Genomic DNA, 55,277 nt, shown 5'->3' with positions numbered 1-55,277 from the left:
TAGAAAGGCTGCGTATCTGGCTACGAGTCGTAGCCCTTATGTTAGGTATCTAGCGCTGAGTGCTCGACGTGTAAATTTTGAACCTGTCCTTCACTCCGCCTACTTAGTGCGTTCTGTTGGGCCGAAAATTAAACGCAAAGGTGACTTTGCAATATTTCACTATTCAGATGGCAGTAGCTCGACTGAGGGATGGGGCGAGCCGAGCTTTCGAAAGCTTCAGGAAATCCGCAAGGCGGCTGAGCTTGAAAGTGCAAAATAAAAGGCGCGATGGTGGCGGGGTTAAAGTAACTGCGGTTTAGGGGGCTTATGACAATCAGCGATCTGGCAGTGTTTTTTGTATTTTCAACCTTTGCACTTGATGTTGCTGCCAGGGGACATGACTTGTCTTTTGATGATGACGGCGAAAAGGTAATTATAAGGGTCAAGGTGCCCAGCGGATTAGCGGCACGCGAAGTGCAGGCTATTTATCGTTCTACTTTATGCGCGTTCGTCGCTTATGGCGTAAACGGTGATCCCTATCGACGGGATAGTTATAGGCATCTGGCTATATAGCGCATTCCATTGGGCCAAAAGTGAAGCGTAAGGGTAACTATACTGTGTTTCACTATCCGGATGGCAGCAGTTCGACTGAGAGACGGGGTGAGCCGAGCTTTAAAAAGCTTCAGGCGATTCGTATGGCTGCTGAGCGTGATCGTGAAATATTAACGGTTGAATAAGCAACTCGATGTGTGCTGGCTAAACATTCACTCATCGGCGCGGTTGGGCTGGCGTTTTGTCTATGACGAACTTAAGGCGTGGCCGGGTTTTAGAAGGGAGTTATCCGATGTATCAGGGGCTTGTTTTATTAGGTGATGCTACTACCCACGGCGGAAAAGTGATTTCGGCATCGTCCACGATGACGGTCAGAGGCAAACCGGTAGCGCTGGTAGGGGATGAGGTGAGTTGTCCACTACCAGGTCATGGTAACAACCGGCTTGTCGAAGGGAGCGAGCAATGGTCTGAGGGCGGCCGTGCGCTAGTGGTTGATGGCTGTCGCAGTGAATGCGGGTGCCAGGTGATTTCAAGTGCTTCTGACTGCGGGGTGGGCTGAGCATGGGATGGAAACGGCGCTTGCCGGAATCAATTGAGCAGCCCGCACCTCTGGCCTTGGGCCGATGGTTACTGGGCGCGGGCCTGGCGATGCTGGCGTGCTTACTAATCTTGGTGTTGCACGGGGCGGGGCACCTGGCACAGCTTCAGGCGTTGAATGTTTGGCTATTGGCTTGCCTCCCCTGGGGGGTGTGGCTGTTGATGTTCGGCACGCGTGCTTACATGTACGGTGGTCAGTTGAACCATCATCGATTTGTTCACGAGCAAATGCAGGTTGCGCAACTGTCATGGCAGAACTGGGCACAGCGCCATATTGCGGTGCTGGCGAGTTGCGTGGTGATGCCTGATGATGTTTCTGCAGTCACACTGATGCAAAGTGCCGCAAAACTTGCGTCGCGTTCCGGCCAGGCCAGGCGTATTTCTTTTCTGGCCCAGGCGCCGGCGCCGGCGATTGCAGGGCTAAAGGCATTATTGTCCGGCCTTTCAACCGCTCTTAAAGGGTTGCCGGAAAGGCCAAAGCTGTGCCTTACGATTTTGACAGACGTGGAGCCTGCTCAGTATGAGGCTCTGCGTGATACCTGGCATCAGTATTGGGCAAATGCCACAGCTAAGCCGCAATTGTCAGAGTTACATGTGGTTGCTGATCTTTCATATGAATGGGTTAGTGAAATTGTAAAAGCCGGCAGTTCCGACTTTTCACTGGTTTTGGTGCTGCAAACCCAAGGCGGTGCTTCGTATTCTGACGGGCTAGCGGGACTACTGGTATGTCCAGACCATTTAGCGCGTGATTCGGGTTTGCCGGTGCGAGGCGCACTACTGCGCCCCATGCCTTTGGATATCGGGGCAGCAGTAAGTGAGATTGAGCTCTTTTTCAAAACGCAAACGGCCGCTTGCCAGGCGAGCAGTCTTCTGGCGGACAGTGTGGCTTGGGCGAGTGTGGTAGGGACGGTACTTTCCATGGATCAAAGCCCTGGCCTGGATCATGAGAAAAGCTGGATTCAACAGCGCGTGTGTGGATTGCCAGGGCCTTTCAGTCCTTGGCTACTAGCGGCACTAAGCGTTGAAATTGTCCAACATCAGCAGCGACCTTTGTTGATGTTGGCTGAGCAAGGGCAGCAGTACTGGATCAGCACTGCCACCACAGGAGGCCCGGCATGACACGCAGTGGACGACCATGGAGTTTTGTGGGCCGGGCAATCTGGCTCTTGTTCTTGTTCGCAGCACTCGCTTTGTTAGCGTGGCGGTATGGGCACCATATAGGGCTGGTGGAGAGCCATCAAAAACTGTGGGCGATAATACTTACAATCGTTTTTGCGATGGTGGCCTATTTGGCATTTGGGTTTTTGCTGGCTTTAAAGCGGCATCACTATCACCGGCAGCGAGTACTTGATAACACGTTACCACCGGCAGACGCAGATATTCCAACCCCTCGCGGGTCGGCGTCGGGGGTTATCGAGTTGCTGGAGACTCTGAAGTCGAGGCATGGCTACTTCTGGCGCCGGAAGGTCCGGTTGTTTTTGGTGATTGGCGAGCCGGCCGACGTCGAGGCGATTGCTCCCGGCTTGTCTGAGCAGCGGTGGTTGAACGGGCAGAACTTTGTGTTGGTCTGGGGCGGGAGCGAACAGGCTGATCTTGCCTGGTTCTCAGGCTGGTGCGCACTGTGCAGGGGGCGTGCGCTTGATGCTGTGGTCTGGGCGTTGAGCAAAGATCATGACGGTGATGGCTGTACGCTAAACGATGGTGTCTTTCGTCTACAAGCGCTTGCGAGAAAGCTGCATTGGCAACTGCCATTACATGTGTGGGAGGTCGGCGACACGCAGTGGGCGCAGCACACGCGTCAGGCTCAAGCAGTGGGTTGCCAGCTTCCACCGCGGCTGGCGCCCGAGCAATTGGCGGAGCATCTGGGGCGGCTCGTTTCGCCTCTGCGTGCACAGGGCCTGGCGCAGATTCGCAAGGATACCCGTCATGACTTCTTGCTTCGCTTGTCGCGTGGCATCGAGACCGGAACCGTTGCGCGCTGGCTCCCCGCGCTGCGTGCGCTACCCAGCGAACGTGAGATTGCATTACGCGGCGTGTGGTTTAGTTTGCCACTGCGCTCAATCAGTCACTCGGGGTTGGATCGCCACTGGTTTGATAGCCCCGCATGGTCTGGCATTGTCAGTGATCAACCTGCTCGACCCCGCAGATTGGGTTGGCACCCAGGTCGAATCGTCTACGCTTCGGCCCTCGGGCTGGCGGCTGTCTGGGCCATCGGCTTGTTGGTGTCCTTTGCCAGCAACCGTGTCGAACTCCGTCAAGTGGATGCCGCATACCGGGCGCTGGAACAGCCCGAGGCCGGCAGTGATCCAATGCACGCCTTGGGCGAGCTGGTTCGCGAACTGTCCCGGCTGGCCTACCGCAGCGCGCACGGCGCGCCCTGGTATCAACGCTTTGGCCTCAACCGCTCTGATGAACTGCGTGATGCAGCCTGGCCGCTGTATGTTGAGGCTAACGACCGCCTGCTTCGTGACCCAGCCGCGTCCGACCTGGAGCGCCAGCTCACCGCGCTGGTCAAGCTTGCCCCTGGCAGCCCGGCACGTGCCGAGCGAGCGCAGCAGGCCTATGACGTGCTCAAGGCCTACCTGATGCTGGCTCGCCCGGAAAAGGCTGATGTAGGCTTCCTGGTCGAGAGTGTGGGCGCAAAGCAGCCAGCCATGTGGCGGTTCTACGCCGAGCACCTGCCCGACCATCCGGAGTGGGCAATCAAGGCCAACCCCCGGCTAATCGGCCAAGTCCGCCAGGTACTGCTCGCAGAGCTGGGCCAACGCAACGGGGAAGCCACGCTGTACCAGCAACTCCTCGACACCGCCGCCAACCACTACCCGCCGATGGCCTTGCAGCAAATGGTTGGCGACACAGACCCGACCGCCCTGTTCTCCAGCACCGGTCACGTGCCCGGCGTGTTCACCCGTGAAGCCTGGGAGGGCCAGGTCCGCGCGGCCATCGATGACGCCGCACAGGCGCGCCGTGAAGAAATCGACTGGGTGCTTAGCGACAACGTGGGCGATGTCGCGGGCGAGCTGAGCCCTGAGCAACTGAAAGCGCGGCTGACTGCGCGCTATTTCCGGGACTACAGCAGTGCCTGGCTGGCCTTTCTCAACAGCCTGCGCTGGAAGCAAAGCGCTAACCTGCATGACGTGATCGCCCAGTTGACGGTGATGAGCGATGCACGCCAATCGCCCCTGATCGCATTGATGAACACACTGAGCTACCAAGGGCAGGCGGGTGTCCGTGGCCAGGCCCTGGCCGACTCGCTGATCGAGTCGGCACAGAAGCTGGTGGGGCAGAAAGCGCCAGCGCGGGTTGATCCGCTGGCTCAAGCTTCCAGCGGCCCACTCGACAGTACGTTCGGCCCGCTGATGGCGTTGCTGGGCAAAGACCCCGAAGGCCGACTCGGCAGCGACCAGTTGAGCCTGCAAGCCTTCCTTACGCGCGTTACGAGTGTGCGGCTGAAGCTGCAACAGATAACCAATGCCCCAGACCCGCAGGCCATGACGCAAGTGATGGCGCAGACCGTGTTCCAGGGCAAGGGCGTGGACCTGAGCGATGCACAGTCCTATGGCAACCTGATTGCCGCAAGCCTGGGCGCAGAATGGGGCCCGGTGGCCCATGCGTTGTTCGTACAACCCTTGACGCAGGCCTGGCAGCAGATCCTGCAACCGTCATCCGCAGGCCTCAACCGGGATTGGCAGCGTGCCATCGTCGATGAGTGGCATGGCGCATTCGACAACCGTTACCCCTTCGCCGCGTCCAGCAGTGATGCGTCGCTGGCCATGCTCGGGCAGATGATTCGCGCCGACTCCGGGCGAATTGAGCAGTTCTTGCACCAACAGCTCAGTGGCCTGGTGCGCAAAGAAGGGAGCCGTTGGGTAATCGACCCCCGGCAAAGCCAGGGCCTGCGTTTCAACCCTGCCTTTCTGGAGGCCATCAACCAGCTCAGCCAGCTGGCAGATGTGCTCTACACCGACGGCGGCATGGGCATGAGCTTCGAACTGCGTGGCAAACCCGTGCGGGACGTGGTGCAGACCAGCTTCGTGCTCAACGGCGAGAAGCATCATTACTTCAACCAGCGCGAGCGCTGGCAGCGCTTTCGCTGGCCAGGGCAGGGCGACCACCCCGGTATCAGCCTGACCTGGACCGGCATCCATGGCGGCGAACGGCTGTATGCGGACTACCAGGGCACCTGGGGTTTGATACGCCTGCTGGAGGAAGCCAGCGTCACCCCGCTGGACGACGGCGACAGCCGGTTTCGGGTGGTGCTGAGCGCGCCGGATGGCCTGGGCCTGACCTGGCACCTGCGTACCGAGCTGGGTGAAGGCCCGCTGGCGTTGCTCAAGTTGCGCGGTTTTCGCCTGCCCAGGGACATCTTTCTTGTCGACCCGAGCGCTACCCCGCGTTACGCACAGAACGGGGGGAGGTCCTGAGCAAGGCAGCCCCAACGGACCGTGCAAACCTGGCTTTCAGGGCCTGGACAGCGCCCCCTGCAAGAACAATTGCTCCAACGCCAGCGCTGAATTGGCACTGGCCGCGCGGCCGCGCCGCTCGGCGTCGACCATGCCGTAGATCTGGGTGATGAACATCTCGGTGAATACGGCAGCGCTGATGTCGATACGCAACACACCCACCTGCTGCGCCCGCAGGAAGAACGCATCCATCGCCTGGGTGTAGGCCAGCCAGCGGCGGTCTTCGCTGTCGCCCAGCAAGGTGTCGGGGCGGTACTGGAACATCAGGAACACCAGCATCTCGCGGTGCTTGAGGTGCTCGCCAATCAGGTGGCGCACTGCGGCCAGGGGTTCGGCCGTGTCCAGGGCGGCATTGTCGATTACCTGGTTGAGCACCCGCTCGCCATGGTTCTCGAGCATGGCGAGCAGGTTGTCGCGGGTGCCGCAGAAACGGTGCAGGGTGGCTTTGCTGACGCCAGCGGTTTCGGCCAGCTCCTTGAGGGTGGCGCGGGGGTGGACCACGATGGCGTGGGCCAGGGCCTTGAGCAGGCGTTCGTCGTGGGGAGTGGGGTGCATCGGCATGCCTCGCGTGAATCGCATGGCAATTATTGTGCAGGAACTGAGAGGGTGATCAAGTGCCGAAGTCTCATTTGAGACTTTTTTGTGTCTTGAATGGCCTCTTCGCGGGCATGCCCGCTCCCACAGGTGCTGCACAGCCATGGAGGCTGTGGATATTCCCTGTGGGAGCGGGCGAGCCCGCGAAAGGGCCCTTACAGGCTAACGATCAATGCATCCCCCGCGGAATGGTCTTCAGCAGGTCTTCCGGGCTGATATGCCCCACCACCTGGGCCACCGCGCTGCCTGGGGTCGGCAGGTCGATGATGTGGCTCTTCATCTTGCCTACCACATGCATTTCGCAGGGTTTGCAGTCGAATTTCAGGGTCAGCACTTCGTCACCCTGAATCAGCTGCATCGGTGCCACCTTGGTGCGCACGCCGGTCACGCCCTTGGCCTGCTTGGGGCACAGGTTGAAGGAGAAGCGCAGGCAGTGCTTGGTGATCATCACCGGCACTTCGCCGTGCTCCTCATGGGCCTCGTAGGCCGCGTCGATCAGTTGCACGCCATGCCGGTGGTAGAAGTCGCGGGCCTTCTGGTTGTACACGTTGGCCAGGAACGACAGGTGCGACTCGGGGTACACCGGCGGCGGCGTGGTCTCGGCCTTGCGCCCGCCACGCGGGTGCGCCTTGATACGCGCCTCGGTCAGCGCCTCGATGGCTTCACGGCGCAGCGCCTTGAGCTGCGAGTTGGGGATGAAGTAAGCCTGCGGCGCGTCCAGCTCAATGCTGCCGGCGTGGTACATGGTGGTACCCAGTTGGCCGAGCAGGTCGTGCAACTGGTCCAGTGCCTGTTGCGGCTTGTTGGCTGCGCCGAACGGGCCATCCAGGGCCACCTGCACGCTTACGCCTTCTTCACTGCTCAGCGTCAGCATCAGGCGCTGTTCGCGCAGCACGGCATGCCACTCCACACCAACCCGGCGCTCGGACGAGGTGCGTTGCAAGGCCTGCTGCCAGTTATGGTCGAGGTTGCGCGAAAGCGGGTGGTTAGGCCGCAGTTTGTGCAGGCCTTCGGGCATTTCGTTGGGCTCGACGCGGTAGCGGTAGCGCTTGTTGCCATCTTCCTCGAACTCGCCACGCGGTTCGGCGATGTTGGCCCGGAAGCCCACCACTTCGCGCTTGACCAGCACATTGAGGCCGTCGCCGTTGGTCAGCGGTACATCGGTAACCACCTGCATGTCACGCTTGCCGACCTTCTCCACCACGCCCACCGGCAGGCCGGTGAAGGTTGGCGAGTCGAAGGCACCGATATCGACCTTGCGGTCGGTAACGAAGTAGTCAGTGCTGCCGCGGTGGAAGGTTTTGTCCGGGTCTGGCAGGAAGAAGTGCTCGGTACGGCCGCTGGACGCACGCGCATAAGCCGGGCGGCCCTCCAGAATGGCGTCGAGCTCTTTGCGGTAGTGGGCGGTGATGTTCTTCACATAGCCCATGTCCTTGTAGCGGCCCTCGATCTTGAACGAGCGCACGCCGGCATCGACCAGGTCGGCCAGGTTGGCGGTCTGGTTGTTGTCCTTCATCGACAGCAGGTGCTTCTCGAACGCGACCACGCGGCCCTGGTCATCTTTCAGGGTATAGGGCAGGCGGCAGGCCTGCGAGCAATCGCCCCGGTTGGCGCTGCGGCCGGTTTGCGCGTGGGAAATGTTGCACTGGCCGGAGAAGGCCACGCACAGCGCACCGTGGATGAAGAACTCGATGGCAGCGTCGGTTTCGCTGGCGATGGCGCGGATTTGCTGCAGGTTCAGCTCACGGGCCAGTACCAGCTGCGAGAAACCGGCCTGGTCAAGGAACTTGGCCCGCTCCAGGGTACGGATGTCGGTCTGGGTGCTGGCGTGCAGCTCGATCGGCGGGATATCCAGCTCCATCACCCCCAGGTCCTGCACGATCAGCGCGTCTACACCGGCGTCGTACAGCTGATGGATCAGCTTGCGCGCAGGCTCCAGCTCGTTGTCGTGCAGGATGGTGTTGATGGTGGTGAATACGCGTGCGTGGTAGCGACGGGCGAACTCGACCAGTTCGGCGATATCGCTGACTTCGTTGCAGGCGTTATGGCGCGCGCCAAAGCTTGGGCCGCCGATGTAGATGGCGTCAGCGCCGTGCAGGATCGCTTCACGGGCGATGGCCACGTCACGGGCAGGGCTGAGCAGTTCCAGGTGATTCTTTGGAAGGGACATGTCGTTATATTTTCGGGCTGTCACGGTTTAGGCGGGCATTGTAGCGGTGAAACGGGCTGGCGGCATCATCGGGGTGCTTGTAGGAGCGGCCTTGTGTCGCGAAAGGGCCGCGAAGCGGCCCCGGCAATATTTGCGGCGAAGCTGAAAATCTGGGGGCGCTGCGCACCCCGATCGCGACGCAAGGCCGCTCCTACAGGGAATGCGGATCAGGCGATAATCAGCGCTTGGCGGCCATTGCGGTCACTTCGACGCGCATGCCGTCGAATGCCAGGGAGGCCACACCCACGGCCGCCCGCACCGGCCAAGGCTTGCTGAAGAAGCGCTGGTACACCTCGTTGAACGCGGCGCGGTCGGCCATGTCGGTCAGGTAGATGGTCAGGTGCAGCACGCGGTCCATGCCGCTGCCGGCCTTTTCCAGCGCCACTTTCAGTGCCTGCAGGGTGCATTCGCTTTGCGCGACGATATCGCCCAGTTCCAGGCTGCCATCGGCGTGGGTCGGGATCTGCGTGGTAACCAGCACGCCGTTGTACTCGGCGACGTCGGACGAAATCGACTCGGCGTCCGGGTCCGGGGTGTAGATGATGTCTGCTTGTGCCATGGTGTGTTTTGCCTTGCAACGGAAGGAAAGCGGCAAGCCTACGCGAGCGGGGCGGGCGGGTCGAGGGCGCCCCGGTGTTTGAAATGCGCGGCGTTCGCCGTCAGAATCGCGCCCCATTGCAAAGCCGGGGGCACACTTTGAACGAACAGACTTTGTCCAGGCGCCTGGAGCGCGTGGCTGCACATGTGCCGCAGGGCGCGCGCCTGGCTGACATCGGCTCGGACCATGGCTTTCTGCCAGTAGCGTTGATGCTGCGTGGCGTGATCGAGGCCGGGGTGGCAGGCGAGGTGGCGCAGACGCCGTTCGCTTCGGCTCAGCGCACGGTGGTGAGGAATGGCCTGGAGGCCGACATCACTGTACGCCTGGCCGATGGCCTGGCTGCGGTCGAGCCGCAAGACCGTATCTCGGTGGTCAGCATCTGCGGCATGGGTGGCGAAACCATGTGTGAGATCCTGGAGGCCGGCAAGCAGCGCTTGTCTGGCGTTACGCGCTTGGTGCTGCAGCCCAATGGCGCTGAGTGCGAGCTGCGCCATTGGCTGGCGGGTAATGGCTACCAGATCGTCAGCGAAGAACTGCTGCGGGAAAACCGCTTCGACTACGAAATCATCGTCGCCGAGCCGGGCGGGGCAGCGTACACCGCTGAACAGCTGTACTTCGGCCCGGTGCTGATGCAGGAAAAAAGCGAGGCGTTTCTGGTGAAGTGGCGGCGCATGCTGAAGCAGAAGCAGCAAACCCTGGCCAACTTCGAACGTGCCCGCGATGCGGTGCCTCAGGTAAAGATTGACGCTTTCAACCAGCAGGTGGCCTGGATCACCCAGGTGCTGGCGTGACTCACTGCTGCGAGCAGTTGCCCATTTCGCGGTAGTCTACTTCGCGTTTCTGGCCCTGGTGGTCCACATACACCATGTGTGCGGTACCCACCTGGCAGTCGGCGGCGTTGCTGGCCGGGGTGATCGAGATCACTTTGGCCACATCCAGCGGCATGCCGTACTCATAGTTGGCGCTGCTGCTGACCGGTCGGCTGTTACCTGCATCGGCAAAGGCACCGAACGAGGTGAGGGCAGCGGCAACGGCAATGACAGCAATCGAACGTTTCATGGCAGGCTCCTTTTCTTCAATGTATGACTCATGATGTATTCATTGGTCATTCACAATAAATGGGCTAGTCCGTGATAGATTCCTGCCTGTAACGCAAGAATAAGACTGAACAAGGAGCACACCTTCATGGACATGCTGCATGCCATGCGTACCTTCGCCCGTGTGGTGGAATGTGGCAGCTTCGCTGCAGCCGCCAATGCCCTGGACATCTCTGCGGCGCAGGTTTCGCGCATAGTCGCGGAACTGGAAAACCAGCTCCAGACACGCCTGCTGCACCGCACAACGCGGCGCTTGCGCATGAGCGAGGCGGGCGAGCGGTTTCTCGAGCGGGCGCGGCAGATCATGCTGCTGACCGAAGAGGCGGTAGGCGAAGCCCGTGGCGCGCACCTGACCCCACGTGGCCACCTGCGTTTGCATTGCCCGCACGGGCTGGGGCTGTTACTGATGCCGCTGGTGGCTGGCTATAACGCGCTGTTTCCGGACGTGGTGATCGAACTGACCCTGTCGCAGCGCAACCCCGACCCGCTGGCCGAAGGGCATGACGTAGTGATCACCGTGGACGGTGCGCTGCCGGATTCGCAGCTGATTGCCGTGCCGCTGGGCAACATTTTCAGCATCCCCTGCGCGGCCCCCGGTTACCTGGAAACCCATGGTGTACCCGAGCGGCCTGAAGACTTGCACAGCCATCGCTGCCTGCGCATGGCTTACCCGATGTATGAAGGTGACTGGGTGTTCCCGCAAGGGGTCGACCAGTGTGTGATCGCGCCGAACGACAGCTTCTCCACCAACGTTGCCGACGCGATGCTCGTGGCCAGCGAGCTGGGCATGGGCATCGGCCTGCTGCCGTTCTATACCGCCAGCCAGGCGATCGAACAGGGGCGCTTGTGCCGGCTGCTGGCACCGTACCGCCTGCGCGAAAGTGCGCTGTATGCGATGTATCCGTCACGGCACTACCTGGATGCCAAGGTGCGTACCTGGATCGATTACCTGAAGGAGCAACTGCCAGCGTTGTTCGAGGGGCATGCGAAGGTGGTGGATGATGCGCGGTATCGGCGATAGTCAGGTCAACGCTGTTCCTTGTAGGAGCGGCCTTGTGTCGCGATGGGCTGCAAAGCAGCCCCCAACGATCTCCAGTCGGGCGGACAGACTGGGGCTGCTACGCAGCCCATCGCGACACAAGGCCGCTCCTACAGATAATGTGTAGGGCTTTACAGTGGGTAGTGCTTCAACTCCCGCGCAATCAGCATGCGCTGGATCTCGCTCGACCCTTCGTAAATCTGGGTGATTCGCGCATCCCGGTAGTAGCGCTCCACCGGGTAATCCTCCAGGTAGCCATACCCGCCATGCACCTGGATCGCCATCGAGCACACCCGCTCGGCCATTTCCGAGGCGAACAGCTTGGCCTGTGACGCCTCCGACAGGCACGGCTTGCCGGCGCTGCGCAGGCGGGCGGCATGCAGGATCAGCAAGCGTGCGGCGTTCACCTGCACCTGCATGTCGGCCAGCAGGTTGGCGATGCTCTGGTGCTCGTTGATCGGCTTGCCGAATTGCACGCGGTCACGCGAGTACACCAGTGCCGCCTCGAACGCGGCGCGGGCGATGCCCAATGCTTGGGCGGCGATGCCGATACGGCCACCTTCAAGGTTTGACAGGGCAATGGCCAGGCCCTTGCCACGCTCGCCAAGGATGTTGGCAGCGGGGATGCGGCAGTTATCGAAGGTGACTGCGCAGGTATCGGAGGCGCGGATGCCCATCTTGTGTTCGCTGCGGTCTACCTTGAACCCCGGGTTGTCGGTGGGCACGAGGAATGCCGACAAACCCTTCTTGCCCAGTTCAGGGTCGGTAACCGCGAAGACGATAGCCAGGCCTGCACGGCGGGCATTGCTGACAAATTGTTTGGAGCCGTTGATTACCCACTCGCCATCGACCAACTCTGCGCGGGTGCGCAGGTTGTGCGCCTCGGAACCGGCCTGCGGCTCGGTCAGGCAAAAGCAGCCGATCACCTCGCCGCTGGCCAGGCGCGGCAGCCATTGCTGTTGCTGCTCGGCAGTACCGTAGGCCAGCAGCGGGCCGCAGCCTACCGAGTTGTGGATGCTCATCATCGCCCCGGTGGCGCCGCAGCCGGCAGCGATTTCTTCCACGGCCAGGGCGTAGGCGACGTAGTCGGTGTAGCTGCCGCCGAAGTCCTCAGGCACCACCATGCCCAGCAGGCCCAGTTCGCCCATCTTGCGCACTACGCCATCATCAATCCAGCCGGCCTTTTCCCAGGCTTGTGCATGCGGGGCGATTTCGCCACGGGCAAAGTCCCGGGCCATGTCGCGGATCATGATCTGTTCTTCGCTCAGTTCCAGGTCTTGCATCGGTGTACTCCCGGGCTCACAGGCCTTCGAAGAATTGGTCAACCCGCTGCTGCTGCAGCGCGGCCAGGGTCGGCGGGTTCCAGCGGGGCTGCTTGTCCTTGTCGATGATCAGGGCGCGCACGCCTTCGATGATATCGCCGTGCCGGAACCACTGGCGGTCCAGGTGCAGCTCCATGGCAAAGCAGTCGTCCAGGCCCAGGTGGCGGCCACGGCGCAGCATCTCCAGCGTAACCGCCATGGCCAGGGGCGAGCGGCTTTCCAGCTGGTCGGCAGTGGCGACGGCCCAGGCATGGCTGTCGCCGATGCTCACCGCACGCAGCTGCTCGACGATGGCTTGCACGGTTGGCAGGGCGAAGAAGTGGTCGATGACCGGGCGCAGTTTTTCCAGCGGCGCATCGTCCAGCACCTGCGTGCCCAGCTTGGCCAGCAGGTTTTGCAGGTCTTTGAGCGGGTTGTCGCCAAAGCTCAGTTGGTCCAGGCCTTGGTCAAGGGCGGCGAGTTGGCCGCTGGCCAGGTACCAGTCGGCCAGGCCGCAGTACAGCGCGTCGGCCGCCTGGATCTGGGCGCCGCTGACACCGAGGTAGCTGCCCAGCTCGCCGGGGATGCGCGACAGGAAGTAGCTGCCGCCAACATCGGGGAAGTAGCCGATGCCGACCTCGGGCATGCCCAGCCGGCTGCGCTCGGTGACCACACGCAGGTCGCAGCCCTGGGCCAGGCCCATGCCGCCGCCCAGGGTAAAGCCGTCCATCAGCACCAGTACCGGTTTGCGGTAGCGGTGGATGACCAGGTCGAGGGCGTATTCCTCGACAAAGAAGGTTTCATGCAGCGTGTCGCCGGCTTTGAAGCTGTCGTGCAGCGAGCGGATATCGCCCCCGGCACAGAAGCCTTTGGGGCCCTCGCCGCGCAGTACCACGGCGCGCACGTGTGGGTCTTCGGCCCACTGGTCGAGGTGCTGGCGCAGGCTGCGGACCATGTCCAGGGTCAGTGCATTGAGGCCGGCGGGGCGGTTGAGTATCAGGTGGCCGACCTGGTTGCGGACCTCGGCCAGTACGTGCTCGGTCGCCGAGGCTTGAGCGTGCGCAGTCATTGCGTTCTCCCTGCTTTGTTATTGATTTTCCAAGTGAAGTCTGGAATTCGCTGGAGGATCGCAGGATCCTGTCATGCGAATTTGCCTTGCACAATCGACAATTATGCAGGGGTATCGTGCATTTTTGCCGTGAGCCGGCCAGTGGGCTGGCACATTCATTAACCTTACCGTAATGAACGCGCCGCTAGCTTGATTGATCCGCCACGCGGCGCAGCCCTAAGGTGGCCTCCACGACAGCGAACCTGTGGAGCCACCATGACAATAACTCAGAATCCACCGCCGCAATGGTCGCGGCGGCGCGCCGAGAAGCAGCGCCGCCTCGACCGGGTCCGTCACCTCGCCGACGGCGTGGTGCTGCCCACCGAACGTATCGTCGAAGCCCTCGAACTGCTGCTGGCCCCCGGCGACCGGGTGGTGCTGGAAGGCAACAACCAGAAGCAGGCCGACTTTCTCTCGCGCTCGCTGGCCAAGGTCGACCCTGAGCGTTTGCACGACCTGCACATGATCATGCCCAGCGTCAGCCGCGCCGAGCACCTGGACTTGTTCGAGCGCGGCATTGCCCGCAAGCTCGACTTTTCCTTTGCCGGCCCGCAGAGCCTGCGCATCGGCCAGTTGCTGGAAGATGGCCTGCTCGAAGTCGGGGCCATCCACACCTATATCGAGCTTTACTCCCGGCTGCTGGTCGACCTGATTCCCAACGTCACCTTGGTGGCCGGCTTCATGGCCGACCGCGACGGCAACCTGTACACCGGCCCCAGTACCGAAGACACCCCGGCACTGGTTGAGCCGGCGGCTTTCAGTGACGGCATCGTCATTGCCCAGGTAAACCAGCTGGTGGAGCGTGTAGATGACCTGCCACGGGTCGACATTCCGGCGTCCTGGGTCGATTTCGTGGTGGTCGCCGACCAGCCCTTCTATATAGAACCGCTGTTCACCCGCGATCCGCGCCATATCAAGCCGGTGCACGTACTGATGGCAATGATGGCCATTCGCGGTATCTACGAAAAACACCAGGTGCAGTCGCTGAACCATGGCATTGGCTTCAACACCGCCGCCATCGAACTGATCCTGCCCACCTACGGCGAGTCCCTGGGCCTGAAAGGCAAGATCTGCCGCAACTGGACGCTGAACCCGCACCCCACGCTGATCCCGGCCATCGAGACCGGCTGGGTGCAAAGCGTGCACTGCTTTGGCACCGAGCTGGGCATGGAGGACTACATCGCCCAGCGCCCGGACGTGTTCTTTACCGGGCGCGATGGCTCGCTGCGCTCCAACCGCATGATGTGCCAGTTGGCGGGGCAATATGCGGTCGACCTGTTTATCGGTGCCACGTTGCAAGTGGATGGCGATGGCCATTCTTCCACCGTTACCCGCGGCCGCCTGGCGGGCTTTGGCGGTGCACCGAACATGGGCCACGACCCGCGTGGCCGGCGCCACGCAACCCCGGCCTGGCTCGACATGACCGTGCCGCAGACCCTGCTGGAGCGTGGGCGCAAGCTGGTGGTGCAAATGGTCGAGACCTACCAGGAAGGCGGCAAGCCCACTTTCGTGGAAACCCTCGATGCCGTGCAAGTGGCCAAAAAAGCGGGCATGCCGCTGGCGCCGGTGATGATCTACGGCGACGACGTCACCCACCTGCTGACCGAAGAGGGCATTGCCTACCTGTACAAGGCCCGCAGCCTGGAAGAACGCCAGCAGATGATCGCCGCCGTGGCCGGTGTCACCGCCATCGGCCTGCGCCATGACCCGAAAGACACCCTGCGCATGCGCCAACAGGGCCTGATCGCCCTGCCCGAAGACCTCGGCATCCGCCGCAACGACGCCAGCCGCGAGCTGCTGGCAGCGCGCAGCATCGCTGACCTGGTCGAGTGGTCCGGCGGCCTCTACAACCCGCCTGCACGGTTCAGGAGCTGGTGATGAATGCTTTCGACTTGGAACCGCATCGGCTTCTTCGCGGGCACGCCCGCTCCCACAGTGGTATCGCTGAACTTGATAGTGGTGCGATCCCTGTGGGAGCGGGCATGCCCGCGAAGAGGCCAGCCCAGACAACCCAGATCCAACTGCCAGACCATTTGGCCGACCTGGCCGTAGAAGCCCTGATAGACGAAGCCGACCTGTCCCCCAAACCCGGCCTCGTCGACCGCCGCAGCAACGGCGCCCACCACGACATGTCGCTGTCCCTGATGCACGCTTCGGCGCTGTCACTGTGGCCCTGCCTGCGGCAAATGGCCGAAACCGCGCAAACCTTCGGCGAAATCAGCCAGCCCCTGCGGGCTTCACTCGGCCAACTCGGCCGGGAAGGCGAAGCCGCCATGCTCGCCACCACGGGCGGGGTAAACACCCACCGTGGCGCAATCTGGGCACTGGGCCTGCTGGTAGCGGCCACAGCCCTTGATACCCAGGCCGACGCCAGCACCCTGGCCGCCCGCGCCGGGCGCATCGCCGTGCTGGACGACCCGGCCATGGTCCCGCAAGACAGCCACGGCCAGCAGGTGCGCCGCCGCTACGGCACAAGCGGCGCCCGCGAACAGGCGCAACAAGGCTTCCCCGCCGTCATCGGTCACGGCTTGCCACAACTGCAACGCAGCCGTGCCGCCGGTGCCAGCGAGCAGCACGCCCGGCTCGATGCACTGTTGGCGATCATGGCCGTGCTCAGCGACACCTGCGTGCTCTGGCGCAGCGGCCCAGCCGGCCTGGCCACCGTGCAGCAAGGTGCGCTGGCCGTGCTGGCCGAAGGCGGTAGCGCCACCCTGGCCGGCCGCCGCCAGCTGCGCCAGCTGGACCAGCACCTGCTGCACCTGAACGCCTCACCGGGCGGCGCCGCCGACTTGCTGGCCGCCTGCCTGTACCTCGATAAAGCCGGGAGCCTGTGACATGGAAACCCTGAATTTTCAATTCCCCGCCGCCGAACCGGGCCGCGGCCGCACGCTGGTGGGCTGCGTCAGCTCTGGCGACCTGGAAGTGCTGATCGAGCCCGGTACTGCCGGCAGCCTGCATATCCAGGTGGTGACCTCGGTCAACGGCAGCGGTGCGCGCTGGGCACAGCTGTTCCAGCGCCTGTTCGAGGGCCGCGCCTGGCCGGCTGTGAACATCGACATCCATGACTTCGGCGCTACCCCGGGCGTGGTACGCCTGCGCCTTGAGCAAGGCTTCGAGGAGATAGCCCATGACTGACACCGCACGCTTGCTGCGCAGCCGCAGCCTTGTCGAACTGGGCGCCCGCCAACGGGCGCGTGCCTTGCTTGATCCGGGTAGCTTCCGTGAACTGCTGGGCCCTTTCGATCGGCTTATGTCGCCGTGGCTGCAGCGCCAGGGCATCGTGCCCCAGGCCGATGATGGCGTGGTGATCGCAAAGGGTCTGCTGAATGGGCGCAACGCCGTGGTCGCGGCCATTGAAGGCGGTTTTCAGGGCGGCAGCATGGGCGAGGTGGGCGGCGCCAAGATCGCCGGCGCCCTGGAACTGGCCATTGAAGACACCCGCAACGGCATTCCCACGTGTGCAGTGCTGCTGCTGGAAACCGGTGGTGTGCGTTTGCAGGAGGCCAACCTGGGCCTGGCGGCGATTGCCGAGATCCAGGCAGCCATTGTCGAACTGCGTACCTTGCAACCCGTGGTTGGCCTGATCGCAGGCTCGGTCGGTTGCTTTGGTGGCATGTCCATCGCCGCAGGGCTGTGCAGCCACTTGCTGGTCACCCGTGAAGCGCGCCTGGGCCTCAACGGGCCACAAGTGATCGAACAGGAAGCGGGTATTGCCGAGTACGACGCCAAGGACCGCCCCTTCATCTGGAGCCTGAGCGGTGGTGAACAGCGCCATGCCAGCGGGCTGGTCGATGGCTATGTGGCCGACGACATCGATGCCCTGCGCGAACGCCTGGTGCAACTGCTCGACATGCCTTCGACGGAGCGCGCCAGCCAGCACGCCTGGTACCTCAAACGCCTGGCCCGGCTGGGGGCTGACTGCCCGCAACTGGACGCTGCCGCCGTGCGTGACCTTTACCAAGGAGAAGCCAAATGAACCGTGCCTTGAACTGGCTGCCGGGCCTGGCCGGCGGGCAAGCCTTGCCGGGCTACCCTGCATCGTTACAGGTCATCGACGGCGAACTGGACAATCGCCTGGCGCGCTTCATTGCCGTGGTCCCGGATGCCGACAATCCGTTCCCCCGGGCGCGTTCCGGTGAAGTTGGCCTGCTGGAAGGCTGGGGCTTGGCCAAGGCCGTGAGCGAGGCGGTGGAGGCTGATCGCAATGGCCAGAAGCGTGCGATTGTCGCGGTCATCGACGTGCCAAGCCAGGCCTATGGTCGTCGCGAGGAAGCCTTGGGCATTCACCAGGCATTGGCGGGTGCCGTGCAGGCCTATGCCCAGGCGCGGTTGGCCGGGCACCCGGTGATCGGCTTGCTGGTCGGCAAGGCCATGTCCGGTGCCTTTCTGGCGCATGGCTACCAGGCCCAGCGCCTGATCGCCCTGGACGATGCCGGGGTCATGGTGCACGCCATGGGCAAGGCGGCAGCAGCGCGGATCACCCTGCGCAGCGTCGAGCAACTGGAAGCGCTGGCCGCCGAGGTTCCACCCATGGCCTACGACCTCAACAGCTATGCTTCGCTTGGCTTGTTGTGGCGCCGCCTGTCGGTGGAAAGCGCCGAGGCCCCGAGCGCTGCAGACATCGCGCAAGTGCGTGCTTGCCTGGCCGAGGCGGTGCACGACATAGGCAACTCGACTGACCTGTCGTCACGGCTGGCTGGGGAAAACCGCAGTGCCTCGCGCCAGGTACGCGAGCAGTTGCGCCGCCAGTGGCAGGGCGCTTGAGATGAACGCGCCAAGGCCGCACGACCTGCTGTGGGGGATGCCCGTGTCGGGCTTGCCCACGGGCGCGCCGCAGTGGGCGCAGGCGGTTGTGGCAAGCGGTCAGCCAGTGGTGGTGCGGCGTGCCGCTTGTGACGACGGCTGGGTGGCGGTAGGGCTGCGTGGTCAGGGCCGGGCCCAACGGTTGGGCGCGTTGATGCGCCTGGCTGATATCAAGCGTCAGCAAAGCCCCGAAGCACTGCGCGTGGCCGTACAAAGCCCATGGCCCGCGTTGCAGGCGCTGGCTTCGGTCACCCCGGTTTTGCAGGCCAGCGGCCTGGCCTGGGGGCCGACGGGTGGGGTGGGCTACCAACTTGCGACCGGCATTGAAGTGGTCCATGCCGACAGTGACCTTGACCTGGTATTGCGCGCACCACAACCGCTGGCCCGCGCCCAGGCGCGAGAGCTGCTGGATATCCTCGACTGCGCGCCGTGCCGTATCGATGTGCAACTGGAAACCCCGGCGGGTGCTGTTGCCCTGCGCGAGTGGGCCGGTTTTGCCCGCCGCGTACTGCTCAAATCGCCCCATGGTCCGCGGCTGGTCAGCGCCCCTTGGGCGGTGATGGAGGGCGCCGCATGAGCAGCCTGTTCGCCTTCCCCGGCCAGGGGGCCCAGCAGGCGGGCATGCTGCACTGCCTGCCTGAAGGTTGCGGGCAACTGCTGGAAGAGGCCAGTGATGTGCTCGGCCAACCGGCGCTGACGCTGGACAGCCAGCAAGCCTTGCAATCTACCCGCGCCGTGCAGCTGTGCCTGCTGCTGAGCGGCGTGGCCTGGGCGCGCTGGCTGATGCAGCGCAGCCCTGCACCGGATTATGTAGCGGGGCTATCAATTGGTGCTTATCCCGCTGCAGTAGTGGCAGGTGCGTTGGACTTTGCCGATGCCGTGCGCCTGGTCGCCCTGCGTGGCGAGTTGATGCAGCGTGCCTGGCCGCAAGGCTATGGCATGACCGCACTCAGCGGGCTGGACCTGGCCAGTGTCGAGCGTTTGCTGAGCGAGGCGGGTGGTGAGGTGTATGTCGCCAACCTCAACAGTGAAAACCAGATTGTCATTGCTGGTAGCGATGTGGCGATGGCTGCGGTCGCGGCCAGGGCACGCAGCCTGGGCCGAGGTGTAGCGCGGCGGCTGGCGGTCAGTGTGCCATCGCATTGCCGGTTACTCGATGGCCCGGCAGCGGAGTTGGCCAGTGCGTTCGCCACCGTCGAGCTGCAACGCCCCCGTATCACTTACCTCAGTGGCAGTAGCGCGCGGCCGATCTTCGACCTGCAGCGCCTGCGTGACGACCTGGCTGGCAACATGGCGCGGGTGGTGGATTGGCGTGCTACGTTGCGCAACGCCTTTGAGCGCGGCGTGCGCCTGCACCTGGAAATGCCGCCGGGCAGCGTGCTCAGCGGGCTGGCCCGGCCCGTGTTCGAGCAGGGCAGGGTGGTGGCAGTGGAAAGCACCCGTTGGGACACCCTGGATGCGCTGCTGCGCCAGGAGGTGGCCCAGACCCGATGAATGCAACTGCACCCGACTGGCAGGTTCAAGCGGTCATTGTAGGAGCGGCCTTGTGTCGCGAAAGGGCCGCGAAGCGGCCCCGGCAATCTTTGCGGCGAAGCTGAAATCCTGGGGCCGCTGCGCAGCCCTTTCGCGACACAAGGCCGCTCCTACAGGAATGTAGCGACGGCATGAGTGTGTGTTTAAAAGAACAACAACAAGCAACTTCGACACTACCTGAGGACAACAAAAATGATCATCTATGGTGTGGCACTGCTGGCGGTATGCACGCTTGCCGGCGTCATCGTCGGCGACTTCCTGGGCGTGCTGCTGGGCGTCAAATCCAATGTGGGCGGGGTTGGCATTGCCATGATCCTGCTGATCTGCGCACGGCTGTACATGCACCGCAACGGCGGCATGAGCAAGGAGTGCGAGTTTGGTGTGGGCTTCTGGGGCGCTATGTACATCCCGGTCGTGGTGGCCATGGCGGCCCAGCAAAACGTGGTCACCGCCCTGCACGGCGGGCCAGTAGCGCTGCTGGCGGCAGTAGGTGCGGTGCTGGTGTGCGGGGCGACCATCGCCCTGATCAGCCGCAGCCATCGCGGCGAGCCTTTGCCTGCGCTTGACCCCACCCCCGAAACCAGCACGCACGTTGCCCCGGCAGGAGGTCGTTGAACATGTGGCCGATCATTGACAATGCCCTGGAACACAACGGCCTGATCACTGCCTTTGCAGTGGTGGGCGCCATCATGTGGCTGTCGGTTGTGCTGTCGAAGTACCTCACGTTCGGCCGGGTGCACGGCTCGGCCATCGCCATCGTCATCGGCCTGGTGCTGGCCTGGGTAGGCGGCACCGTGACGGGCGGGCAGAAAGGCCTGGCCGACATGGCGCTGTTCTCCGGCATCGGTTTGATGGGTGGGGCCATGCTGCGGGACTTCGCCATCGTTGCCACCGCCTTTGAGGTGCAGGCCACCGAAGCGCGCAAAGCCGGCATGATTGGCGCGGTGGCGCTGTTGCTGGGCACGGTGTTGCCGTTCATTGTCGGCGCGGCGGTGGCCTATGCCTTCGGCTACCGCGATGCGGTGAGCATGACCACCATCGGCGCGGGCGCGGTGACGTACATCGTCGGGCCGGTGACCGGGGCGGCGCTGGGTGCCAGCTCGGATGTGATGGCCCTGTCGATTGCCACCGGGCTGATCAAGGCGATCCTGGTGATGGTGTTCACCCCGGTGTCGGCGCGCTTGCTGGCACTGGACAACCCGCGTTCGGCGATGGTGTTCGGTGGCTTGGCGGGGACGGTATCGGGCGTGACAGCAGGGCTGGCGGCGACGGATCGGCGGCTGGTGCCGTATGGCGCGTTGACGGCCACCTTCCATACCGGGTTGGGGTGCTTGATGGGGCCTTCGATCCTGTATTTCTGCGTACGGGGGTTGGTTGGCTAAAGGGAATCTGAAAGGACATTCCACCCTGTGGGAGCGGGCATGTCGAGGCGTCGAACCGCCGCGAAGCAGGCGACGCGGTGTATGGCACCGGCTTCGCCGGTGTTCGCGGCCACGGCCGCTCCCACATGGATCGCGTCACCTTCAAGTAAAGCAACCCGTTGCCCCCAAATCGGGGAAAAACGCCGGGTGATCCTCCCCAATCTGTTTCGGTTGCCTACGTAACCAGCTGAAAAACCAGAATATTTACTCCTGGCACACACCTTGCTCCACACCTTCGCAGAGTCCCTGTGTCCCGGAGGTGCAGCATGTCTACGCCACGCAAAGGCCCCCTTCTGTCATCACTCGTTCTGGCCCTGCTCGGCTGGGAAACGACCAGCGAGGCGGCCGTGCAGTGCCAGCGCACCCTGGTCGCCAACGTGGTGGCGCTGGACCAGCCACTGATGTTCAACCGCCTTGGCGCGCAAAACGCCAACGGCATGATGTTCGCCCTGCGTGAAGACGTGGTGGACGACAAGCAGGTCCCCCTCAGCAAGGGCGGCGCTGCGGTGCCGGGCAAGGTCACCTTGCGCCCTGACAAACGTCCACGGCCCATCGTGCTGCGCGTGGCAGCAGGTGACTGCCTGACCGTCAACCTGACCAACTTGCTCGCCTACCAGGCCAACCCCAACAAGCACGGCATCGACCACGAAGAGAACGAGGCCGAAGGCGAAGAGGAAGGGCCGGAGAACGAAGTCGAGAATGAAGGCGGTGAGGATTTCGTCGCCGATGAACAGGTGAACGACCGGCATGTCGGCTTCCAGGTGAACGGCATGCAGGCGGTCAACAGCATTGGCGACATCGCCGCGAACACCGGCCGCAACGGCAACTTCCTGGTGTCCCCGGGCAACACCCGCAGCTACACCTTGTACGCCGAGCGCGAAGGGGCCTTTGCGGCCACCAGCCAAGGCGCAACCTTTGGCGGCCAGGGTGGGGCGGGTAACGTTGCCAACGGCCTGTTCGGCCAGGTGGTGGTTGTCCCCAAAGGTGGGCGAACCTACCGCAACACCCTGACCGAAGAAGAAATGCGCCTGGCTACCACGGGCCGCACCGCCACCGGCCAACCGGTGATCGACTACCAGGCCCGCTACCCGCAGGCCGAACCGTGGGTTACCGAGGGCAAGGCCGGCAAGCCGATCATTGCCATGGTCGACGGCAATGAAATTCTCAACAGTGAAACCGACGCCATCGTCATGGGGCCGAACCCCGACGGCAGCTTCCCGCGTTCGACCTACCCGCTGGAAAGCGTCAACAAACGCAACCCGGCACTGCCCAACCGGCTGGAGGCGTTCCGCGATTTCGCCTCACAGTTTGCCGATGAAGTAGCCGCCACCCAGGCCTTCCCGGGTTACTGGGCAGACCCGGTGATGGGCCACGTGCTGGAGCCGACCCGCGATTCGTTCATGATCAACTACGGCTCTGGCGGCATGGGCGCTGAAGTGGTCGCCAACCGTCTGGGCGTGGGGCCGATGCATGACTGCCTGTCGTGCGCCTACGAGGAGTTCTTCCTCAGTGCCCATACCGTTGGCGATATAGGCACCCTCGTGGACGTGCCAGCCAACGTCGGCCTGGAGAACATTCGCCCAGGCGAAACCCCGCCAGCCAGCGCTGTTGGCGTCAAGGCCAACATGGCCCTGTACCCGGCAGAGCCCGCCAACGTGCACCACAGCTACATTGGCGACTTCACCAAGTTCCGCAACACCCACAATGGCCATGAGCAGCACATCTTCCACCTGCATGGTCACCAGTGGCTGTTCAACCCCAACGACGACAACTCCGACTATATCGACGCCCAAGGCATCGGCCCGGGTATCGGCTACACCTACGAAATCGCCAACGGCGGTTCGGGTAACCGCAACCGCGTGGCGGGCGATGCCATTTACCACTGCCACTTCTACCCGCACTTCGCCCAAGGCATGTGGGCCATGTGGCGGGTACATGACGTATTCGAGGAAGGCACCCGGCTGGAAGTGAGCGGGCAGGGCGCCAATGGCTTCCACAGCACGCCGTTCGCCCTGCGCAGCGGCAAGCCGGCCGTTGGCGCCCGGGCATTGCCTGATGGCGAGATTGTTGCCGGTACGCCGATCCCCGCCATTGTGCCGCTGCCTGGCAAGGCCATGGCGCCCATGCCGGGCAAGGTGGTAGTGGTACCCAAGCTGTCCGAAGAACTCGTTGCCGCCAATGACGATGATGACGAGGAAGAGGACGACGATCACGCCAACGAAGCCCCTGCGCGCAAGGCAGTCGGTTCGCTGGCGCTGGTGGACCGTACCGATGCCAACCGCAACGCCGATGGCACCTTGAAAAACCCAGGCTACCCGTTCTGGATCGGCGGCATGGAAAGCAGTGTGGGTAACCGCCCGCCAACCCCGCCACTGGACATGCTCGACCCGGCACTGGCCCAGCAGTTGAAAGCCAGCGGCAAGGCCTTGTGGGCCAACCTCGACCCCAACCAGGTCGATGGCTGGGATGGCGGCCTGGGCCGGCATGCGCTGGACGGTGTGTCTGCCGGCGGCGAAGCGGTGACCACCACCACCAAGCTGGACTTCTCCAAGGTGGTGCACAAGGCCAAACCCATCTACCTGCCTGAAGAAGGCACCGATGTCGAGCAGGCCGCCATGCAGTTCCATGCCAAGGCCGAGCACGCCAGCTACGCCCTGATCCCTGGCAGCCAGCCGGTGGCCAAGGCATTCCGTACCAACGGTGCGTTGCCCACTGCCGGCGCGCCATTCTACGAACCTTGCATGGACGACCGCGGCAAGCGCCTGACGCAAACCTCGGGGGTGGGCGAGTTCGTGAGCGGCGAGAGCCTTACCGGCATGAACTTCCGGGGTTCTTCTACCTTCACCGCCGACCGCCCGCGCATCTATAAAGGCGCCAACATCCAGTTTGACGCGGTGTACAACAAGGTCGGCTACCACTTCCCGCAGGCGCGCATTCTGGCGCTGTGGGAAGACGCCTGGCCGGTGATCACCAAGCAGCGCCCGCCAGAGCCGCTGGTGATGCGCATGAACACCTTCGATTGCACCATGTACACCCACACCAACCTGATCCCGTCGTACTACGAAATGGACGACTACCAGGTGCGTACCCCCACCGACGTGATCGGCCAGCACATTCACCTGCCCAAGTGGGACCTGACCGCCGCTGACGGCTCGGCCAACGGCTGGAACTACGAAGACGGCATTCTCTCGCCCGGCAGCGTGGTGGAGCGCGTGCATGCCATTCGTGCCTACAACGGCTGCACCGAAGGCGACAGCCGCGACGGCACCGCCGCCTGCCCGAAAGCCAAGCAGCACCCGTACTTCGGCCGCTTTGGCCGGGCGGACTGGCTGGGCGCACGCACGGCCATGCAGCGCTGGTTTGCCGACCCGCTGGTGAACGTGAACAACGTCGACCGTGGCCTGGGCACCATCTTTACCCACGACCACCTCGGCCCATCGACCCACCAGCAACTCGGGCTGTATGCCACCGTGCTGGCCGAACCTGCCGGCTCCACCTGGTACCATGCCGAAACCGGCGAACAACTGTACAACCCGGCTACACGCCAGGACGGCGGGCCGACTTCGTGGCAAGCGGTGATCAAGACTGGCGACCACGATGGCGATGGCAAGAACGACAGCTACCGTGAGTTCTTCCTGGAGTACAGCGACTTCCAGCATGCCTATGAAGCCGGTGTGTACGTGGGCGCAGGCCCGGACGGTGTGCCCAATGGCCAGTCCTACCCGGCAACGGCCGACAGCTTCCGCTACGCCATCAACCCGCCGGTACGGCAGAAGGCATCCAACCTGCTGGAATCGGTAGTCGAGTCGCGCGGTGGCCTGGCCCCTGGCTGCCCAAGCCGGCCTTGCCCGCAGGCGATCTCGGTGGATGACCCTGGCATGTTCGTCGTCAACTACCGCAACGAGCCGCTGGCCCTGCGCGTGTTCGACCCGAACAAGGTCGGCCCCGATGGCAAGCGCGGCATGCAGGCGGACGGCCTGGCCGGCGACCTCAGCTATGCCCTGCAAAGCCGCACCGACCGAGCGATCCCGGCCATGAACATGGCGCCGTCGGCGATCACCTCGGCCGTAGGCCCAACCGGCGGGACCACGCTGTTCCCGCCGCACATCAACAAGGCCGGCAGCGAGCCGGGCGACCCGTTCACGCCCATGCTGCGCACCTACTCTGGCGACAACGTGCGCCTGCGCCTGCATGCCGGTGGCCACGAAGAGGAACACAACGTCACCCTGCACGGTGTGAAGTGGCTGCAGAACGGCTCGGGCTTCGGCAACAGTTCGAACTCGGGCTGGAAGGCCTCGCAGATGATCGGTATTTCCGAGCAGATGGGCTTCATGGCACCGGTGTCGATGATTTCCAGTTCCGCCGCGACCAATGGTGATTACCTGTACTCCATGGACGCGGCGCTGGAAGGCTACTGGAACGGTATCTGGGGGGTGATGCGCAACTACACCGCACAACGCGCCGACCTGTTCCCGTTGCCGAACAACACCCAGCCGGTGGCCATGCGCAATACCGTGAACTTCGACGGTATCTGCCCGAAAACCACGGCCAACCCCAACGGCATCGGTACCCGCACCACGGTCAAGCGCAGCTACGAGATTGTCGCGGCGCTGGCCAACGACATCCTGGAGAACCGCAACGGTGTCAGCATCAACGACCCGGCCGGCGCGGGCCAGCATGTTGGCGGGCCACTGAAGGCCAATGGCGGCACCCTGGTGTTCAACAGCCGCAAGACCAGCATCCCGCAGGTCACGGTGGTGGACGAAGAAGACGGCACCACCTTCACCGTGGGCGGCCACAGCGCGCCACTGCATGACCCGACCGCTGTGTTGTATGTGCGCAAGGCCGACCTGGACACCACCACTGGCAAGCTCAAGGCCGGTGTACCGGTGGAGCCGCTGGTGCTGCGCGCCAACGCCGGGGACTGCATCAGCATCACCCTGGAAAACCGCCTGCCACAGGTCATGCCGGACCTGCCAAGTACTGCAGTGATGCAGAACGTGGTCAAGCGTGACCGCTTCGACAGCGAAGGTTCCACCGCCTTCAACAACAACCTGATGCGCCCGTCCAGCCATGTGGGCCTGCATGCCCAGTTGCTGGCCTACGACATCACCAAGTCCGACGGAGCCAACGTGGGCGCCAACCCGGTGCAAACCGTGCCACCCCGGGTGGGCAACAGCGGTGCCTACCCAAGCCGGGTGTACCAGTACTACGCCGGTCACCTGGAGCGTGAGGGCAAACCGGTGCTGCAACTGGGCCGCACGGTGGACAACATCAACACCACTGCCATCGAGTTCGGTGGCCTGAACCTGGCGCCGTCGGACTTCATCAAGCAGCCGCAGAAAGGCCTGGTGGGTGCCATGAGCATCCTGCCGCAAACCGCGACCTGGACCGAGGACACCGCCAGCCGGGCCCAGGCCACGGTCAAGGTCACCGGCCAGCCCGACTACCGCGACCTGGTCACGGTGTGGCAGCGCTCGATGAACATGCGCTGGGCTGATGGGCGCCCGGTCGAAGGCATCGCCACCGAAGGCAACGGCGTGCCAGGGGACCCGAAAGACAACGGCAACATGGCCATGAACTACAAGACCGAACCGCTGTGGCTGCGCTTTGGCCTGGCGCCGGACGCACCCTTTGGCCATGCCGATGGCTTCGGCTTTGCCGATGTGCCGAACGCACACATGGCGTACAGCAACGCCCTGGTCGGCGGCGACCCGCAAACCCCGGTGCTGTATGCCAAGCCCGGCCAGCCAGTGCGCAGCCATGTGCTGATGCCCAGCGGTGGCAGCCGCGGCATCACCTACCAGCTGGACGGGCACTTGTGGCCGCTGCACAACTACCAGGCCGAGAAGAGCGACGCGGATGGCTACCCGATGAGCCTGCCTGGCGTTGGTTCGGTGCGCTTCGGCTACAACCCGATGGCCATGTACATCGGGGCCCAGGAAAGCGTGCTGCCAGCGGCGCACTTCAGCTTCATGCTGCCAAGTGCCGGCGGTGCCAACGCGGTGGCAGGTGACTACCTGTTCCGCGACTACGCCGCCTACGGCAACCTTTCGGGGCTGTGGGGGATTCTGCGGGTGACCAACGAAGCGCCGCCGGCAACGGCCCCGGCGCAGTGATAGAAGGGGAGCGCGAGCATGAACAAAAAGACTCGCCCTGCTTACTTGGGGGTAGTGCTGGGAGTGGCGCTGATCGGCCTGGGCGTGGCGTATGAAAAGCTCTGGTGCGACCCGCGTGAGCTGTTGCAGGAAGAAACGGCCGATGTGCAGGCCCCGCACCGGCTCAGCCGCGACGGAGTGACCGTGGAGTTCGAGGCCCGGCCGCTGGCCGGGGGCGAGCTGAAAGAAGGCGGTTTTGCCAACATCCGCTTCAAGCTCAGCGACCAGACCAGTGGCCAGCCGCTGTCGGGCATGGCGCCGGGGGCATGGATCGACCCGGCGCAGTCGGCCCCGGTGGGCGACCGCGACCAAAGCTGCAAGGCGCGGGTGGCGCTGTTTCTCAAGAGCAGCATCGGCGCCCGGCCCCTGCTCGACCTGAACAGCTACTTCCTGTTGATGCTGAACAACGACGCCAGCCTGACAGTGATCGACCCGACGGTCTCGGTGGGGGGCGTGACCAGCACCATGGCCCGCATCGACCTGCCGGGGCGGCCCATGGACTGGGTGGCCACCAGCGACGACAAGCAGGTGTTCGTGTCGATCCCCGAGCGCGGCAAGGTGGCGGTAATCGATACCGAAACCTTCACCCGCGTGGCCGACCTGGACGCCGGCGACCAGCCGCTGCGGGTGGCCTTGCAACCGGACCAGCACCGGCTGTGGGTGGGTAACAACAGCAGTGACCCGGCCAAGGGTGGGGTGACGGTGATCGATGTGCCAGGGCGCACCACCCTGAAAAGCTTCAACACCGGCACCGGGCACCACGAAATAGCCTTCAGCGCCGACTCGCGTTTTGCCTTCGTCAGCAACCGCGACAGCGGCACCCTCAGCGTCATCGACATCCCGGAAATGCGCCTGGCCAAGACCCTTCAGGTTGGCCCACACCCGCTGTCGGTCAGCTACTCGGCGTTGTCCCAGGCCGTGTATGTGGTCGATGGTGAGGAAGGCAGCGTGCGGGTGTTCGACGCCCGCAGCCACCAACTGCGCCATACGGTCAAGGCCGAACAGGGCCTGGGGCCGATGCGCTTCAGCAGTGATGGCCGCTACGGCATCGTGCTCAACACCCTTGAGAGCCAGGCCCTGGTCATCGACGCCAGTACCGACAAACTGATCCATCAGATTCCGGTAGCGGCCGAACCGTACCAGCTGACCTTCACCAAGGGTTATGCCTATGTGCGTGGCTTGGCTTCCCCGAAAGTGACCATGATCAACCTGTCCAGCCTGGGCGAGGGCCGCTCACCCATCGTGCAGGGTTTTGAAGCCGGCCCGGCCGCACCGCGCCAGGCCGGTGACCTGCCGCTGGCGCAGGGGTTGTCGGTGTCGCGCGATGACAACTCGGTGTTCGTGGTCAACCCGGTGGACAACACCACCTACTTCTACGCCGAGGGCATGAACGCGCCGATGTCCGGCTACAACAACCGTGGGCACCAGGCCCGTGCCGTCATCGTCGTCGACCGCAGCCTGCGCGAAGTAGCGCCCGGGGTGTACGGCTCGACGGTGAAGCTGCCCGCCGCCGGCAAGTTCGACGTGGCTTTCCTGCTCAACCAGCCGCAGATCATCCACTGCTTCAGCACCGATGTGGCCGAGTCACCCAATGCCGGCAAGCGCAAGGGCGCGCATGCCGAGTTCATCGGGCTTGACCAGCCGATGCCCCAGCACGGCGCCATTACCGCACGGGTACGCATCGTCGGCGACGACGGTCAGCCTCGGTTGGGCCTTAACGATTTGAGCCTGCGTTACTTTTTGGCGCCGTCGTCGATGCCGCGCAACCTGCAACTGCAAGAAGTGGGCGAGGGTGTCTATCAGGCAGCCCTGACACTGCCTGAAGCGGGCGCCTGGTACCTGCATGTGCAGTCGCCCTCGCTGGGGCGCAAGTTTGCCGAAGAGAACTACACCAGCCTGCGTGTCCTGCCGGCCGCAGCGACCAACGCTTCCCAGACTGACGTGAGGAATGTGCGATGAACACCAGGCATGCTTTCACACTGTTGGCCCTGAGCCTGGCACTGGCCAGCAACCTGGCCCACGCCCACGCCGGTCACGATCACAAAGGCCACGCCGAGCAGCCCCCGGCGGCAAGCCAGGAAAAGACCAGCGTGCGTTTTGCCGACGTTTCGCTGCTGAACCAGGACGGCATGCCGGTGCGGCTGGAGCCAGACCTGGTAGGTGACCATTTGGTGGTCATGGGTTTCATCTACACCAGTTGCACCACGGTGTGCCCGGTGGTGTCGTCGATCATGGGCAAGGTCCAGCAACAGCTGGGTGGCCGGGTAGGCGAGGAAATCCACATGGTGTCGATCAGCGTCGACCCGCAGCGTGACGACGCCAAGCGCCTTCAGGCATACGCCAAAGCCTTCCAGAAGGGGCCGGGCTGGAGCTGGCTGACCGGCACCCCGTACGCCATCACCGAAACCCTCAAGGGCCTTGGCAGCTTCAGCGCCGACCTCAGCCAGCATCCGCCGCTGATCCTGGTGGGCGACGGGCGCAGCGGGCACTGGACACGCTACTACGGCTTCACCGACCCGGCGGTACTGATCGAAGAAATCAACCGCCTCAGCGCCCGACGGGTGCATGCCAAGAGCACGGCCATTGCCGACCACCATGAGGTGCAACCATGAGCACTGTAACTTCCCGCCGCGCCGGCATGCGCTCTTTCGACTGGCTGGTACTGGGCGGCTGCCTGTGGATTCTCGCCTCGGTGGCGTTCGCCCACGAAGGCCATGCACCGCAAGCGCCAGCGCCGCAGCCGGCACCGCAGGCGATGACCAGTGGCGGCGGCACCCGCGACGCCCAGGCCTGGTTCACCGACACCGTACTGAAGGACCAGAACGGCCGCGAACTGCGCTTCTACAGCGACGTGCTCAAAGACAAGGTGGTGATGCTCAACGTGATCTTCACCCACTGCACCGACGCCTGCCCGCTGATTACCCGCAAGCTGCGCGAAGTGCGCGAGGCCATGGGGCCGCAGCTGGCCAGCCAGGTGACGTTCGTGTCGATCAGCAGCGACCCGCTTAACGATACCCCGCAGGCGCTCAAGGCATTTGCACAGAAGCAAGGGGTGGATGGGCCGAACTGGCTGTTCCTGACCGGTGACAAGGCCAACGTCGACCTGGTGCTCGGCCGGATCGGCCAGTTCCTGCCCAGCCCTGAGCAGCACTCCACGCAGCTCATTGCCGGTGATGTGGCTGGCAAGCGCTGGAGCAAGATCCGCCCCGATGCGCCAGCAGTGGCCATTGCCCAGCGCATGCAGTTGCTGACCCAGCCTTTGGCTGGCCGGTGAGTATCATGAGCAGTACTTCACCACTGCCGACACCAATCCCTGTAGGAGCGGCCTTGTGTCGCGATCGGGCGCGCAGCGGCCGCAATACCGGCACACGCGTTGAACCTGATGATACACATGCGCAGGTCCTGCGGCCGCTGCGCGCCCGATCGCGACACAAGGCCGCTCCTACAATGATTCGTGTCGGCATTGAAAAAGTATTGCGCACTCTGGCATTCGCATCGGGCATTGCCATGTGTACCGGTGCATTGGCCCTTGACCTCACCGACCACGAGCAAGCCGGCAAACGCCTCTATCGCGAGGGCGTCTCCAGCAGTGACGCCCAACTGCTGGCCCGTGTCGGGGCCAGCAGCATGAGCGTGCCCGCCAGCGTACTGCCCTGCGCGAGCTGCCATGGCAACGACGGCCGTGGCCGTGCCGAAGGTGGCGTGCGCCCACCCAGCCTCGACTGGCAACGCCTGGCACTCGGCCCAGGCGCGCGCGAAGCCAATGGCCGCAACTACCCGGCGTATACCGACGCCAGCCTGGCACGCGCTATCCAGCATGGCGTGGACCCGGCCGACAACCGCCTGGACCCGGCCATGCCACGCTTTGAATTGACCCTGGCCGACCAGCGTAACCTCACGGCCTATCTCAAACGCCTGGCGCAGGAGCGCGACCCAGGTGTGGAGGAGGGCGTGCTGCGCTTGGGTACCTTGCTGCCGGCATCCGGCCCGCTGGCCGAAGCGGGGCAGGTGGTGCGTGCGGTGCTGGAAGACGGCGTGGCGCAACTCAACCAGCAAGGTGGCATTCACGGGCGGCGCCTGGAGCTGGTGGTGCTTGACCCTGGTTTGGACCCGGCCAGCGCCGAACACGCCTTGCAACTGTTGCTGGAGCAGGAGCGCGTGTTCGCCCTGGTCTCGCCCCTGGCGCCGATGCTCGACGCGCGCCTGGCAACCTTGCTGGCACCGCAGAATGTACCCCTGATCGGCAGTACCCCGCGCAGCGGCGGCAGCTCACAGATATTCGACCCGCTGCCCGGCTTGCCCGTGCAGTTGCTCAGCCTGGCAGGCCATGCCCGCACGGCGCTGGGCCTGGCCCCAGGCGACCTGCGCGTGGTGTATGCCGGTAACGAGCAGGCTGCGTTGGCCGAGCAGGTGCGCGAACGTTTGCAGCAACAGGGCTGGGCGCCACCTGCCGTCCAGGCCTTCGACGGCCAGGCCGTGGACGGGCAGGGCATCGTCTTCCTTGGTCGCGCCCAGGCCTTCGCCGAGCTGGCAGCGAGCTTGCAGGCAGCTGGCCGCCAGCCCTACCTGTTCGCGGCCTCAAGCCAGGTGGCCGGCGTCGTGGCGCGCTTGCCCGCGCAGTGGTCGCAGCGGGTGTTCCTGGCCTACCCCTATGTGCCTGAAGACTGGACCGAGCAGGGCCTGGCGACCCTTGCCGGGCTACAGCAGCGCCAGGGCCTGGACCCCCGCCAGGCATCGTTGCAGGTCAATACCCTGTGCGCCTTGCGCCTGCTGAGTGAAGCGCTGAAGCAGATCGGCCGGGACGCCAGCCGCGAGCAACTGATTGCCGCGCTGGAAGGCCTGCACGATGTAACGACCGGCCTGACCCCGGCGCTGGGCTTCGGCCCCGGTCGCCGGCAGGGCATGGCCGGTGCCCATGTGGTGGCGGTGGCGCTGCCCGGGCCCCGCTTCACTTCGGTCACCCCATACCGGCCGGTGCCGGATACCCCTTGAACGGAGGCTGCCATGCGTAGCGTATTGCTGTGCCTGTTGCTGGTGCTGGCCGAGGTGAGCTGGGCCGATGTGCCGGCAGCGCGGGTGAATGGCGTGGAAATCAGTGTGACGCGCCTGGAGCGCTATTTCACTGAATACCTGAGCGCCCAGGGGCGCGCGGTAACCAGCATCCGCAACCCAGGTTTGTACAAGCGCCTGCGCGACCAGGCCCTGGACGAGCTGATCGACAAAGAGTTGCTCTGGCAGGAGGCCAGGCGCCAGGGCATCGCCATCAGCGATGAGCAGGTGCGGGCGCATGTGGGCGAGGTCGAAACCGCGTTTGGCAGCCCGGCAATTTTCGAACGGCGGCTGGCGGAGGCGGGCTTTGATAGGGCACAGTACACTGAATACACCCGGCAAGACATGGCGGCCCAGCAGGTGTATGCCCAGCTCAGCGCAGTCGACACGCCGAGCCAGGCTGAGGTGGAGGCATTTTATGATGCCAACCAGCAAAGACTGCAAGGAGCGCAGAACCAAAGTGATAACCCTTCGGTCATACGTGAGCAGGGCCTGGTCTTGGCCAGGGCAGCGCTCATCAGCACGCGAGAAGCGGATGCGCGCCGTTCCGTGCGCCAACGTTTGCGTGACGCCGCTAACGTGGAGGTTGCTGACTGAGGCCCCTGATGGCGTTTCCCCCAAAGCTGGGGAATTAAGGTTTGGCCATGTGCCATCATTTTCCCCGCTTGTGGGGAACAGGGTGGGTGCGCCTGGCCGCCGCGATTCGGGAGTTGGGATGCGCGTTAGTAAAATCAATGACTTACAGCGGTGCAACATGACTATTCACGCCTGGCACGAAGCCTGCTCAAGCCTGTACAAGGGCGCACTTCGCAGACCGGGTAACCGGGCAGTACTTGGGAGTCGACCTTGGTGAACAGAGTATTGGTAGTCGATGACGAACAGACCCTTGCGCAGAACCTGCAGGCGTATTTGCAGGCGCAAGGCCTGGATGTTCATGTTGCCCACGACGGTGCCAGTGGTATCGAACAGGCTGCAAGCCTGGCACCGCAAGTGATCGTGCTGGATTACCGCTTGCCCGACATGGAGGGTTTTCAGGTTCTGGAGGCCGTACGCAAGAACAGGCAGTGCCATTTCGTGCTGATTACCGCCCACCCCACTGTTGAAGTGCGTGAGCGGGCCGCCGAACTCGGTGTGAGTCATGTCCTGTTCAAGCCGTTCCCGCTGGCGGAACTGGCACGTGCGATTTTCGACCTGATGGGCATCGAGCGCCGGCGCAGGGCCACGGACAACCCGGCAGAAGGGTTCGTCGAACGACGCCAGAACAGGAACGAATCGTTCCCCCTGCAGTTGTACGATGGAAGCTGGGTGTTGGCTGACCGCCGCCGTAATGGCGCCAAGCCCCCGGGGCCCGACGACGAACAACTGCTCACAGGGGAATAGCGGCGCCCGCACCCCTGGCCGAGCCAGCCTGCGACGCGCCCCTGAGCGGAGTCGCAGGCCATGCCAGAAGCATTCGATGCAACCCGGGATTTGCAACAGCCTGCACCGGCCTCTTCGCGGGCATGCCCGCTCCCACAGGATACGCGTGATCTTCAGGTTTGCAGTGAACCTGTGGGAGCGGGCATGCCCGCGAAGAACCCAGCACCACTTTCAGCCTACCCCCGCGACCTGTTGGCCCAGGCCCGCCTGCAAGCCAGCGACGAGCGCGTACTCACCTGCCTGGAAAGGCTGGCCTGCGACACCCCCGACACCTTCACCCGCCGCCTGGGCCTGACCCTGCACTACCCGGTGCTGGACAGCCACACCTTGCTGGCCAGCACCCCGCGCTTCGACAAGGTGACCCTGGCCCAATGCCTTAAACGCGAATTCGTGCTGATCGAGCAAGGCGGCCAGTTGCTGGGCGTGTTCGCCGACCCGTTCGACCACGCCCGCCTGGCGTGGATCGACGATGTGCTGCAAGGCGCACCGCTTTACCTGGCCCACGCCGCCGAGCTGGCCACCTTCCTGGCCCGCCACGAAGAAAGCTTCCACGCCGTCGATGCCCTTGACCATGACGCCGAGGCCAGCAGCGAAGGCGACCCGCTGCAACGCCTGTCGCTGGCCAGCATCAGCGAAGACCAGAGCCGCGTGGTCAAACTGGTCAACTCCACCCTGTACGACGCCCTCAAGCTGCATGCCAGCGACATCCATCTGGGCATGACCGGCCAGGGCCTGACCATCAAGTACCGAATCGACGGTGTGCTGAACGGTGCCGGCAAAGCCAGCGGCAGCGCCTTTGCCGACCAGGTGATTTCGCGCATCAAGGTCATGGCCGAGCTGGACATCGGCGAAAAACGCGTGCCTCAGGATGGCCGCTTCAAGGTGGCGGTGGGCGACCGCCAGATCGACTTCCGTGTGTCGATCATGCCCAGCATCTTTGGCGAAGACGCCGTGCTGCGGGTGCTCGACAAGCAGGACTTGTCCGACCGGGTCAGCGGCGTGCAGTTGCAAGCGCTTGGCTTTGCCGACGAGACCCTGCGCGCGCTGCGCCGGCTGGCCGCCGAACCCTACGGCATGATCCTGGTCACCGGCCCCACCGGCAGCGGCAAGACCACCACCCTGTACGCCATGATCAGCGAGATCAACCACGGCGTGGACAAGATCATCACCATCGAAGACCCGGTCGAGTACCAACTGCCCGGCGTGCTGCAGATCCCGGTGAACGAGAAGAAAGGCCTGACCTTTGCCCGTGGCCTGCGCTCAATCCTGCGCCACGACCCGGACAAGATTCTGGTCGGTGAAATCCGCGACCCGGACACTGCCCAGATCGCCGTGCAATCGGCGCTCACCGGCCACCTGGTGTTCACCACCATCCACGCCAACAACGTGTTCGATGTAATCGGCCGCTTCAGCCAGATGCAGGTCGACCCCTACAGCTTCGTTTCAGCGCTCAACGCGGTGCTGGCCCAGCGCCTGATCCGCCTGGCCTGCCCGCATTGCGCCACGCCCTGCGAGCACGACGACGACACCCTGTACGGCTCGGGCCTTACCCGTGAAGGCGTGGCCGGCTGGAAGTTTGTGCGCGTGCAGGGCTGCGGCCAGTGCCGTGGCAGCGGCTACCGCGGCCGCAGCGCCATCGCCGAGCTGCTGCACCTGGACGACGACCTGCGGCAAATGATTGTCGAGCGTCGCCCCCTGTCGCAAATCAAGACACACGCCTGCCAGCGTGGCCTGCGCCTGCTGCGCGCTTCGGCCCTGGACCTGGTCCGTGATGGCCGCACCACCCTTGAGGAGATCAACCGTGTCACATTCATCTGATCGTTTCTGCGCCGTACTCGGCGCCGAGGGTGTCGGCTTGGGTTGCTGGCACAAACACCAGCACCGGTGGCTGGGCAGCCGCGAGTTCAGCTGCGATGCCGCCCAACCAGCCTGGGCCGCCGCTGTGGACGCGCTCACCGCGCTGCTGGCCGAGCATGCCGTGCGTGGCGCCCAGTTGCGGGTGCTGCTGTCGGCCCGCTACAGCCGCTTCTGCCTGGTGCCCTGGAGCGACGCAATCGGCAGCCCGCGTGAGCTGGACGCCTATGCCCGGGCCTGTTTCGAAAACCTCTACGGGCAGCCGCTGGACGACTGGCGCATCGTGCTGTCGCCCGAGCCTGCCGGCGCCCCCCGCGTCGCCACGGCGCTGCCCGAAGCCCTGCTGCAACGGTTGCAGGGGCTGGGCCGGGAAAGCCGCCTGAGCCTGCGCTCGGTACAGCCGTACCTGATGGCAGCCTACAACCGTTGCTCGCCGCAGCTGGAGCAGGGCGACTTCCTGTTCGTGCTGGCCGAACCGCGCCGCAGCGTACTGCTACTGGCGGCTGGCGGTGCCTGGCAGCAAGTGCTGGCGCAAGGCTGCGCCGACAGCGACCAGGCCCTGCAAGCGTTGATCGAGCGCACCTGCGAGCTGTACGGCGAGCAGATGCCCCGGGTGTACCTGCATGCCCCAGGCCGGGGCGACGTGCCGCAACTGGCGGCGGTGCAGCTGTGCCAGCCGGCCAGCGAAGCCGACCCGCTGTGCGCCATGTGGCGGGCGGTGGCCTGACATGCGCCGCCTCGAACTGGAATTCCAACCCCGGCGCAGCGGCCCGCTGGCCTGGTCGCTGCTGGCCCTGGGCAGCGCCTTGATCGCCGGCCTGGTGCTGCTGCAGCAAACCTTGCAGAGCGAGCAGGTGGACCTTGAAGCCAGCGTGCACAGCCTGGAGCTGCAACTGGGCCGCCGCCCGGCCACCGCCGCACCTTTGAGCAGTGCCGCCAGCCGCGAACAGGCCGAGCGCCTGGCGCAGATGCGCAGCGTATCCCAGCAACTGCAACGCCCTTGGCAGCAGCTGTTTGCCATGCTCGAAGCCATGCCACAGGACGATGTCGCGCTGCTTGGCCTGACCCCTGACGCGCGCAAGGGCCAGGTGCGCATCAGCGCTGAAGCACGCAGCCTGGAAGCGATGCTGCAGTACCACCAGCGCCTGGAAGCCAGCGATGAGCTCAGCGATGTGTCGCTGCTCAACCATGAAGTGATGGCCGCACAGCCTGAGCACCCGGTGCGCTTCACCCTCACCGCCACCTGGGAGACCGGCCATGCGCGCCCTTGAGCTGAACAGCCTGATTCTTCAGGAACGCCTGCGCCGCGTCGGCCCGGTCGGCCTGGCGGCGGTCGCGGTGGTTTTGCTGGCCGTGGGCGTGGCAGCTGCTGGCGTGCTGCCGCAGTGGCAGAACGTGCGCGAGCTGCGTGCCACCGAAGCGGACGCCAGTGTGCAGGTCGGGCGGGTCAAGCGTGGCGAGTTGAAGATCGCCACCAAGCCCGAGCAACAGGCGCTCGACAGCCTGCGCCAGCAACTACCGGGGCAACCCCAGGCCAGCGAGCTGATCGAACGCCTGTACCACCTGGCCAGTGCCGAGCACATCAGCCTGGCCCGTGGCGAGTACGCCCTGGGCATCGATCCCAAGACCCAACTGGCGCGTTACCAGATCGTGCTGCCAGTGCGCGGCAGCTACCCGCAGATTCGCGGCTTCCTCAAAGGGCTGCTGAAGCAACTGCCGACCCTGGTGCTGGAAGACCTCGAACTGCAACGCAAACGTATCGGCGACAGCGAGCTGAATGCCCGCCTGCGCATGACCCTTTACCTGTCGAGGTCGTGATGAACACACAACGTGCAGTCATCTGGGCCGGCTTCCTCGGTTTGAGCGCGGCTATTGCCTGGGCGCCGGGGCATTGGTTCGGCCAGGACGACGGCGTCGCGGCCTTCGCGGGCTCGCCCGCTCCCACAGGTTCGGCGGCGCCCACAAATCCTGTGGGAGCGGGCGAGCCCGCGAAAGGGCCGGAACAGGCTTCCCGCGATCTGTTCCCAACCCAGCGGTGGACCAAACCCCAAACCCTGGCCACCGTCACCGAACAACCCGTGGTCGCCGCCCCGGTCGTGGCCGCCGCCCCGACTGCCCCTGAGCTGCCGTTCCAGTTCATCGGCCGCATGGGCAACAACGACGACCTGCAGATCTTTCTGCAGAGCGGCGAAAAACTCTACGTCGTGCGTCAGGGCGACATCATCGAAGACACCTATCGCCTCGATCGGGTATCGGCCGAAGAGCTGCGCCTGGTCTACCTGCCTTTGCATCAGTTGCAGACTTTGTCTGTAGGGAGCGCACCATGAAACCGTCCAAGCTATGCAAACCTGCCCCGTTCCTGCTGGTGGCGCTGTGTGTGGCCATTGCCGGTTGCGGTTCCACTGCCGTGCGCAAGGACAGCGACCAGCTGATGAAGGAAGGCCAGTACGAAGCCGGTATCGCCCGCCTGGAAGAAGCCCTGCGCGATGACCCGCGCGACACCGAGCTGAACATCGCCCTGGCGCACAGCCGCCAGGCGGCGGTCGAGGCGCTGCTGGGCCAGGCCGATGCCGACCGCATCCGCCATGACTTTGCCAATGCCCGCATGGGCTATGGCCGGGTGCTGACGCTGGAGCCGAACAACCGCCGCGCCCAGGAAGGTATCCGCCAGCTGGAGCTGATCCGTACGCTGGACGAGCGTGTGGCCCTGGGCCAGGCCGCACTGCGCCAGGGCGACCTGTTCGGCGCCGAGCGCTACATGCGCGAAGTGCTGCGCCTGGACCCACAGAACCAGAAGGGCATGGCCCTGCGCAGCGACATCGAGAACGTGCAGGCGCGCACTGCCCAGCCGTACCCACAGTTGCGCAGCAAGCTGGAGCGGCCGGTTACCCTGGAGTTTCGCGATGCCAACCTGAAGACCATCTTCGAGGTGCTGTCGCAGGTGGCGGGTATCAACTTCATCTTCGACAAGGACATGCGCCCGGACATGAAGGCCACCATCTTCGTGCGTGAAGTGCGCATCGAAGACGCCGTGGCGCTGTTGCTGGAGCAGAACCAGCTGCGCCAGAAGATCGTCAACGACAACACCCTGATGGTGTACCCCGACTCGCCGCAAAAGACCAAGGACTACCAGGAACTGGTCATGCGCACGTTCTACCTGACCAGCATCGATGCCAACACCGCGCTGAACATGGTCAAGACCATGCTCAAGACCCGCGACGTGTTCGTCGACGAGCGCCTCAACACCCTGACCATGCGCGACACCCCGGATGCCGTGCGCATGGCCGAGAAGCTGTTGCAGTCGCAGGACCAGTCCAACCCCGAGGTCGTGCTGGAAGTGGAGGTGATGGAAGTGGCCACCTCGCGCATCCTCGACCTTGGTTTGCAATGGCCCAACACCTTCGGCGTGCTCAGCAACGACGGCAAGCCGGTGAGCGTGCTCGACCAGCTGCGCGGTATCGACTCCAGCCGCATCAGCATCTCGCCGGCGCCGCAGGCCAAGATCAATGCCCAGGACAAGGACATCAACACCCTGGCCAGCCCGGTGATCCGCGTCAGCAACCGTGAGCAGGCGCGCATCCACATCGGCCAGCGGGTACCGATCATCAGTGCAACCTCGGTGCCGTCTACCCAAGGCCCGGTGATTACCGAAAGCGTCACCTACCTGGACGTCGGTTTGAAACTTGAAGTGCAGCCCACCGTGCACCTGAACAACGAAGTGGCGATCAAGGTGGCCCTTGAAGTCAGCAACGCCACCCCGCTGGAGGCCACCCGCCAGGGCACCATCCCGGTCCAGGTCGACACCCGAAACGCGCAGACCAGCCTGCGCCTGCACGATGGCGAAACCCAGGTGCTGGCCGGCCTGGTGCGCAACGACCACAACGCCAGCGGCAACAAGATCCCCGGCCTTGGCGACATTCCCGGCCTGGGGCGGCTGTTCGGCAGCAACAAGGACGACATGAGCAAGAGCGAGCTGGTGCTGGCGATTACCCCGCGCATCGTGCGCAACCTGCCGTACCAGAGCCCGTCGGACATGGAGTTTTCCACCGGTACCGAGTCGGCCATGCAGGTACGCCAGATGGCGCCGCTGCCGCCCATGGACGTACCCGGCAATGCGCCGACTACCGACTCGCCCGTGGTGGAAAGCCAGATGGCGGCCACCCCGGTAACTGTGAGCCCGCGGCCATGAAAGCGCAGCGCCGCATGCAGGGCTTCAGCCTGATCGAGGTGGTGCTGACCCTGGCACTGCTCGGGCTGCTGGCCAGCATGGCCGCGCCGCTGACCGAAACCGTGGTGCGCCGCGGCAAGGAGCAACAGCTGCGCGAGGCGCTGTACCAGATTCGCGACGCCATCGACGCCTACAAGCGGGCGTTCGATGCCGGCTACATCGAGAAGCGCCTGGACGCCAGCGGTTACCCGCCAAACCTGCAGGTGCTGGTGGAGGGCGTGCGCGATGTGCGCAGTGCCAAGGGCGCCAAGTTCTACTTCCTGCGGCGCATCCCGCACGACCCGCTGGTGGCGGCCAAGGGTGAAGACGAAGGCGGCTGGGGCCTGCGCGCCTACGACAGCAGCCCCGACAACCCGCGCCAGGGCGAAGACGTGTTCGATGTCTATTCCAAGGCCCGTGGCAAAGGCCTGAACAACATCCCTTACGGGCAATGGTGACAGCCATGAAACGCAGCAAAGGCTTCACCCTGATCGAACTGCTGGTGGTGATGGCGATTATCGCCACGCTGTTGACCATCGCCATGCCGCGCTACTTCAACAGCCTGGAAAGTTCCCGCGAAGCCACCCTGCGCCAGAGCCTGTCGGTGCTGCGCGAGGCGCTGGACCACTACTACGGTGACACCGGTCACTACCCGGATTCGCTGGAGCAACTGGTGGAGCAGCGCTACCTGCGCAACACCCCGGTCGACCCGATCACCGAGCGCAGCGATGCCTGGCAGCTGGTGCCGCCCCCTGAAGGCGTGGCCGGCGGCGTGGCCGATATCAAGAGCGGTGCCACAGGGAGGGCGCGTGATGGCAGCCTCTTCGCTGAATGGTAAGGCCAACGCTGGCTTCACCTACCTGGGCGTGCTGCTGCTGATTGCGGTCAGCAGCGTGGCCCTGGCCGCCACCGGCACGATCTGGGCCAGCGCCGCCCAGCGTGACCGCGAGCGCCAGCTGCTGTGGGTGGGCGGCCAGTACGCCCAGGCCCTGCGCAGCTACTACCGCGCCTCGCCGGGCCTGGCCCAGTACCCACAGGACCTGGCTGACCTGCTGCAGGACAACCGCTTCCCGCAGGCCAAGCGGCACATTCGCAGGTTGTACCCCGACCCGATTACCAACAGCGACGAGTGGGGCTTGCTGCGTTCCATCGACGGCCGCATCACCGGCGTACATAGCCGCTCGGACGCCACCCCGTTCAAGCGCAGCGGTTTCAGTACCGAGTGGAGTGGTTTCGAAGGGCTGGAACATTACAGCGACTGGCAGTTCGTCGCCGAGCAGGCCTTTACCGAGGGTGCCGACGGCGTGCAGACCCACAGCGGCCCGGGAGATACGCCATGAACAGCCTGGCTGCGCTGTGCCTGGGCCTGCTGCTGGTGCTGGCCACGTCGGCCAAGGCCGGGGACGAGGATGAGATGCAGGGTTTCATCGTCGACAACACCATCTCGCACATCGGCCACGACTTTTACTACTACTTCGCCGACCGCCTGCGTGCCACCAGCCGCCTGGACTTCAACCTCGTGGTGCGCGAACGCCCGGATGCCCGCTGGGGCAGCCTGGTCACCGTGGAGTTCGAACGCGAAGTGATGTACCGCCGCTTCCTGCCACCGAACACCACCGAGCTCAAAGACGAGGCCGTTGCAGCCGCCGACCTGGTCAAGCAGCAAATCATTCAACGCAAGCTGCAACGCCTGCTACAGGACACCACCGACTTGGAGAGGGACGAGCTATGAACCACCGCATTTCACGTTGCATTGCCGCCTGCCTGCTGGCCAGCGCTTGTGCTGCCCAGGCCACCGAGCTGGTGTACACCCCGGTCAACCCAGCGTTTGGCGGCAACCCGTTGAACGGCACCTGGCTGTTGAACAACGCACAGGCGCAAAACGATTACGACGACCCCGACCTCAAGGACCGTGCCTCGGCCTTTACCGGCACCACCGCCCTGGAGCGCTTCAGCAACCAGCTGGAGTCGCGGATGTTGTCGCAGTTGCTGGACAACATCAGTAACGGCAGCACCGGCAGCATGGCGACCGATGCGTTTCTCATCGACGTCATCGACGATTCCGGGGCCTTGAGCATCAAGGTCACCGATCGCGCCACAGGAGAAATTTCGATCATTGAGGTCAGCGGCCTGAACCCCTGAGAGGGAAAGGCTTTTATGTTGGGGAGAGAACACCATGAAACGTCTGCTGAGCACGCTGCTGATCCTCACCGCCTTGGGCCTGCAAAGTGGTTGCAGCCTGCGCGAACCCATGTCGGCCGAACAGGACTCGGAAACCCCGACCCTGACCCCACGGGCCTCCACCTACTACGACCTGATCAACATGCCACGGCCCAAAGGCCGGCTGATGGCCGTGGTGTACGGCTTCCGCGACCAGACCGGGCAATACAAGCCCACCCCGGCCAGCTCTTTCTCCACCAGCGTCACCCAGGGCGCGGCCAGCATGCTGATGGACGCCCTGAGCGCCAGTGGCTGGTTCGTGGTGCTGGAGCGTGAAGGCCTGCAAAACCTGTTGACCGAGCGCAAGATCATCCGCGCTTCGCAGAAAAAGCCTGATGTGGCGGAAAACATCATGGGCGAGCTGCCACCGCTACAGGCTGCCAACCTGATGCTGGAGGGCGGCATCATTGCCTACGACACCAACGTGCGCAGCGGCGGCGAGGGCGCCCGCTACCTGGGGATCGATATCTCCCGCGAGTACCGGGTCGACCAGGTAACCGTTAACCTGCGCGCGGTGGACGTGCGCACCGGGCAGGTACTGGCCAACGTGATGACCAGCAAGACCATCTACTCGGTCGGGCGCAGTGCCGGGGTGTTCAAGTTCATCGAGTTCAAGAAGCTGCTTGAGGCTGAGGTGGGGTACACCACCAATGAGCCGGCGCAGCTGTGCGTGCTGTCGGCGATCGAAGCGGCAGTGGGGCATTTGCTGGCGCAGGGGATTGAGCGGCGGTTGTGGCAGGTTGCGGGGGATGCAGGGGATGGCAAGGCGACGGTGGACAAGTACCTGAGTCAGAATCAGCAGCCTTGATCGACCTTGAGGGCCTCTTCGCGGGCTTGCCCGCTCCCACAGGTATGGCGTCGCTCTTGAGAGCACACCGTACCTGTGGGAGCGGGCAAGCCCGCGAAGAGGCCGGATCTGGCAACAGAATTGTTACTGAAGGCCCGCCAGCCTTGAAAGCTTTCCCTAGGGCCGGTAGGCTTCCTCCGCTGCTGTAAATCCAGCAGCCGGGTTTGGTCACCCGCAATCATCAAGGCGCACAAGCGCCCGCTCTGCGATACAGTTGGCGCTTTTTTGTGCCCGGCTGTTTCGTTCTATGGCGGCTGTGCGTGGGGCGCCTTCGTGCGCGCCGGTTTCCTTGATTCCCGGTTGACCAACCCGCGTACAGTCGCCACCCATTCGTTTGGTCACGTTGTGTGGCGGCTCCAGTGAATCAAGGAGCGACACAATGACAAAAGGCTTACCTGATCCTCCCGTTCGCGCCACCACGGCGGCCTCCAGTTTTTCCACCTGTGAATGCAGCCACCCGCCATTGTTTGCCGTGCGCTCGGGGGTGGATTACGAAGATGCGCTGGTACACCTTTCCACGCTGCTCAAGGGCGCATTTGCAACCAACCTCACGGCGCTGGAGCTGGCCAAAGGGACCTGCCGTGATCTGTTGTTGAGCAATGACCATGGGCTGGATTCGGCCAAGGCGGTGGTGGAGGCGTTGCTGGATGGGGTTGAGAGGCAGCAGCTGGCCGGGCAGAAGGCGGCGTCGAGTGTCTGACGAGACTCGGGTGTTGGTGAGACCGATCGATTGACCTCGAGGGCCTCTTCGCGGGCTCGCCCGCTCCCACAGGTACAGCGCAGTCCTCAGGCTTGGTGCGAACCCTGTGGGAGCGGGCAAGCCCGCGAAGAGGCCGGTTCAGGCGGCAACGATTAATGGGTTCTTGCTGAACGCTCTGGGGCTGCCTCCACATCGGCCTCCTATCATTTCTGCCAGTAGTCGTCCTGACCCTCAAGATGAATAAATACTTTGGCCAACCCGTACTCAAGACTAAGGCCAAGGTCCATTATCATGCGAAAAATCGCCTGCCTACTCCCCTTGCTCATCAGCGGTTGCGTCGCCGTACCGCACTCAACTACATCCAGCGTTGCCTCGCTCGACAAGCGAGGCAGTGAGGCGGTCACCGAGCTGACGCGCTGGTACCAAAGCACCACCGAAGACTGCGGTGGCCCGGACAAGCCCGGTTACCTGTGCAGCGGTATCGCCCTGCGTACCACGGGCAGCAGCCCGGACTTCTTGCCATGGGAACCCAGCGACAGCCAGATCACCAAGGGCAGTGTCGCGTTCTCGTGGCTACGCCACGACAGCAATTTCGGCAAGCCATTCGGTAATCAGAACGGCTTGATCATGTATCCGACCCAGGCTGTACCTGAAGGCAAGGTTGCCAACCTGCACGTGCTCTGCACCTTCCCCATCAATGCCAACACCAACCAGCGGGCTACGTTGCAGGGCTGTGGTCCGATCACAGGTTATGAGCAAACCACCGACACCTGCCAGGCGCTGGATATCACCACGGCGCAACAATGGCTGGACAGCTATCCGCAGGCTGGCAATTACCGTGTGTGTGGGTGGGACATGCGTGCTCAGCAAGGCAGCACCGCCAAAGGCTTCCAGACGGCTATTGCTGCGCGCGCGGGCCTTGCTGACGAGCTGTGGAACATTAACAACGAAGTGCTGCTGCCGGTGTGGGAAAAGGGTAAGGGTGGGACGTTGCCGGTGCACTCGTTCTTCTACGTCGAAGCGGAGCGCGAGGCGTTGGCCAAGGCGCAATACGACCAAATTCGTTATCAGCAGCAATATCAACAGTCGATACCTGTGGTATCGGTCGCGTTCCCCAACAGCAAGGCAGGCAGTGCCACGTTCACTTACGATGCGCAGGACCAGGCCGTGGGCCGTCCAACACCCACGCCCAGTATCAATTTTGAGGCGCTTGCGGTTGGTCAATACCCACGGGTCACTGCCAACGGCGTCGAGTTCCAGCTGGACCGCGGCAAGCGTGGTGTCAGTGACAAGCCACACGAGGCTAGCGAAGGGCGTATCGTGGGTAAGCACCTTGAAGTGGACTCGGCTATCAAGTTTGTGCTTGAAGGTGCCGGGCGGCGGTTGGTGCGGTTTTCGTGGGGGTGCAACAGCTATTGCGGGATGCAGACTTTGATCGCAGGGGATTCTGAAGAACTTTCCGAAGACGGGCCGGGCGACATGCGGTATGGCACAAAGGAATTCATTATTGACGGCCCTGAAGTGGTGGTGGTGACTGTAGACACGGAAGAGGACGATAGCTTGCTGGTACTGGATAACCTGGAAGTACAGAAACTGCCCAGCCGGTAGGGCGTGGCGCGAACTCTGCGGGTTTACCCGCGAAGAGGCCGGTGCAGGCGACCGAGAGAAGTGTTACTGCACATGCCCCTCGCTTCCAACGCTTCCCCGACATCGGTAGTTTATGGCGGCTGTGCGTAGGGCGCCTCCGTGCGCGCCGGTTTCCTTGATTCCCGGTCTACCAACCTGCGTACAGCCGTCACCCATTCGTTTGGTAGCGATCTGTGGCGGCTCCAGTGAATCAAGGAGCGACACAATGACAAAAGGCTTACCTGACCCTCCCGTTCGCGCCACCACGGCGGCCTCCAGTTTTTCCACCTGTGAATGCAGCCACCCGCCATTGTTTGCCGTATGTTCGGGAGTGGACTACGAAGATGCGCTGGTGCATTTGTCCACGCTGCTGAAAGGCGCATTTGCTACCAACCTCAAGGCGCTGGAGCTGGCCAAAGGGACCTGCCGTGATCTGTTGTTGAGCAATGACCATGGGCTGGATTCGGCCAAGGCGGTGGTGGAGGCGTTGCTGGATGGGGTTGAGAGGCAGCAGTTGGCCGGGCGGAAGTCGGCGTCGAGTGCCTGACGGGGCTCGGCTATTGCTGATGTCGATCGATATCACTGATTGACCTCGAGGGCCTCTTCGCGGGCTCGCCCGCTCCCACAGGTACAGCGCAGACCTCAGGCCTGATGCGAACCCTGTGGGAGCGGGCAAGCCCGCGAAGCAGGCGACGCGGTGGATGGCGCCGGCCAGCCAGCCCCCACAGGGTTTGCGCCACCTTCAGGTCACCAGCCCAGCTACACCCCAATCCATCCACTACCAGATGACGCCCAGCCATTTCTCCCGCACACTGCGGAAAATTCCCAAGCCCGTCTCCCGCCACCTTGCGGGGCACAGCCGGAGTAGAAAATGGCGCGACAACTAATAACAAACGCCCACGACCCGCTGCACGAATCCCGCCAGGCCCGCCTGAAACTGGCGAGTGAGGGCGAGCTGCCGCTGGGCATGCTGCGCGACGAGATCGACGCCTCCTGGCGCCGCAGCCTCGGCCATGGCCTGGACAGCCTGCAAGGCGAGCAAGTTGGCCTCGGCCTGGAACACGGCCATGATTTGCGTACCCTGCTGGAACGCAACCGCCTGCTGGTCGATGCCGTTACTCCCGAACTCGACTACCTGGTCTCGCGTCAGGGCAAGGCTGGCATCATCATCCTCGGCGACGCCAAGGCCAACGTGCTGGCCATCGAGGGCCAGACCCACGTACTCAGCCGCGAGGGCCTGCGCGACCTGCAACCGGGTAGCTGCTGGAGCGAAACACTGCGTGGCACCAACGCGATAGGTACAGCGGTGGTGGAAGGCCGCCCTACGCTGATCAACTGCGGTGAACATTACCTCGACCGCCTCAGCCCGTTTTCCTGCACCTCCGTCCCCCTGCGCGACCCGCGTGGCGAGGTGATCGGCGTGCTCGACATCACCCGCGAAGGGGTGATGGCGCAGCCACAGGACAGCCTGACAACGCTGATGCTGGCCGCCGGCAACATCGAAAGCCGCCTGTTCGGCCTGTGCCACCCCGAGCAACTGGTGCTGGCCTTCCACAGCCGCCCGCAATACCTCAACAGTGCCTGGCACGGCCTGCTGGCGCTGAGCCTGGACGGTGAAGTGCTGGCCGCCAACGACAGTGCCTGCCAGTTGTTGCAGGTGCCACGCCAGGAGCTGATCGGCCGGCGCAGCACTGACCTGCTCGGCGAACGCTCACCTGCGTTCATTGCACGCCTGTGGCAGGGCGGGGTGAGCAGCGTGCAGACGGCCAAGGGCGAGTTCTACTTCCGCGCCTTGCAGCTGCCACGACATGGCCGGGTCAATGGCAGTGCGCCGGCAAGCAAACCGGCGCCTGGCAAGCAGTCGCCCGCACTCGAAGCATTGGCGGGCGGCGACCCACGTTTGGCGCGCAACCTGCGCATGGCCCGCCAAGGGCTGGGCAATGGCCTGCCGGTGCTGCTGCTGGGCGAGACCGGTACCGGCAAGGAAGTGGTTGCCCGGGCGTTGCACCAGGCCAGCCCGCGGGCCGACAAACCGTTTGTGGCCGTCAACTGCGCGGCCATCCCCGAAGGGCTGATCGAGTCCGAACTGTTTGGCTACCGCGAGGGTGCGTTCACCGGTTCGCGTCGGGGCGGCATGGTCGGGCGGCTGATGCAGGCCCATGGCGGCACGCTGTTCCTGGATGAAATCGGCGACATGCCGCTGGCCCTGCAAGCGCGCCTGCTGCGGGTGTTGCAGGAGCGCCGTGTGGCGCCGCTGGGGGCAGGTGACGAGCAGGACATCGATGTGGCGCTGATCTGCGCCACCCACCGCGACCTCAAACGCCTTGTGCAAGAGCAGCACTTTCGCGAAGACCTTTACTACCGGGTCAACGGCGTGTCGCTGCGCCTGCCGGCGCTGCGCGAGCGAGATGACCTGGGCGCGATCATCCAGGGGCTACTGGACAAGTCCGAAGCCCGTGGCGTAACCCTCGACCCGGCGCTGGCTGCCTTGCTCGAAGGCTTCGACTGGCCGGGTAACATCCGTCAGCTGGAGATGGTGGTGCGCACGGCGTTGGCCATGCGCGAGGACGGCGAGCAGGTGCTGACACTGGACCACCTCACCGATTGCCTGCTGGACGAGTTGGCCAGCGGCACGGCGCCTTCCGGCAGCCTCAAGGACAACGAGCTTGAGATGATCCGCGGCGCCCTGGCGCGCCACCAGGGCAATGTGTCGGCGGCGGCCGATGCGCTGGGGATCAGCCGGGCGACGCTGTACCGCAAGCTCAAACAGTTGCGCGGCTGAACCATGGGCCCATTGTTCGCGAGGCTGGTGGAGTCCAGCGACCCTGTACTCATGCGCCAGGCATTGGCCTGGTTGTATGGTTTCGTGCGCCCGCACCGGCGTGCCATCTGCCTGCTGCTGGGCCTGTCGCTGGGTGCCTCGCTGCTGGCGCTGGCGCAGCCCTGGCTGGTCAAGACACTGATCGACGAGGGGCTGTTGGCCAAGGATTACCAGACCCTCTGGCACATGGCGGCGATCATGATTGGCGCGGGCCTGCTGGGTACCGTGCTGGCCGGGGTCAACCGCTACCTGCACACGCGCCTGTCGGGGCGCATCCTGTTTGCCCTGCGCGATGACCTTTACCGGCACTTGCAGCAGTTATCGCCAACGTTCTACGGGCGACGGCGCATGGGCGACATCCTTTCGCGGCTGGACGGCGATGTGGCGGAGATCCAGCGCTTTGCCGTGGACTCGTTGTTCTCGGCCGTGTCGGCGGTGATCGGGCTGGTGGGGGCGGTGGGCCTGATGCTGATGCTGTCGTGGCAGTTGTCGCTGCTGCTGGCGCTGCTGGTGCCGATCGAAGTGCTGTGGCTGCGCTGGATGCGGCGCAAAGTGGAGCGCGAAGTGCGCAACCTGCGTGAGCGCTCGGCGGATGTGTCGTCGTTCCTGGTGGAGACCCTGCCGGCCATGAAGTTCATTCAGGCTGCCGGCCAGCAAGGCCGTGAGGCAGGGCGGCTGGACCAGCTGGGCCAGGGCTACATGCGCCAGCTGCTCAAGGTGCAGGTGACCGAATTCTTCACCCAGGCCATCCCCGGTACGCTGACCTCGTGGTGCCGCGCCTGCGCGTTTCTGGTTGGCGGCTGGTGGGTCATCCAGGGCACCTGGCAACTGGGTGCATTGATCGCCTTTTCCACCTACATGGGCATGGCGGTAGGGCCGGTGCAGAGCTTGCTGGGCCTGTATGTGGCGGTGCAGCGCATGGCCGTGAGCCTGGGCCGGGTAATGGAGCTGAAGCAGGAGCCGGTGGCGGTGCGCCCGGCTGCCAATCCGCAGCCTATGCCGGAAGGGCCCGGCGAGTTGCAGCTTGAAGGGGTGGGCTTTGCCCATGAAAGCCGCCAGGGCGCGGTGCTGAACAACGTGCAGGTGCGTGTGCCGGGCGGCCTGAAGGTGGCCATCAGCGGCGCATCAGGGGTGGGCAAGTCGACCCTGATCGACCTGCTGCAGCGGTTCTACGACCCGGACGCCGGGCGCATTCTGCTGGATGGCACCGACCTGCGCGAGCTGGACCTGGCCGCATTGCGCAGGCGCATCGCGGTGGTCAGCCAGGACATCGTACTGTTCCGTGGCACGCTGGCGCAGAACCTGGCCTATGGTGTGCCCGAGGCCAGTCGTGAAGAACTGGAACGGGTAGTGCGCCTGGCACGCCTGGACAGCCTGGTCGAGAGCCTGCCGCTGGGCCTGGACGGCCTGCTGGGCGAGCGTGGCCAGCAACTGTCCGGCGGGCAGAAGCAACGTATCGCCATCGCCCGTGCGGTGCTGCAGGCCCCGGCGATCCTGGTACTGGACGAGGCCACTTCGGCAGTGGACGAAGCCACCGAGCGTGAAGTGATCGCGGCCATCGACCAGTTGTTTGCCGGTCGCACGCGCATTCTGATCAGCCACCGGGCTTCTACCCTGGCCGATGCCGACCTGCACTTGCGCCTGCATGACGGCCAGTTGCAGGTGCTGCCGCAGGAGGTGATCAGGCATGGGCTCTGACGTGCGCGTTGGCATCATCGACAGTGGCTGCACGCTGGAGCAGGCCAACGGTTTGCTGGGCGCCCGGCGTTTCTGGCTGGAAGACGGCCAGTTGCGTGAAGGCGAAATGCTGCCCGACCAACTCGGGCACGGCAGTGCGGTACTTGCCGGCGTGGAACGCGAAGCTGGTGCGGCACCGTTGCTGATGGCCCAGGTGTTCAGTGACCAGGCCAGCACCAGTGCCTTGCAGGTAGCGGCCGCGCTGCTGTGGCTGGTGGAGGCCGGGGCCACGCTGGTCAACCTCAGCCTGGGGTTGCAGCAGGACCGCCCCGTGCTGCACCAGGCCTGTGCCGAGGCGCTGGCGGCTGGTGTGCTGTTGTGTGCATCCAGCCCGGCGCAGGGTGGGCCGGTGTACCCGGCTAGTTACCCTGGGGTGCTTCGACTGACCGGTGATGCGCGTTGCGCGCCTGGCGAGTGGTCCTGGCTTGGTACCCGGCAGGCGGACTTTGGCGGTTATGTAGGCGCGGGCGGTAGAGCAGGTGCGAGCCTGGGCTGTGCAGCGTTGAGTGGGAGGATTGCCGCTTTGCTGCGTGACGAGCCGGGTATGGATCGCCAGCAGATCCATGACTGGTTGCGCGCTCACGCAAGGTTCATCGGCCCTGAGCGGCGGGGGGCCAGCCATGGCTGAGCCGCGCATCGTGGTGCTGGGCGCCGGCCCTGCAGGTGCTGCCACGGCCATCGGCCTGCGGCGGTTGGGCTATACGGTGACGGTGGTGTCCGAGTGGCGCCGTTTTGCGGCGGTTGAGGGGGTTTCGCAGCGGGTGCTGGAGGGCTTGCGGCATGCGGGCCTTGGCGGGGCCTTGAGCCAGGCGGCCATGCCGGCTACCCGGCAGGTGCACTGGAATGGCCAGCACCTGCACATGAACCAGGAGTTTCTGCTCGACCGACAACGGTTTGACCGGGCGCTGCGTGACGACCTTCAGCGTGCAGGCGTGCACATGGTCGAGGGGCGCGTGCGTGAGGTGGTGCACGAGGGCTGTCATCATGTACGTCTGGACGATGGGCAGGTGCTGGTCGCTGATTTCCTCGTCGAGGCTCGCGGCCGCCAGGCACCGCTGGCCGCAGACCGTTTGCGCGGGCCGGAGACAGTCAGCCTGCTGAATGTCTGGCAGGGGAGCCCCGGGGCGCCGGCCTCGGCAGTGGAGAGCCTGAAGGATGGTTGGGCGTGGATGGCGCGGCTTGAGGATGGCCGCTGTTACTGGCAGGTCACGCTGGACGCCGTTGGGCTACCGGGCAAGGCCGGGCTCGCAGACTACTGCGCGGCGCGGCGTGGCCTTAGCACGCTGGTGGCCGAACTGTTCGATGCCCAGGCGCTGATGCCGGCAGAGGTGCATGCACGCAGCAGTACCGCGATTCTGGCCGGGGAATGCGTTGGGCAGGACTGGATACGGGTGGGTGATGCCGCGATGGCGGTTGACCCACTGTCGGGCAACGGCATTTTCCAGTCGCTGTCTTCGGCGTTGCAGGCGCCGGTGGTGATCAATACGTTGCTGCGCAGGCCCGAGCGCGCTGCATTGGCGCGTCAGTTTCACCAGCAACGGGTCGAGCAGCTGTTCTTGCGCTTTGCCCGGATCGGGCGCGACTTCTACGGGCAGGAGCAGGGGCGCGCAGGGCAGCCGTTCTGGGGGCGACGGCAAGGCTGGCCGGATGCGCAGCCGTTGCATATGGCTGCGGATTGGAACGTGGTGCGGGTCGAGCGGCGGCCGGTGCTGCGTGATGGGTTGGTGGACGAAGCCGAGGTGGTGGTGACGGCGGACCAGCCATTGGGGGTGTGGCATTTGCAGGGGGTGGAGCTGGCGCCTGTGGTGCGGGAAATTCGCAGTGGCCAGCCGGTTGAGGCCGTGTTGTCTGGCTTGGCGGGTGAGCAGCAGATGATGGTGCGGCGCTGGTTGTTGGAGCAAGGGTTGGTTTGAGATTGCCGGGGCCGCTTTGCGGCCCTTTCGCGACACAAGGCCGCTCCTACAAGATTAAGCGCCGTCCATAAGCTTGCGCGGTCCCTGTAGGAGCGGCCTTGTGTCGCGATGGGCTGCAAAGCAGCCCCAAAATCTCGAATCAGAAGAAAGTCCCGACCACCAGTTGCAGATAGGTCCCGGCGTCCGTCCCACCCAATTGCGTCCCACCATTGGCCGCACTGCGCTCCGGCTTGTAGAACCCCACCACCGGGCTGATCAGCAGGTGGTCGTTGACCATCCATTCCACATACAGGTCCAGCTCACGCCCACCGAGGTTGCCCTGGTCGGTGTCCAGGGTGTCGAAGTCGAAGTACAGCGCGCCAACGGTCAGGTTGTCCCGGGGCTTGCCCTTCAGGGCCACATGGTGCACCTGGCTGTTTTTGTTGAACGGCCCGGCATAGTTGGCCGCCACTTCGCCCTGGAACCAGGTGCCGTAACCTCGGCTCAGGCCATAGAACAGGGGGTCGAAGCCTTCGGAGAATCGGCTGTAGCGGTAGGTGGCGGTGGGCGTCCAGGGCAGTTCGGAGAACGTCCAGTTACCCTCCAGGTACCAGGCGTTCTCGCGCCCGCCGGTCTTGTCCTGGGTGACGTATTCGGCGGCCAGCTCCAGGTCTTTTACGCCGAGGTTGCCGCGACCGCGCAGGCTGGCGGTGTCCATGCCGTCGCGGTGCTCCAGGCCCATGATCTGGGCGTAGCGCTGGTCCACATCGAGGCCGCGGATCCAGCTGAGGCCGACGGTGCCGTTGTCGCCGACATGCTCCAGGTTGGCCACCGCCATTGAGGTGTCGGCCTGGTAATGGTTGTCGGACTTCAGCCACATCAGGTCGCCGCGCCAACCTTGCTTGCCGCCCAGGCGCAGCACGGCGGTGCGGTCGAAGGCCTTGCGGGCGGCCAGGTAGTAGGCGCCGCCGCGGTCGAAGTTGGCGCCCAGGTCGACCTTGCCCAGGTTTACCGGGTCACCCTGGATCAGGAAGCCGTCACCCAGTGTGACCACCTGGCGCCCGCCGGAAATGTCCACGCCGTCTTCGCCCAAGGCCGGGAACAGGTTGCTTGAGCGCCAGCCCAGGTACAGGTCTTCGATGGCGGTGCGGCGCTCGTCGCCCAGGGTCAGGCCGGCGGCATCGCCATCGCCCCAGGTGGCGGAGCTTAGCAGGTTGAAGGCGCCGTAGAGTGCACCGGCATCGGGCAGGGCCTGGCTGCCGCTGAGGCCGTACTTGATGTAGCCCTCCTGCCAGGCGGTGCTGCCGGGTTGGCGGTTGCCGGCCTGGTTGTAGCTTTCGTCGCTGTGGAAGACGCCGAACAGGGCTTCGAGGTCGGCGTTCAGGGTGGTGCCGTTCTGGTTGTACAGCTCGTAGGCTTGGGTGGCGGGTGCGGTCAGCAACAGGGCCAATGTGCAGGCGAGTGTGTGCCTCATGGGTTTGCTCCATGGTTTTTATTGTTGTTTTTGTATTGCCTGTACCGGCCCTATCGCCGGCAAGCCAGCTCCCACAAGTACGGCACAGGACCTGAGGGCAGTGGATACCTGTGGGAGCTGGCTTGCCGGCGATAGGGCCGGTACAGGAAAAAGGTCAGAGCTTGATCAACACCGACTTGAGCTCGGTGTAATGCTCGATGGCCGCGGCCCCCATCTCACGCCCGACGCCAGACATCTTGTAGCCACCAAACGGTAGCGCCGGGTCCAGCGCGCTGTGGCAGTTGACCCACACCGAGCCCGACTTGATGCGTGGGATCATGCGGTGCACCGCGGCCAGGTCGTTGGACCAGATGCTGGCACCCAACCCATAGGGATTGTCGTTGGCCATGCCGATAACCTCGTCCAGGTCGTCGAAGGGCATCGCCACCAGCACCGGGCCGAAGATTTCTTCCTGCACCAGGCGGTGGTGCTGGTCGACATCGACGATCACCGTCGGCTTGACGAAGTAACCTGGGCCAAAGCCTTCGCCACCGCAGGCGATGGTCGCACCCAGTTCGCGGCCAAGCTCGATATAGCCGGTAACACGGTCCTGTTGCTTGGCCGAGATCAGCGGCCCCATCTGCACGGCCGGGTCCAGCCCGCTACCCAGCTTCATGCCGTTGGCGATGCCGGCGATGTCGGCCACCACGTTGTCGAAGTGCTTGCGGTGCACATACAGGCGGGAGCCGGCGCAGCACACCTGGCCCTGGTTGAAGAAGATTGCCGTGGCCGCACCGGCAGCGGCCTCCTGCAGGTTGGCGTCTGGCATGACGATGGTCGGCGACTTGCCGCCCAGCTCCAGGGTGACGCGGGTCATGTTGTCCATGGCCGCCTTGCCGATCAGCTTGCCGACTTCGGTGGAGCCGGTGAAGGTCAGCTTGTCTACGCCGGGGTGACGGCTGAGCGCGGCGCCAGCATTCAGGCCGGTACCGGTGACCACGTTGAACACGCCGGCCGGGTAGCCGGCTTCGTCGACCAGTTCAGCCAGCTTGAGCACGCTCAGCGGTGTTTCGTCAGCCGGCTTGAGCACCACGGTGCAGCCGGTGGCCAGCGCCGGGCCGAGCTTCCAGCAGGCCAGCAGCAGCGGAAAGTTCCAGGCGACGATGGCGCCGACCACGCCGACAGCTTCACGGCGCACAAAGCCGTGGAACTGGTCATTGGGCATCAACGGCATGGAGGCTTCGACGGTGCTACCCTCGATCTTGGTGGCCCAGCCAGCCATGTAGCGCAGGAAGTCGATGGCCAGTTGCACGTCCATCACCTGGGCCACGGCGGCGCTCTTGCCGTTGTTCAGGCATTCCAGCTCGGCCAGCTGGCGGGCGTCACGCTCCATCAGGTCGGCCAGGCGCCACAGCAGGTTTTGTCGCTCACGCGGGCGCAGGCGGCTCCACGGCGAATCGTCGAAGGCCTGGCGTGCTGCGCGCACTGCGCGGTCGACATCCTCGGCCTCGGCGGCAGGCACTTCACCTAGCACTTCGCCGGTGGCCGGGTTGCGGAACGACAGGGTGCGACCGCTGGCGGCGTCCTGCCAGTCGGCGCCGATGCGCATCTTCAGCTTGCGTTCGAGAAAGGCGCGGGTGGCGGGCAGGATGGGCAGGTCGGAAAGCATGGGGCTGTGCCTCTTGTCATTGGATGTGACGGGCATAAGCGCAATGGGCGTGCCAAGGTGGGAAAATGGCCGCAAAGTGTTGAAGGCGTTGGGTTTTGCCTGGGTGCAAGGTTGTGATTGCAGGCGTGCGCTGTTGCACATTGAGACGGTGTGAGACGGTGGTGGAACAAAAAAAGCGGGGCCGCTGTGCGGCCCTTTCGCGACACAAGGCCGCTCCTACAGGGGACCGCGTGCAGCCTGTAATCGATGGACTCGCCCCCGCCGAGGCATCACAGTGCCACGGTGGCGTTCGAAGAAGCCAACGGCAGCGAGGGCGAGACCATGAAAAAGC

The 55,277-nt window shown here is 64.3% G+C and carries 49 protein-coding genes and 1 pseudogene; 42 read left to right on the top strand and 8 right to left on the bottom strand.

Annotated features, from left to right (window positions below; genetic code table 11):
• The 5 genes and pseudogenes from ACQKPZ_RS13580 to ACQKPZ_RS13560 form a co-directional block, all read left to right on the top strand.
• Positions 1-259, top strand: a pseudogene (locus ACQKPZ_RS13580) (hypothetical protein); the annotation flags it as partial.
• 47 nt (positions 260-306) lie between these two features.
• Entirely contained in the window at positions 307-552 is a 246-nt protein-coding gene (locus tag ACQKPZ_RS13575) for a hypothetical protein (RefSeq protein ID WP_427538774.1), read from the top strand.
• A gap of 226 nt (positions 553-778) precedes the next feature.
• A complete protein-coding gene (locus ACQKPZ_RS13570; protein WP_427538771.1) occupies positions 779-1,090 on the top strand; it encodes a PAAR domain-containing protein in 312 nt (103 codons plus the stop codon).
• Between the two features lie 20 nt (positions 1,091-1,110).
• Complete coding sequence (locus ACQKPZ_RS13565; protein ID WP_427538768.1) at positions 1,111-2,247, top strand: hypothetical protein; 1,137 nt, start codon at positions 1,111-1,113, stop codon at positions 2,245-2,247.
• A 158-nt stretch (positions 2,248-2,405) separates the two neighbouring features.
• A complete protein-coding gene (locus ACQKPZ_RS13560; RefSeq protein ID WP_427538765.1) occupies positions 2,406-5,552 on the top strand; it encodes an ImcF-related family protein in 3,147 nt (1,048 codons plus the stop codon).
• A 36-nt stretch (positions 5,553-5,588) separates the two neighbouring features.
• Here ACQKPZ_RS13560 and ACQKPZ_RS13555 read toward each other — a convergent pair whose 3' ends face one another.
• The 3 genes from ACQKPZ_RS13555 to ACQKPZ_RS13545 all read right to left on the bottom strand — a co-directional run bounded on the left by ACQKPZ_RS13555 (position 5,589) and on the right by ACQKPZ_RS13545 (position 8,953).
• Entirely contained in the window at positions 5,589-6,146 is a 558-nt protein-coding gene (locus tag ACQKPZ_RS13555; RefSeq protein WP_427538762.1) for a TetR/AcrR family transcriptional regulator, read from the bottom strand.
• Positions 6,147-6,354: 208 nt separating this feature from the next.
• Positions 6,355-8,355, bottom strand: coding sequence for a peptidase U32 family protein (locus ACQKPZ_RS13550; RefSeq protein WP_427538759.1), 2,001 nt, complete (start codon positions 8,353-8,355; stop codon positions 6,355-6,357).
• A 217-nt stretch (positions 8,356-8,572) separates the two neighbouring features.
• Entirely contained in the window at positions 8,573-8,953 is a 381-nt protein-coding gene (locus tag ACQKPZ_RS13545) for a RidA family protein (protein ID WP_427538756.1), read from the bottom strand.
• A gap of 137 nt (positions 8,954-9,090) precedes the next feature.
• Between ACQKPZ_RS13545 and ACQKPZ_RS13540 the strand changes: the two genes are divergently transcribed.
• Positions 9,091-9,783: a tRNA (adenine(22)-N(1))-methyltransferase gene (locus ACQKPZ_RS13540; protein WP_427538753.1), complete on the top strand. Its 693-nt coding sequence runs from the start codon at positions 9,091-9,093 to the stop codon at positions 9,781-9,783.
• Position 9,784: 1 nt separating this feature from the next.
• Here ACQKPZ_RS13540 and ACQKPZ_RS13535 read toward each other — a convergent pair whose 3' ends face one another.
• The gene (locus ACQKPZ_RS13535) at positions 9,785-10,051 is read right to left on the bottom strand and encodes a DUF2790 domain-containing protein (RefSeq protein ID WP_427538750.1); all 267 of its coding nucleotides are present in this window, start codon (positions 10,049-10,051) and stop codon (positions 9,785-9,787) included.
• A 126-nt stretch (positions 10,052-10,177) separates the two neighbouring features.
• Here ACQKPZ_RS13535 and ACQKPZ_RS13530 point away from each other — a divergent pair, with 126 nt between their 5' ends.
• Positions 10,178-11,110: a LysR family transcriptional regulator gene (locus tag ACQKPZ_RS13530; RefSeq protein ID WP_427538747.1), complete on the top strand. Its 933-nt coding sequence runs from the start codon at positions 10,178-10,180 to the stop codon at positions 11,108-11,110.
• A 149-nt stretch (positions 11,111-11,259) separates the two neighbouring features.
• On the opposite strand, the gene ACQKPZ_RS13525 is transcribed toward ACQKPZ_RS13530, so the two are convergent.
• Both ACQKPZ_RS13525 and ACQKPZ_RS13520 read right to left on the bottom strand, forming a co-directional pair.
• Positions 11,260-12,411 (bottom strand): acyl-CoA dehydrogenase family protein, encoded by a 1,152-nt coding sequence (locus ACQKPZ_RS13525; protein ID WP_427538744.1) that lies wholly within the window; start codon positions 12,409-12,411, stop codon positions 11,260-11,262.
• A gap of 16 nt (positions 12,412-12,427) precedes the next feature.
• On the bottom strand, positions 12,428-13,498 hold the full coding sequence (locus ACQKPZ_RS13520; RefSeq protein WP_427538741.1) for an enoyl-CoA hydratase/isomerase family protein: 1,071 nt from the start codon (positions 13,496-13,498) through the stop codon (positions 12,428-12,430).
• Positions 13,499-13,753: 255 nt separating this feature from the next.
• On the opposite strand from ACQKPZ_RS13520, the gene mdcA reads away from it, so the two are divergent.
• The 35 genes from mdcA (at position 13,754) to qhpG (ending at position 51,845) form a co-directional block, all read left to right on the top strand.
• Positions 13,754-15,415 (top strand): malonate decarboxylase subunit alpha, encoded by a 1,662-nt coding sequence (mdcA, locus tag ACQKPZ_RS13515; RefSeq protein WP_427538738.1) that lies wholly within the window; start codon positions 13,754-13,756, stop codon positions 15,413-15,415.
• Between the two features lie 104 nt (positions 15,416-15,519).
• On the top strand, positions 15,520-16,371 hold the full coding sequence (locus ACQKPZ_RS13510) for a triphosphoribosyl-dephospho-CoA synthase (RefSeq protein ID WP_427538735.1): 852 nt from the start codon (positions 15,520-15,522) through the stop codon (positions 16,369-16,371).
• Position 16,372: 1 nt separating this feature from the next.
• Complete coding sequence (locus ACQKPZ_RS13505; RefSeq protein ID WP_028613842.1) at positions 16,373-16,672, top strand: malonate decarboxylase subunit delta; 300 nt, start codon at positions 16,373-16,375, stop codon at positions 16,670-16,672.
• On the top strand, positions 16,665-17,513 hold the full coding sequence (locus ACQKPZ_RS13500) for a biotin-independent malonate decarboxylase subunit beta (protein WP_427538733.1): 849 nt from the start codon (positions 16,665-16,667) through the stop codon (positions 17,511-17,513). The genes ACQKPZ_RS13505 and ACQKPZ_RS13500 overlap by 8 nt, the downstream gene beginning before the upstream one ends.
• Positions 17,510-18,301, top strand: a complete 792-nt coding sequence (gene mdcE / locus ACQKPZ_RS13495) for a biotin-independent malonate decarboxylase subunit gamma (RefSeq protein ID WP_427538730.1) — start codon at positions 17,510-17,512, stop codon at positions 18,299-18,301. Before ACQKPZ_RS13500 ends, mdcE begins: the two co-directional genes overlap by 4 nt.
• Before the next feature lies 1 nt (position 18,302).
• A complete protein-coding gene (locus ACQKPZ_RS13490; RefSeq protein ID WP_427538727.1) occupies positions 18,303-18,917 on the top strand; it encodes a malonate decarboxylase holo-ACP synthase in 615 nt (204 codons plus the stop codon).
• Positions 18,914-19,834 (top strand): malonate decarboxylase subunit epsilon, encoded by a 921-nt coding sequence (gene mdcH, locus ACQKPZ_RS13485; RefSeq protein WP_427538724.1) that lies wholly within the window; start codon positions 18,914-18,916, stop codon positions 19,832-19,834. The genes ACQKPZ_RS13490 and mdcH overlap by 4 nt, the downstream gene beginning before the upstream one ends.
• A gap of 231 nt (positions 19,835-20,065) precedes the next feature.
• A complete protein-coding gene (gene madL, locus ACQKPZ_RS13480; protein WP_427538721.1) occupies positions 20,066-20,488 on the top strand; it encodes a malonate transporter subunit MadL in 423 nt (140 codons plus the stop codon).
• A 2-nt stretch (positions 20,489-20,490) separates the two neighbouring features.
• On the top strand, positions 20,491-21,255 hold the full coding sequence (gene madM / locus ACQKPZ_RS13475; protein WP_105947567.1) for a malonate transporter subunit MadM: 765 nt from the start codon (positions 20,491-20,493) through the stop codon (positions 21,253-21,255).
• Between the two features lie 305 nt (positions 21,256-21,560).
• Complete coding sequence (gene mnxG / locus ACQKPZ_RS13470) at positions 21,561-27,413, top strand: manganese-oxidizing multicopper oxidase MnxG (RefSeq protein ID WP_427538718.1); 5,853 nt, start codon at positions 21,561-21,563, stop codon at positions 27,411-27,413.
• Between the two features lie 18 nt (positions 27,414-27,431).
• Positions 27,432-29,411 carry a cytochrome D1 domain-containing protein gene (locus tag ACQKPZ_RS13465; protein ID WP_427538715.1) on the top strand — a complete coding sequence of 660 codons (1,980 nt, stop codon included), beginning with the start codon at positions 27,432-27,434 and terminating at the stop codon, positions 29,409-29,411.
• Positions 29,408-30,064 (top strand): SCO family protein, encoded by a 657-nt coding sequence (locus ACQKPZ_RS13460; RefSeq protein ID WP_391133543.1) that lies wholly within the window; start codon positions 29,408-29,410, stop codon positions 30,062-30,064. The genes ACQKPZ_RS13465 and ACQKPZ_RS13460 overlap by 4 nt, the downstream gene beginning before the upstream one ends.
• A complete protein-coding gene (locus ACQKPZ_RS13455) occupies positions 30,061-30,726 on the top strand; it encodes an SCO family protein (RefSeq protein WP_427538712.1) in 666 nt (221 codons plus the stop codon). Before ACQKPZ_RS13460 ends, ACQKPZ_RS13455 begins: the two co-directional genes overlap by 4 nt.
• Positions 30,727-30,959: 233 nt before the next feature.
• On the top strand, positions 30,960-32,444 hold the full coding sequence (locus ACQKPZ_RS13450; RefSeq protein WP_427538914.1) for an ABC transporter substrate-binding protein: 1,485 nt from the start codon (positions 30,960-30,962) through the stop codon (positions 32,442-32,444).
• A gap of 12 nt (positions 32,445-32,456) precedes the next feature.
• Complete coding sequence (locus tag ACQKPZ_RS13445; RefSeq protein ID WP_427538709.1) at positions 32,457-33,098, top strand: SurA N-terminal domain-containing protein; 642 nt, start codon at positions 32,457-32,459, stop codon at positions 33,096-33,098.
• A gap of 249 nt (positions 33,099-33,347) precedes the next feature.
• Positions 33,348-33,881 (top strand): response regulator, encoded by a 534-nt coding sequence (locus ACQKPZ_RS13440; protein WP_391133531.1) that lies wholly within the window; start codon positions 33,348-33,350, stop codon positions 33,879-33,881.
• 183 nt (positions 33,882-34,064) lie between these two features.
• Positions 34,065-35,738, top strand: coding sequence for a GspE/PulE family protein (locus tag ACQKPZ_RS13435; protein ID WP_427538706.1), 1,674 nt, complete (start codon positions 34,065-34,067; stop codon positions 35,736-35,738).
• Positions 35,722-36,501 (top strand): hypothetical protein, encoded by a 780-nt coding sequence (locus tag ACQKPZ_RS13430; protein WP_427538703.1) that lies wholly within the window; start codon positions 35,722-35,724, stop codon positions 36,499-36,501. The genes ACQKPZ_RS13435 and ACQKPZ_RS13430 overlap by 17 nt, the downstream gene beginning before the upstream one ends.
• Position 36,502: 1 nt before the next feature.
• Positions 36,503-37,045, top strand: coding sequence for a PilN domain-containing protein (locus tag ACQKPZ_RS13425; protein ID WP_391133522.1), 543 nt, complete (start codon positions 36,503-36,505; stop codon positions 37,043-37,045).
• The gene (gene pilO / locus ACQKPZ_RS13420) at positions 37,032-37,592 is read left to right on the top strand and encodes a type 4a pilus biogenesis protein PilO (RefSeq protein WP_391133519.1); all 561 of its coding nucleotides are present in this window, start codon (positions 37,032-37,034) and stop codon (positions 37,590-37,592) included. The genes ACQKPZ_RS13425 and pilO overlap by 14 nt, the downstream gene beginning before the upstream one ends.
• On the top strand, positions 37,592-38,101 hold the full coding sequence (locus tag ACQKPZ_RS13415) for a hypothetical protein (RefSeq protein ID WP_427538700.1): 510 nt from the start codon (positions 37,592-37,594) through the stop codon (positions 38,099-38,101). The genes pilO and ACQKPZ_RS13415 overlap by 1 nt, the downstream gene beginning before the upstream one ends.
• A complete protein-coding gene (locus ACQKPZ_RS13410; RefSeq protein ID WP_427538698.1) occupies positions 38,098-39,963 on the top strand; it encodes a secretin N-terminal domain-containing protein in 1,866 nt (621 codons plus the stop codon). Before ACQKPZ_RS13415 ends, ACQKPZ_RS13410 begins: the two co-directional genes overlap by 4 nt.
• Positions 39,960-40,439 (top strand): type II secretion system protein, encoded by a 480-nt coding sequence (locus ACQKPZ_RS13405; protein WP_391133510.1) that lies wholly within the window; start codon positions 39,960-39,962, stop codon positions 40,437-40,439. The genes ACQKPZ_RS13410 and ACQKPZ_RS13405 overlap by 4 nt, the downstream gene beginning before the upstream one ends.
• A gap of 5 nt (positions 40,440-40,444) precedes the next feature.
• A complete protein-coding gene (locus tag ACQKPZ_RS13400) occupies positions 40,445-40,819 on the top strand; it encodes a type II secretion system protein (RefSeq protein WP_110742120.1) in 375 nt (124 codons plus the stop codon).
• Positions 40,794-41,321: a type II secretion system protein gene (locus tag ACQKPZ_RS13395; RefSeq protein ID WP_427538695.1), complete on the top strand. Its 528-nt coding sequence runs from the start codon at positions 40,794-40,796 to the stop codon at positions 41,319-41,321. Before ACQKPZ_RS13400 ends, ACQKPZ_RS13395 begins: the two co-directional genes overlap by 26 nt.
• On the top strand, positions 41,318-41,713 hold the full coding sequence (gene csgE / locus ACQKPZ_RS13390) for a curli production assembly/transport protein CsgE (RefSeq protein WP_403195888.1): 396 nt from the start codon (positions 41,318-41,320) through the stop codon (positions 41,711-41,713). The genes ACQKPZ_RS13395 and csgE overlap by 4 nt, the downstream gene beginning before the upstream one ends.
• A complete protein-coding gene (locus ACQKPZ_RS13385) occupies positions 41,710-42,123 on the top strand; it encodes a curli assembly protein CsgF (protein WP_300021022.1) in 414 nt (137 codons plus the stop codon). The genes csgE and ACQKPZ_RS13385 overlap by 4 nt, the downstream gene beginning before the upstream one ends.
• A gap of 34 nt (positions 42,124-42,157) precedes the next feature.
• Positions 42,158-43,009: a CsgG/HfaB family protein gene (locus ACQKPZ_RS13380; protein ID WP_339550521.1), complete on the top strand. Its 852-nt coding sequence runs from the start codon at positions 42,158-42,160 to the stop codon at positions 43,007-43,009.
• Between the two features lie 502 nt (positions 43,010-43,511).
• Positions 43,512-43,748, top strand: a complete 237-nt coding sequence (locus ACQKPZ_RS13375; protein WP_427538912.1) for a hypothetical protein — start codon at positions 43,512-43,514, stop codon at positions 43,746-43,748.
• 291 nt (positions 43,749-44,039) lie between these two features.
• The gene (locus ACQKPZ_RS13370) at positions 44,040-45,356 is read left to right on the top strand and encodes a hypothetical protein (RefSeq protein ID WP_427538692.1); all 1,317 of its coding nucleotides are present in this window, start codon (positions 44,040-44,042) and stop codon (positions 45,354-45,356) included.
• Between the two features lie 328 nt (positions 45,357-45,684).
• Entirely contained in the window at positions 45,685-45,921 is a 237-nt protein-coding gene (locus tag ACQKPZ_RS13365; protein ID WP_427538909.1) for a hypothetical protein, read from the top strand.
• A gap of 324 nt (positions 45,922-46,245) precedes the next feature.
• Positions 46,246-48,156 (top strand): sigma-54-dependent Fis family transcriptional regulator, encoded by a 1,911-nt coding sequence (locus tag ACQKPZ_RS13360; RefSeq protein WP_427538689.1) that lies wholly within the window; start codon positions 46,246-46,248, stop codon positions 48,154-48,156.
• A 3-nt stretch (positions 48,157-48,159) separates the two neighbouring features.
• Positions 48,160-49,893, top strand: a complete 1,734-nt coding sequence (locus ACQKPZ_RS13355) for an ABC transporter ATP-binding protein (RefSeq protein ID WP_427538686.1) — start codon at positions 48,160-48,162, stop codon at positions 49,891-49,893.
• Entirely contained in the window at positions 49,883-50,560 is a 678-nt protein-coding gene (qhpE, locus tag ACQKPZ_RS13350) for a subtilisin-like serine protease QhpE (RefSeq protein WP_427538683.1), read from the top strand. Before ACQKPZ_RS13355 ends, qhpE begins: the two co-directional genes overlap by 11 nt.
• Positions 50,553-51,845, top strand: a complete 1,293-nt coding sequence (qhpG, locus tag ACQKPZ_RS13345) for a flavin-dependent monooxygenase QhpG (protein ID WP_427538680.1) — start codon at positions 50,553-50,555, stop codon at positions 51,843-51,845. Before qhpE ends, qhpG begins: the two co-directional genes overlap by 8 nt.
• 139 nt (positions 51,846-51,984) lie before the next feature.
• Here the strand turns inward: qhpG and ACQKPZ_RS13340 are convergent, their stop codons facing one another.
• Positions 51,985-53,298 carry a hypothetical protein gene (locus tag ACQKPZ_RS13340; RefSeq protein ID WP_427538677.1) on the bottom strand — a complete coding sequence of 438 codons (1,314 nt, stop codon included), beginning with the start codon at positions 53,296-53,298 and terminating at the stop codon, positions 51,985-51,987.
• 154 nt (positions 53,299-53,452) lie between these two features.
• On the bottom strand, positions 53,453-54,946 hold the full coding sequence (locus ACQKPZ_RS13335) for an aldehyde dehydrogenase family protein (RefSeq protein ID WP_427538674.1): 1,494 nt from the start codon (positions 54,944-54,946) through the stop codon (positions 53,453-53,455).
• Between the last annotated feature and the right edge of the window lie 331 nt (positions 54,947-55,277).

It is taken from the genome of Pseudomonas sp. NPDC089547 (assembly GCF_050280665.1).
Lineage (GTDB): Bacteria > Pseudomonadota > Gammaproteobacteria > Pseudomonadales > Pseudomonadaceae > Aquipseudomonas.
The sequence above is the reverse complement of the archived record's forward strand: the minus strand, read 5'-3'. Positions and strand labels throughout refer to the sequence as shown.

Coding starts and splice junctions, on each gene's coding strand:
- ACQKPZ_RS13340 (WP_427538677.1), bottom strand. CDS start 53,298: ATGAGGCACACACTCGCCTGCACATTGGCCCTGTTGCTGACCGCACCC.
- ACQKPZ_RS13460 (WP_391133543.1), top strand. CDS start 29,408: ATGAACACCAGGCATGCTTTCACACTGTTGGCCCTGAGCCTGGCACTG.
- ACQKPZ_RS13355 (WP_427538686.1), top strand. CDS start 48,160: ATGGGCCCATTGTTCGCGAGGCTGGTGGAGTCCAGCGACCCTGTACTC.
- ACQKPZ_RS13360 (WP_427538689.1), top strand. CDS start 46,246: ATGGCGCGACAACTAATAACAAACGCCCACGACCCGCTGCACGAATCC.
- pilO (WP_391133519.1), top strand. CDS start 37,032: ATGCGCGCCCTTGAGCTGAACAGCCTGATTCTTCAGGAACGCCTGCGC.
- ACQKPZ_RS13370 (WP_427538692.1), top strand. CDS start 44,040: ATGCGAAAAATCGCCTGCCTACTCCCCTTGCTCATCAGCGGTTGCGTC.
- ACQKPZ_RS13525 (WP_427538744.1), bottom strand. CDS start 12,411: ATGCAAGACCTGGAACTGAGCGAAGAACAGATCATGATCCGCGACATG.
- qhpG (WP_427538680.1), top strand. CDS start 50,553: ATGGCTGAGCCGCGCATCGTGGTGCTGGGCGCCGGCCCTGCAGGTGCT.
- mnxG (WP_427538718.1), top strand. CDS start 21,561: ATGTCTACGCCACGCAAAGGCCCCCTTCTGTCATCACTCGTTCTGGCC.
- ACQKPZ_RS13465 (WP_427538715.1), top strand. CDS start 27,432: ATGAACAAAAAGACTCGCCCTGCTTACTTGGGGGTAGTGCTGGGAGTG.
- mdcA (WP_427538738.1), top strand. CDS start 13,754: ATGACAATAACTCAGAATCCACCGCCGCAATGGTCGCGGCGGCGCGCC.
- madL (WP_427538721.1), top strand. CDS start 20,066: ATGATCATCTATGGTGTGGCACTGCTGGCGGTATGCACGCTTGCCGGC.
- ACQKPZ_RS13445 (WP_427538709.1), top strand. CDS start 32,457: ATGCGTAGCGTATTGCTGTGCCTGTTGCTGGTGCTGGCCGAGGTGAGC.
- ACQKPZ_RS13550 (WP_427538759.1), bottom strand. CDS start 8,355: ATGTCCCTTCCAAAGAATCACCTGGAACTGCTCAGCCCTGCCCGTGAC.
- ACQKPZ_RS13530 (WP_427538747.1), top strand. CDS start 10,178: ATGGACATGCTGCATGCCATGCGTACCTTCGCCCGTGTGGTGGAATGT.
- ACQKPZ_RS13395 (WP_427538695.1), top strand. CDS start 40,794: ATGGCAGCCTCTTCGCTGAATGGTAAGGCCAACGCTGGCTTCACCTAC.
- ACQKPZ_RS13450 (WP_427538914.1), top strand. CDS start 30,960: ATGTGTACCGGTGCATTGGCCCTTGACCTCACCGACCACGAGCAAGCC.
- ACQKPZ_RS13545 (WP_427538756.1), bottom strand. CDS start 8,953: ATGGCACAAGCAGACATCATCTACACCCCGGACCCGGACGCCGAGTCG.
- ACQKPZ_RS13505 (WP_028613842.1), top strand. CDS start 16,373: ATGGAAACCCTGAATTTTCAATTCCCCGCCGCCGAACCGGGCCGCGGC.
- mdcH (WP_427538724.1), top strand. CDS start 18,914: ATGAGCAGCCTGTTCGCCTTCCCCGGCCAGGGGGCCCAGCAGGCGGGC.
- ACQKPZ_RS13520 (WP_427538741.1), bottom strand. CDS start 13,498: ATGACTGCGCACGCTCAAGCCTCGGCGACCGAGCACGTACTGGCCGAG.
- ACQKPZ_RS13570 (WP_427538771.1), top strand. CDS start 779: ATGACGAACTTAAGGCGTGGCCGGGTTTTAGAAGGGAGTTATCCGATG.
- csgE (WP_403195888.1), top strand. CDS start 41,318: ATGAACAGCCTGGCTGCGCTGTGCCTGGGCCTGCTGCTGGTGCTGGCC.
- mdcE (WP_427538730.1), top strand. CDS start 17,510: ATGAACCGTGCCTTGAACTGGCTGCCGGGCCTGGCCGGCGGGCAAGCC.
- ACQKPZ_RS13535 (WP_427538750.1), bottom strand. CDS start 10,051: ATGAAACGTTCGATTGCTGTCATTGCCGTTGCCGCTGCCCTCACCTCG.
- ACQKPZ_RS13415 (WP_427538700.1), top strand. CDS start 37,592: ATGAACACACAACGTGCAGTCATCTGGGCCGGCTTCCTCGGTTTGAGC.
- ACQKPZ_RS13410 (WP_427538698.1), top strand. CDS start 38,098: ATGAAACCGTCCAAGCTATGCAAACCTGCCCCGTTCCTGCTGGTGGCG.
- ACQKPZ_RS13555 (WP_427538762.1), bottom strand. CDS start 6,146: ATGCACCCCACTCCCCACGACGAACGCCTGCTCAAGGCCCTGGCCCAC.
- ACQKPZ_RS13425 (WP_391133522.1), top strand. CDS start 36,503: ATGCGCCGCCTCGAACTGGAATTCCAACCCCGGCGCAGCGGCCCGCTG.
- ACQKPZ_RS13490 (WP_427538727.1), top strand. CDS start 18,303: ATGAACGCGCCAAGGCCGCACGACCTGCTGTGGGGGATGCCCGTGTCG.
- ACQKPZ_RS13510 (WP_427538735.1), top strand. CDS start 15,520: ATGCCCGCGAAGAGGCCAGCCCAGACAACCCAGATCCAACTGCCAGAC.
- ACQKPZ_RS13560 (WP_427538765.1), top strand. CDS start 2,406: ATGGTGGCCTATTTGGCATTTGGGTTTTTGCTGGCTTTAAAGCGGCAT.
- ACQKPZ_RS13575 (WP_427538774.1), top strand. CDS start 307: ATGACAATCAGCGATCTGGCAGTGTTTTTTGTATTTTCAACCTTTGCA.
- ACQKPZ_RS13335 (WP_427538674.1), bottom strand. CDS start 54,946: ATGCTTTCCGACCTGCCCATCCTGCCCGCCACCCGCGCCTTTCTCGAA.
- ACQKPZ_RS13380 (WP_339550521.1), top strand. CDS start 42,158: ATGAAACGTCTGCTGAGCACGCTGCTGATCCTCACCGCCTTGGGCCTG.
- ACQKPZ_RS13500 (WP_427538733.1), top strand. CDS start 16,665: ATGACTGACACCGCACGCTTGCTGCGCAGCCGCAGCCTTGTCGAACTG.
- ACQKPZ_RS13400 (WP_110742120.1), top strand. CDS start 40,445: ATGAAACGCAGCAAAGGCTTCACCCTGATCGAACTGCTGGTGGTGATG.
- ACQKPZ_RS13455 (WP_427538712.1), top strand. CDS start 30,061: ATGAGCACTGTAACTTCCCGCCGCGCCGGCATGCGCTCTTTCGACTGG.
- ACQKPZ_RS13385 (WP_300021022.1), top strand. CDS start 41,710: ATGAACCACCGCATTTCACGTTGCATTGCCGCCTGCCTGCTGGCCAGC.
- ACQKPZ_RS13435 (WP_427538706.1), top strand. CDS start 34,065: ATGCCCGCGAAGAACCCAGCACCACTTTCAGCCTACCCCCGCGACCTG.
- madM (WP_105947567.1), top strand. CDS start 20,491: ATGTGGCCGATCATTGACAATGCCCTGGAACACAACGGCCTGATCACT.
- ACQKPZ_RS13405 (WP_391133510.1), top strand. CDS start 39,960: ATGAAAGCGCAGCGCCGCATGCAGGGCTTCAGCCTGATCGAGGTGGTG.
- qhpE (WP_427538683.1), top strand. CDS start 49,883: ATGGGCTCTGACGTGCGCGTTGGCATCATCGACAGTGGCTGCACGCTG.